This window comes from Bradyrhizobium sp. cir1, assembly GCF_014198245.1.
In the GTDB taxonomy this organism is placed as follows: Bacteria; Pseudomonadota; Alphaproteobacteria; order Rhizobiales; family Xanthobacteraceae; genus Bradyrhizobium.
The window spans coordinates 1-55,940 of sequence record NZ_JACIHE010000016.1 but is presented as its reverse complement, the minus strand read 5'-3'; the positions used below and the strand labels follow the sequence as shown (position 1 = coordinate 55,940).

Below are 55,940 nucleotides of genomic sequence, written 5' to 3'. Positions count from 1 at the left end.
ACATCAATGTCCTCCCGGAACCAATCTGCGTTGGCTGAGATGAAAGGCTAACACGGTCGATCCTACCGCCTAAAGACACCATCTTGACATGCAACCATTTGGTTGCCTATTATCACCGCCATGGATGAGGTCTTCAAAGCGCTCGCCGACGCATCACGACGCTCGCTTTTGGACAGGCTTCACGCCAGGAACGGCCAGACCCTGAATGAGCTCTGCGAGGATCTCGCGATGACGCGCCAGGCCGTCACAAAACACCTTGTCATTCTCGAAGAGGCCAATCTGGTCACGACCATCAGGCATGGCCGCGAGAAGCTGCACTACCTCAACCCGGTGCCGATCCATCAGATCGGCGAACGCTGGATCAGGAAGTTCGAACGCGACAAGCTCGTCGCGCTCGGCGAGTTGAAACGCCAGTTGGAGAAGCGCGATGAGTAAGCCGCAATTCGTCTATGTGAGCTATATCGAGACCACGCCGGAAAAACTGTGGGAGGCGCTGACGTCGAGCGCGTTCACGAAGCAATATTGGTTCGGTGCCGAGGTCAGATCGGACTGGAAGGTCGGCTCGCCCTTCGCGCTCCTGCTCGACGGCGAGGTCACCGATTCCGGCGAGATTTTGGAGGCCGATCCGCTGCGGCGGCTGTCCTACAGCTTCAAGCACCACAAGTTCGAGGAACTGCGCGGCGAGCCGATCTCGCGCGTCGTCTTCACCATCGAACCCTTTGGCTCGCTCGTGCGTTTGACCGTGCTGCATGACGGCTTCGTCGAGGGCGGCAAATATCTCGGCGCCGTCTCCAACGGCTGGCCTGCGATCCTGTCTCAGCTCAAGAGCCTGCTGGAAACCGGCAAGCTGCTCGGCATCCCACGCGCAGCCCTCAACAGGGGATTCGACGCAAAATGAACCTCGATCAGTTCAAACCGTTGACAGTCTACACCATCTACATTGCCTCCACGCCGCAGAAGGTGTGGGAGGCCCTGACCACGGCCGAATTCAGCAAGCAGTATTTCTTCGGCAACGCCGTGGAGGTCGAGCCGCGGCTCGGCGGCGCGTTCATCGTGCGCACGCCTGACGGCGCGCTGCACATCAGCGGCGAGGTGCTCGCATACGACCCGCCCCGAAAGCTCTCCGTCACCTTCAACGTCAACTGGCCGGACCTGATCGAGAAGCTCGGCCCGACGCTGGTGACTTACGAGATCGAACAGGTCGGCGATGCGGTGCGTCTCACCATGAGCGAGGGCCATGACCGCCGGCTCAGCGACGATATCCTCGAAGGTGGACGGCAGGGCTGGCCGGCGATCCTCTCCAGCCTCAAGAGCGTGCTCGAGACCGGCAAGCCGCTGGTGGTGAAAATGGGCCCGCCGCAGCGGATGCTCGATGCGCTGAAGGCGATGGGGATCAAGACGCCGTAACCGTGGCAATCTCCGCCGTCATCCCGGACAAGCGCGCCCCAAGCGCGCGCCGATCCGGGATCCATAGCCACAGGATGAAGTTTGGCGAAGACTCGTGGTTACGACTTCGCGCCCACAACTTCTCCCTGGGATTATGGGTCCCGGATCAGCGCTCCGCTTCGCTCGCTTGTCCGGGACGACGCCGAGATTAAGGCACCGGCGCCACCAGACGCCGATACAGATGCCATGTCGCGTGCCCGAGCACGGGCAGCGTCACGATCAGGCCGAGAAAGTACGGCAGCGCCGAGACGATCAGCAGCATCACGATCACGGCCGCCCAGCCGATCATCGGCAGCGGGCTGGTCACCACCGCGCGCACGCTGGTCACCATGGCCGTGACGAAATCGACCTCGCGATCGAGCAGCAGCGGAAACGCCACCACGGTGAGCGAGAACAGGATCAGTGACAGCACGGCACCGACCGCGTTGCCGATGGCGAGAAACACCAGGCCCTCGTTGGTCGTCAGCACCACCGTGATGAATTCCTGGAGGCTCGAGAACGACGCATGCAGGCCGAGCAGCAGCGCGATCAGGAGCCGCACCTGGTACATCCAGATCACGAACACGAACAGCGTGACGAACGCCATCCAGCCGATCTCGCTGCGCGAACGGATCGCCGACCAGATCGCGCCGAACGAGACAGGCTCGCCGCGCTCGCGGCGGCGGCTGACTTCGTAGAGGCCGATCGCCACGAACGGGCCGATCAACGCGAAACCGGCAGCCAGGGGATAGACCAGATAGACCATGCCGAAGGCGGTGAGGCAGAGCATGATGACAATGCCGCCGGCGGCGTAGAGCGCGCCGAAGCAAAGCCCGTAGAGCGGCAGCGCCTGGAAATCACGGAGGCCCTCGACCAGCGCCTCGGCGATATCCGTGGCCACCACGGGACGCACGACCGGATCGACCTTGCCCGAGATGGACATAGCTTCCTCCTCATTTGCCGGTGCGATCTTCGTCGCACGCGACCTCAATGTTACTGCCCTTCGGCGCCGCGCGCACGCGCGAGTTGATCACGGGTTGACGGTATTGGAGGAAGCCTGCAGCGCCTCGACGCCCAGGCCCACCCGCCACGCGTGTATGTCAAAATCTTTCCTCGCTTTTCGGCACCATGCCTATGGACGGAGCGGAGGGCGGTGCCGCAAATTGTACCTCCGCCCCCATGCGCGATGACCAGAGCGGACCGTTCGACCGATGAGCTTGCATACCCGGCTACTGATCCTCGTCATCGCGGCCATGCTGGTGCCTGCGGGCCTCGTCGGCTTGCGCTTCATGCAGAACCGCAGCAGCGACATCAACGCCGCCCTGACCAATCTGGCGGCGGCCGCCGACGAGATTGCAAGCGACCTGGACGAGAAGATCCAGGGCACCGCGCAGCTTCACTATGGTCTCGCCCGTGCCCGCGACCTCGACACACGCGACAAGGCGGCGTGCTCGGCGTTTCTATCGGAGGTGCGTGAGGAATACCCGCAGTTCACCGGAATATTGACCATCGATCCCGACGGCAGCCTGTTCTGCGACTCGCTGCGGACCAACCGCAGCCTCGATCTCCGGGACCGCGCTTATTTCAAACAGGCCCTGGTCTCGAACCGCGTCGTGCTCGAGCCGGTGTTCGGACGACTGACCGGAATGTCGGTGCTCCAGATCGCCTATCCGGTGCGGACGGACGCGGGCGCATTGAAACTGATCCTGCTGGCTTCGTTCAACCTGCGCAAATTCGCGGAGTTTCACCACAAGCGCCTGCTCGGCGAAAAGGACATCCTGCTCGTCGACGGCAAGGGCACCGTTCTGGTGGCTCCCTCGGGCGCAGGCTGGACCGTGCCCGTCGGCGGGTCGATCGCGGGATCCGAACTGTTCCGCTTCGCGGCAACGCCTGACCGGAAGTCCTTTCAGGAGGTGACCGATCGCGAGGGCCGTACCCATGTCTGGAGTGTCGCCGCCCGCTCGCCGTCGACCCGGGATGCCGGTCTCTACATCCTGGTCGGACGGTCCGAGGACGGGCTGGTCGCGGCAGCGAACCGCCGGCTCTACGAGGACATGGCGATCCTGGCGGTGGCCTCGCTGCTGCTGCTGGCGGCGGTCTGGATCCTTGCGACCGTGAGCGTCGGGCGCCAGGTCGGACAGCTCGCCGCGATGGCGAAGAAGCTCGGGCGCGGCGATCTCAGCGCGCGCATTCCGCCGCCCCATCCGGGCGGCGAGCTCGGCGGGCTGATGACCCTGCTCAACGACACCGCCGAGTCGCTGCAGCAGCAACGCGCCGCCATCGCCGATCTCAACCAGAAGCTCAGCCAGTCGCAGAAGATGGAAGCCATGGGCCAGCTCACCGGCGGCGTGGCGCACGATTTCAACAATCTCCTGACCGTCATTCTCGGCAATTCGGAGCATCTGGCCGACCGCCTGGCAGGCGACAAGGAATTGCACCGGATCGCCGGCGACATCGCGACCGCCGCCGAGCGCGGCTCCGACCTGACGCGGAGCCTGCTCGCCTTCGCGCGCAAGCAACCCTTAAGGCCGCGCGACATCGACATCGCCGGCAAGCTGCTCGACATGGAGCCATTGCTGCGCAGATCGCTGGGCGAGCATATCGAGTGCACCTTTGCGCTCGATGCGGATCTGTGGATGACCAGCGTCGATCCCGGCCAGCTGGCGACCGCGCTGCTCAACCTCGTGCTCAACGCGCGCGACGCCTTGCCCGATGGCGGCAAGCTGACGGTCGAGGCGCGCAATACCTCGCTCGGCGAATCCGACCTCGACGTCAACGGCGAGCCGCGGCCGGGTGACTACGTCATGGTGGCCGTGACCGACACCGGCACCGGCATGACCGCCGAGGTCGCGGGCCGCGCCTTCGAGCCGTTCTTCACCACCAAGGAGGTCGGCAAGGGAACCGGGCTCGGCCTCAGCATGGTCTACGGTTTCGTGCGACAGTCCGGCGGGCTGGTGCAGATGCAGTCCGAGCCGGGACACGGCAGCGTCGTCAGGCTGTTCTTTCCTCGTCTTGCAACGCCGCCGGCCGAGGATTCATTACCGGCAGAGCGGATCGCAACACCCGATGGAAGCGAGACCATTCTCGTCGTCGAGGACGACGACATGGTGCGGGCTTATGTCGAAAACGAGCTGAAGGCGCTCGGCTACCGCGTCATCACAAGGTCGAACGGTCCCGCGGCGCTGGACCTGTTGCGCCAGCGCGGGGACATCGATTTGCTGTTCACCGACGTCGTGATGCCCGGCGGCATGTTCGGGCAGGAGCTTGCAAGGCAAGCAATGGCGCTGCGGCCCGGGCTCAAGGTGCTCTTCACCTCCGGCTACACCCAGGATCCGGTCAAGACGCCCGACGGAGTCGGTGACGCCCGCATCCTGCCAAAACCGTTCCGACGCAAGGATCTCGCCGCCATGCTGCGCGCCGCCCTCTCGGCACCGCCGCGATAGATCAGGACGAGAACGCGAGCTGGAGCGCCACGCCGAGATTGGCCGCGAACAGCGCCGCGTCGATGACGAAGATCCGGAGCATCGGTCCCTTCAACACCGGCCAGTAGGCCACCCCGACGCGTCCGCCGCGCATCAGGACCGGAAGGTTATAGGCGAACTGGCTGAAGTGGCAGGCAGAGAAGAACAGGAACAGCACGAGCTGCGCCTGCACCGGCTGGAAGAAGACCGGGCGCGCGGCCAGCAGATAGAACGACAACAGCCCGATCGGCAGGTTCATCCCGCCGAGGAACGCGACGCTCGCCGCCAGCGTCGGCGCGATCGGATTGCTGCGCTCTTCCCGCGGCAGCAATATCTTCAGCGTGTTGGCTTGCGCGATGCTGAACTGGATGAACGCGCCGACGAACCAGAGCGTGTTGAGAAGCAGAACGATATCCGAAGGGCGCATGGTTATTTTCCGTAAAAGGCTTCGCTGCGGACCACGCGGCCCGCAGCGTCGAAGTCCATGAATTCGCTGGCGCGCGTGCCGCCCAATTGCCACCACACCGTCAGCCGCGCGATCACCTCATCCCAGCTCCAGCTGAGGATCTTCAGGTCGGCGCTTTCGATATGGCCATAGGCTTGCCGCCAATAAGCGCGGATGTTCTCCGCGCCCGTGACGATGGGCGAGCCTGTCAGTTCGAGCGCCAGCGGACTGCGCATCTGCGCATCGTCGGCGAAATGTGCGACGACCGCATCGATGTCGACCTTGCACCAGCTCGCGCACCATGCCGCGACGAAACCTTCGGCCGCGGCGCGATCCATCTTCCCTGCGCTCATGGCAGAGCCCTCCCTGGCCTATTGGCCGGGAAAGTGGCAAAACCGCGCCTTCATGTCAACTATGTTGACTTTAGAAGCGGGTCAATTGTTGTCTGCGATCGCCTCCATGACAGCCATCCAGGCCGCCGCACCTGACGGTCCGGCGCGCTCGAACGCCCGGCGCATGACCTTGCGCTCGTGGTCCGACGCCTTCTGCTCGATGCGCTGCCCTGCGGCCGTCAGGCGCAGCAGTTTCGAGCGATGCTGCTCGGGCGCGCGCGTCGACGTCAGGAGCTTGCGCTCCAGGAGCAAATTGAGCGGCCGGTTCAGCGCCTGCTTGGAAATGCCGAGGATCTCGATCAGCGCGCCGATCGCGATATCCGGCCGGCGCGCCACGACGTAAAGGATACGGTGATGCGGGCGCGACAGCCCCTGCCTGGCGAGATAGTCGTCGGCCTCCAGCGTCATCCCGCGCCAGCCGTAATACATGAGCTCGAGGGACGCATCGAGATCGTGCAGCTTCGCCAGCGAGGCGCGGTGAAGCCCTGCGGCTTGAGACGTCTTCGGCATGGAAAAACCTAACCCCTCGCCCGCAGCTCGCGCCGCAGCACCTTGCCCGTCGCCGTCATCGGCAGCGTTTCGGCGAACTCCACGTAGCGCGGATATTCGTGGGCGGCGAGCTGCACCTTCACGAACTCCTGGATCTCGCGCGCGAGCGCATCGCTGCCGGTAAAGCCCGGACGCAGCACGATCCACGCCTTGATCGATTCGGTACGGATCGGATCGGGGATGCCGACCACGGCGGCCATCGCCACCGACGGATGCTTCATCAGCGTGTGCTCGATCTCGGACGGGCCGACGCGGTAGCCGGCCGTGGTGATGACGTCGTCCTCGCGGCTGACGTACCAGAAATAGCCGTCCTGGTCCTGCAAGCCGAGATCGCCGGTGAGCAGGAATTCGCCGGCATATTTCTTTGCCGTCGCCTCCGGATTGCGCCAGTATTCGAGCATGGTGACCGGGCACGGCTGGCGCACGCCGATGATGCCGCGCTGACCGCGCGGCAATTCCTCGCCCTTGTCGTTGACGATGCGGACATCGAAGCCCGGCGTCGCCTTGCCCATCGAACCCGGCCGGATCGGAAACAGATTCGAGTTGCTGCCGATCACGAGATTGCACTCGGTCTGGCCGAACACCTCATGCGCGTCGATGCCAAAAGTCTCGCGCACCCATCCCAGCAATTCGCCGCCGAGGGATTCACCGCCCGTAAAGATGCTGCGCAGCCTGACGCCGGGATGCTTCACGCCGGCCTGCCGCATCAGCTTCAGCGCGGTCGGCGGCAGGAACACATTGCGGACGGAAAGATCGGCCATCATCTGCATTGCCGCCTGCGGCTCGAATTTTCGCGCGCGATGGCCGACCAGCGGGATGCCGTGATACCAGAATGCCAGCAGGCCGTTGACGAGGCCGCCGATCCAGGCCCAGTCCGCCGGCGTCCACATGAGATCGCCGGGCCGCGGCAGGAAGTTGTGACACATCTCCACATTCGGCAGATGGCCGAGCACGACGCGATGCGCATGCAGCGCGCCCTTCGGATTGCCCGTGGTGCCCGAGGTGTAGATGATCAGCGCGGGATCATCGGCCGAGGTGTCGACGTTGGCAAAATCCTCGGACGCGGTTTCGATCGCTGACCAGAACGGCTTTGCGCCGGCGTGGACGGCGCCGCTCGTGACATAGATGTCCTGCAGATAGGGCAGCCGATCGCGGATCTTCGTGAGCTTGTCCCAGCCCGCCTCATCGGTGATGATGGCTCTTGCCTGCGAATTCGACAGGCGGAATTCCAGTGCGTCCTCGCCAAACAGGGCAAACAGCGGGATCGAGATCAGCCCGGAGCGGAACGCGGCCATATGCGCGATCGGCAATTCCAGGGATTGCGACAGGAACACCGCGACGCGGTCGCCGCGGACAAGCCCATCCGCCTTCAGCACATTGGCGAAGCGGCGCGACATGTCGGCAACCTCGTCGAAGGTGGTGCGCGTGGTGGCGCCGTTCTCGTCGACATAGACCAACGCCAAGCGGCCGGTGCCGTCGGCATGGCGATCGCAGCACGCTTCCGCCATGTTGAAGCGCGCCGGGATGTCCCAGCGGAAGTTGCGATAGAGCTCGTCGTAGGTCTTGGCTTCGGTGAGCATCGGCTTGGTCGTCTTCCCGGTGTCTTGTTGTTATGGCCCAGTCTAGAGCTGTGGGTGCTCGGAACAAGAGCCCCGCGGCGTCATTCCGGGGCGACGCGCCAGCGTCGAGCCCGGAATCCATTGCGCAGCGTTTGCTGCGGCCCGATGGATTCCGGGTTCGCCCTTCGGGCGCCCCGGAATGACAGCGGGGTTCATCGCACCGTCGCAAAGAACTTCCTGACATCGCGCACGAACAGCTCCGGCTGCTCGAATGCGGCGAAATGACCGCCCTTCTCCATCTCGCTCCAATGGGTGATGTTGTAGAAGTTCGGTTCCATCCAGCGCCGCACCGGCGTGATGATCTCCTTGGGGAACACCGCGACGCCCGTCGGCACCTTCACCACCGGCGTCGTGCGCCGCCTGCCAAAGCTCTCCCAATAGAGCCGCGCCGACGAGGTCGCCGTCTCCGTTGCCCAGTACAGCATGACGTTGTCAAGCAGCTCGTCCTTGCTGAAGATGTTTTCGGGATGGCCGTTGCAATCGGTCCAGGCCCAGAATTTTTCGAGGATCCAGGCCGCCTGCCCGCTCGGCGAATCCGTCAGGCCATAGCCGAGTGTCTGCGGCCGCGTCGACTGCTGTTTTGAATAGCCGGAGTCGAGATCGACGTAATGCTTGAGGCCGGCGAGCGCGCGCTTCTCCTCCGCCGTCGGCTCGCCCTCGACCTTCGGCGCCGCGTTGAAGGCGAGCGTGATGTGGATGCCGGCGCAATGCTCCACATCCTGCGCGCCGAGCGAGGTCGTCACCGCCGAACCCCAGTCGCCGCCTTGCGCGCCGTAACGCGCATAGCCCAGCTGGTCCATCAGCTTCGCCCAGGTCGCCGCGATGCGGTCGACGCCCCAGCCGGTGGTCTTCGGCTTGGCGGAGAAGCCGAAGCCCGGTAGCGATGGACAGATCACGTGAAAGGCATCGGCAGGATTGCCGCCATGCGCGGCAGGATCGGTGAGCGGCGCGATCACCTTGTGGAATTCGACGATCGAGCCGGGCCAGCCATGGGTGATGATCAGCGGCAGCGCGTTTGCTTCGCTCGAACGCACATGGATGAAGTGGATGTCGAGCCCGTCGATCTCGGTGGTGAACTGCGCGAAGCGATTGAGTTTTGCTTCGCGGGCACGCCAGTCGTACGCGTTGGCCCAGTAGGTACAAATCTCCTGGATCCACTTTAACGGCGCGCCCTGGCTCCAGTCGTCGACCAGCTCCGCCTCCGGCCAGCGCGTGCGCGCGAGGCGCGATTTGAGATCAGTGAGGACGTCGTCGCTGATGGCGATGCGGAACGGTTTGAAGGCGCCGGTCATCGTGCCTCCCCATTTTTCTTGTCATTCCGGGGCGCGCGAAGCGCGAGCCCGGAATCCATTAAGCAACGGACACAGCAGCGCGATGGATTCCGGGCTCGCGCTTCGCGCGCCCCGGAATGACGGCTAGCCCGACAGCGCCGCCTTCACCAGGCCGCTGGCCTTGCCGAAATCCATCTGGCCGGCGTACTTCGCGCGCAGCACGGCGATCACCTTGCCCATATCCTTCATGCCGGCAGCGCCGGTTTCAGCGATCGCGTCCGCGATCGCCTTCTTCACCTCGTCCTCGGACATCTGCTTCGGCAGGTACGCCGAGATCACGGCGATCTCCTCGCGCTCCTGCTTGGCGAGCTCGGCGCGGCCGCCCTTGTCGTAGAGCTCGACCGCTTCCTGGCGCTGCTTGATCATCTTCTGCAGCACGGCGAGCAAATCGGCGTCCGACAGCGGCGGCTTGCCCTGCCCGCGGGCGTCGATGTCGGCGTTCTTGATGGTCGAGTTGACCATGCGCAGCGTGGACAGCTTGCGCTCGTCCTTGGCCTTCATGGCCTCCTTGACCGCATTGTTGATGTCGTCGCGCAGCATGATCGTGATCCCTTCGAATATATGACGCCTGATCTAGGCCGTTTGCGGCCTCCACACAACCTAGCTCGCAAGCCATTCGGTGAGCGCCCGCACTGTCGCTTCCGGCTGTTCCGGTTGCGGCAGATGCCCGCAGCGCTCGAGGATCACGAGCCTGGCGCCGGCAATGCCCTCCGCCATTTCCTTCGAGAACGCATTCGGGATCGTGTTGTCTGCGTCCCCCGTCAGCACCAATGTCGGGCACTTGATGGCTGAAAGCGTCGGGCGCGAATCCACCCGCGCGATGATCGCGGTCTGCTGCCGCAGATAGCCTTCGACGCCGACATCCTCATCCTGCGCATGGACGAGCTTCAGGATATCGGCATCATTGCGCCGCGACGGATGCACGAGCTCCGGAAAGCTCTCCTCGCGAACGGCGCGGAGCTCGCCGCGCCTGGCGCGCTCCATCAGGCCGCGCCGGCGCGCGGTCGCCTCCGGCGTGTCAGGGCGCGCCTGGGTGTTGATCAGCGCGAGCCTTGCCACCCGCTCCGGCGCCTGGCGCATGATCTCGAGGGCGATGTAGCCGCCCATGGAATGGCCGGCGAGCGCGAAGCGCGGCGGCGCCTCGCTCAGCACCCGGGCGGCGATCGCCGCCATGCTGTCGTCGCGGATATGGTTAGCAATCATCACCGGGCCGAGCCGCCACAAGGCGGGGAGAACCGGGGCGTAGATCCGGGCCGAGGAGGCCAGCCCCGGAACCAGCAGAAGCGGGGTGGTCTGGTCCATTATTGCCTCGCAAGCCCCTCAAATTGTCGGAAATTGTGCGGCCGAGCTTAGGTGGCCGGGACGGGCTGTCAAATATGCAAAAACGCATGTGAATCGGCCCCCTCCCGCTTTGACGGGCGCGTGCAGGGGGCTTATGAAGCGGGCTCATGACACAACATGACAACGATCCCGCTTGGCCGGACCACAAACCGACCGCGCTCCTCGTGCTTGCCGATGGCACGGTGCTCGAGGGCTTTGGTCTCGGCGCCGAAGGCCACGCCGTCGGCGAGGTCTGCTTCAACACCGCGATGACCGGCTATGAGGAGATCCTCACCGATCCCTCCTATGCCGGCCAGCTCATCACCTTCACCTTTCCGCATATCGGCAATGTCGGTACCAACGAGGAAGACATCGAGACGGTGAACATGGCCGCGACGCCCGGCGCGCGCGGCGTGATCCTGCGCACCGCGATCACCGATCCCTCGAACTACCGCGCCACCAAGCATCTCGACGCCTGGCTGAAGGCCCGCGGCATTATCGGCCTTTCCGGCATCGACACCCGCGCCCTGACCGCGCTGATCCGCAGCAAGGGCATGCCCAATGCCGTGATCGCTCATTCCAGGACCGGCGAGTTCGACGTGCACGGCCTGAAGGAAGAAGCGCGCGAATGGCCCGGCCTCGAGGGCATGGACCTCGTGCCGATGGTCACGAGCGGCCAGCGCTTCACCTGGGACGAGACGCCGTGGCTGTGGGACAAGGGCTTTGGCCGTCAGGACAAGCCTGAGTTCAACGTCGTCGCCATCGACTACGGCATCAAGCGCAACATCTTGCGCCTGCTCGCTGGCGTCGGCTGCAAGGTGACGGTGGTGCCGGCGACGACCTCGTCCGAAGACATCCTGGCGATGAAGCCGGACGGTGTGTTCCTGTCCAACGGTCCGGGCGATCCGGCCGCGACCGGCAAGTACGCGGTGCCTGTCATCCAGGACGTCGTCAAGTCGGGCACGCCGACCTTCGGGATTTGCCTCGGCCACCAGATGCTCGGCCTCGCCGTCGGCGCGAAAACCAAGAAGATGCATCAGGGCCATCACGGCGCCAATCACCCGGTGAAGGACGAGACCACCGGCAAGGTCGAGATCACCTCGATGAACCACGGTTTCGCCGTGGACGAGAAGACGTTGCCGAAGGGCGCGACGCAGACCCACATCTCGCTGTTCGACGGCTCCAATTGCGGCATCCAGCTCGACGGCAAGCCGGTGTTCTCGGTGCAGTATCACCCCGAGGCCTCACCGGGTCCACGCGACTCGCATTATCTGTTCCAGCGCTTCGCCGACCTGATGCGGCAGAAGAAGAGCGCGTAGCGCGACAACACCACCCGGCGGATGAGCCCGCCGGGGCCCGGCTCCGTCACGGACGCATGAACATGAAGTCCGTGTCGGGATCGCAGTTCTCGGCGATAAAGCGCAGCTCCGCCTGGATGTCGGCGACCGGTCTCGTCTCCAGATATTTCGAGATCACGAGACTGAGCAAGGCGCGACAGACGGCCTCGTGCTCGAGGCCGGCCGTCTCCGCCTCATCGACGGCCGCCGAGAAATGACGCTGCGCAATCTCGGATGCGTACATGGCACTCCCTCCCTTTCGCTTCGATTTGCGTGCCCGCCAATGGCCGCCTGCGCCTTGATCTCCGTCAAGCCGGAGGATTGACTGGCGTCAGGAACCAAGCGATCTCCGCGGTCTTGATTCCCAGTCTATCGCCACTCGGAGCACAGCCATGTCCGTCGTTCGCGACAAGGCCGAGCCGCTCGCCATCGTGTTCGAGGATGACGGGCTCGTGCCGAACAACATCCTTCCGTTCCTGGTCTACCAGGGCGCGGTGAAGCTCGATCCGAAGCAGCCGGAAGTTACCATCGAAAACCTGTTCGAACAGAACGGATGGGGCGGGATGTGGCGCAACGGCGTCTACGACTATCTGCACTATCACGCCACGGTGCATGAGGTGCTCGGCGTCGCGCGCGGCAGTGCGCGCGTCCGTTTCGGCGGCGATCATGGCCAGGAGCTGGAGATCAAGGCCGGCGATGTCGCGATCCTGCCGGCCGGCACCGGGCATCAGTGCATCAAGGCGAGCGATGATTTCTGCATCATCGGCGCCTACCCGCCCGGTGCGAAGATGGAGATCACGCGGGCAACACCGGAGAACCACGCGAAAGCGCTGAAGACGATTCCAGAAGTCGCGCTGCCGTCCGCCGATCCCGTGACGGGGAAGGACGGGGCGTTGATGCGGTTGTGGGGGTAGGCCTAAGAACGCGCCAAGTACTCCGTTGTCGTCCCGGCGCAGGCCGGACCCATACGCCTCAGACAGGGTTATGGCGCGAGATGGTCATGACCTATCTTCGCCAAACTGGCTTTCGTGGTTATGGGTCCCGGCCTGCGCCTGGCCTGCACCGGGACGACAATGTTGATGCTCCCCTGCCCTACGCCGCGTTCGCACCTTCCTGCCGGGTCGCCTCGAACAGGAACCAGGTGCGGCGCTCGGTCTCGTCGATGAAGATCTCGAGGATGCTGGCGCTGGCGACGTCGCCGGCCTCGTCGCAAACGTCGTGCGCCTTGCGCATCGCAGCTGCGACGTGCTTGTTGTCCTGCATCAGCTCGCGCAGCATCTCGCGCGGCGGGACGTAGTCCTCGTTGTTGTCCTTGATGGTCTGGAGCTTTGCGACCTGGCCGATCGACTTCAGCGTGGTGCCGCCGATCTTGCGGACGCGCTCGGCGAGCTGGTCGGTGGTGGCGAAGATCTGGTCCGACTGCTCGTCGAGCAGCAGATGGTAGTCCCGGAAGTGCCGGCCGCTGATGTGCCAGTGGAAATTCTTGGTCTTCAGATACAGTGCGAACGCGTCGGCCAGAAGCACGTTCAGTTGCTCCGAGACCTTCCTGACCCCGTCGGACGACAGATCGGTGGGGGTATCGAGATCGGGCGAGACCTTGTTGTTGGTTTTGCTCACGGGAAACCTTCCTGTTAGGACGCGGACATTGACGGCGCGCCGTCGCACCCCTAACGCAAGGCGGGCAGCGCCAGTTCCTTGGCAGGAACCCTTTTGGCCGGGACCCGCGGACACCATGGACGATTGGATCGATTATTACGACTCGACGCATACGATCTATGTCAGCAAGCTGCATCGCGACTTGCACTTCCAGATCATTGCGCGGGACATCATCGGCTACATCACCTCGCCCGAGGCGACTGTGCTCGACTACGCCTGCGGCGAGGCGCTGTCGGCGGACCAGGTGGCGGCCGCCTGCGGCAAGCTGATCCTGGCCGAACCGGCGCCGGGCGTGCGCGGCCGGCTGATCGCGCGGTTTGCCCCCAACACCAAGATCCGCGTCCGCTCGCTCGACGACGTCCGCAACATGCAGGACCAATCCATCGACCTCGTGGTGATGAACTCGGTCGCGCAATACATGACGAGCGAGGAGCTCGATGCCGCGCTGCTCAATATCCGGCGATTGCTGACTCCCTCCGGAAAGCTGGTGCTCGGCGACATCCTTCAGCCCCATGTCGGCATGTTCAGGGACGTGGTGGCGCTGCTCGGCTTCGGTCTGCGTCACGGCTTCCTGAAGGACGCGCTGATCGGGCTGATCAGCACCGCGCTGTCGGATTACCGTCAGCTGCGCTCGAAGATCGGGCTGCAGCGCTACAGCGAGGACGAGATCATTGCGAAGCTGAAGACGGCCGGCTTCGCCGTCCAGCGCGCCCACACCAATATCGGCCACAATCGCTGGCGCATGACCTTCATTGCACGGCCGCCACTGGTTCGTTAAGCATAACAATTAGCCGTTGTAGCTTGTCGCACTGCAATCGGTAATGTCCGCCCCGGCCCGGTGGCGGAAGCGTCTACGCGAGGGCGGTGCAACGCTCTTTATCCTGGTTCAAATCCAGGCCGGGTCTCCAGCCTTCGCTGGCTTCGCCAGCTTCGGCTAGGCGAGCCCTGTCGTAGCGAAGGCTGCCTCGGCGAAGCCCAAAGGGCGAAGACGGGCACGCCAGACCAGCAGGGGCGAAGCGCGTCCGGCGTAGCTGGAGCGAAGCGAAAGCGAAGACGGACTGCCACCAAACACGCTGGATATCGCGACACGCGCCGGGCAAATCAGGACCTCACGCGCAACCGTCTCATTTTCGGTCAACCTCGACCAATTCGCAGCCGGACACGAGCGGAAGCCGGTCGGCATCCTTGGCTGCGGAGCTGAGCACGACATCGAGCAGGCCCGGGAAGCGCGCCTCCAGATCCTCACGTCGCAGCCGCATGAAGCGGTTGGTGCCCGCCACGCGCGTCCGCATCAGGCCGCAGTCGCGCAGCTTGGCGAAGTGATAGGCGAGGTTCGACTTGCCGCTCAGCGCGCTGAAGTCGCTGCAGCGGAGTTCGCTGCTGACACGTTCCTGCTGGGCGAGCTGATAGACGATGGCCAGACGGATCGGATCGCTCAGGCAATCCAGGACCATCGGCAGCTCGATCTGCTCGCGGGTGGGATGGTGCGGCGTGCGGCTCATGGTCCGGGAATCATAGCGATGCAACCGCAATGTTCAATAGTTCTTGAACCAATTGACAGCCACTTCGTTTGATAGTTCAATAAACATTGAACATAGGGATTGTCTGCAATGAGCGTCTTCTGGCTGGCCCTGGGGGCCTTTGCGATCGGCACCGAAGGGTTTGTGATTGCTGGGCTTTTGCCTGCGATTGCCAACGACCTGTCGATTTCGGTCGCGGCCGCCGGGCAATTGGTCACCGCCTACGCCCTCACCTATGCCGTGGGCTCGCCGGTGCTGGCGGTGGCGCTTAACAACGTCGACCGCCGCACCGTGCTGGCCCTGGCATTGACGACCTTCATCGCCGGAAATCTCGCGGCCATGGTGGCCTCCAACTACGCCCTGCTACTGGCCTCGCGGATGCTGATGGCGCTGGGCTCCGGCCTGTGCATGCCGACCGCGCTCGCGGTGTCGGTCGCCGTCGACTCGCCTGAAAGGCGCGGCCGCGCGGTGGCGCTGGTGACCTCGGGCCTCACGGTTGCGACCGTGATCGGCGTTCCCCTCGGCAATCTCGTCGGCAGCCTGTTCGGCTGGCGCGCGACCTTTGCCATGGTCGCGCTGATCGGCGCTGTTGCGCTCGCCGGCCTGCTGCTCGGCCTGCCACGCGGCCTGCCGCGCAACACGGCTTCGCTGAGCGACCGGCTGGCGGTGGCGCGTCACAGCAACGTCCTGATCGCGCTTCTGATCACCATTCTCTGGGCGCTCGGCGGCTTCACCGTGTTCACCTATTTCGCGATTCCCTTGCGCGGCCTCGGCTTCGATGCCTCGCAGATCAGCCTGGCGCTGCTGGTGTTCGGCGGCGCGGCCGCGATCGGGAACATGCTCGGCGGTGCCCTGGCCGACCGGCTCGGCACGCTGACCACCGCAGCGCTCGGGCTCGCCGGCATGGCGAGTGCCCTGATCCTGCATTCGCTGGTGCTCAAATTGATGCCGGGACAGGCGCACTACGCCGTGCTGGGCACGATCTTCTTGTGGGGCATCTCGGGCTGGGCGTTCTATCCGGCCCAGATCGCCAGCATCATCCGGATCGAGCCGCAGGCCTCGATGATCGCGCTCTCGCTCAACGCCTCCTCGATGTATCTCGGCTTCGCCATCGGTGGGGCCTTAGGCGGGGCGGTGCTGGCCACCCTGTCGCCAGCCGACCTCGGCTGGATCGGCGGATCGAGCGTTGCGGCCTCGCTTCTGGTGCATCTCGCCCGTGGCTGGCAGGCCCGCCCAAAACCCGTCAAAATTGCCGGTTGATGGGCATTTTTCGGGGTTTCGCCGCCCCGAAAACTGGTCTAAGACCCACCCGCGCGCGAGGGAGACCCCCGCGCTCTCGCTCAAAGGGACGCGCGGCAAGCGCGCCCTTTTTTTGTGCCCAAATTCCAGCCCGCGAGCGGTGATGCCTAAACGAACCGACATCTCGACCATCCTGATCATCGGCGCCGGCCCCATCGTGATCGGCCAGGCCTGCGAGTTCGACTATTCCGGCACCCAGGCCTGCAAGACGCTGAGGGAAGAGGGCTATCGCATCGTCCTCGTCAATTCCAACCCGGCCACGATCATGACCGACCCGGAATTGGCCGATGCGACCTATATCGAGCCGATCACGCCCGAGATCGTCGCCAAGATCATCGAGAAGGAACGTCACGTCATTCCCGGCGGCTTCGCGCTGCTGCCGACCATGGGCGGCCAGACCGCGCTGAACTGCGCGCTGTCGCTGCGCCGGCAGGGCACGCTGGAAAAGTTCGACGTCGAGATGATCGGCGCGACCGCGGACGCAATCGACAAGGCGGAGGACCGCCAGCTCTTCCGCAATGCCATGACCAAGATCGGGCTGCAGACGCCGAAGTCGCGGCTTGCCAACGCGTCCGAGTTGAAGAAGTCGTTCCGCGACAAATACCAGGCCGAACGCGAGAAGGCGTCCGGCGCGGCGCTCGAAGAGCTCGAGCGGCAGTGGACACTCGGCGAAGGCGACCGCCGCAAGCGCTATCAGGAATATGCGCTCGGACAGGCGATGATGGCATTGTCCGAGATCGGCCTGCCCGCGATCATCCGCCCCTCCTTCACGATGGGCGGCACCGGCGGCGGCATTGCCTACAACAAGGAAGAGTTCCTCGACATCATCGAGCGCGGCCTCGATGCGTCCCCCACCAACGAAGTCCTGATCGAGGAATCCGTGCTCGGCTGGAAAGAGTACGAGATGGAGGTGGTGCGCGACAAGAAGGACAATTGCATCATCGTCTGCTCGATCGAGAACCTCGATCCGATGGGCGTGCACACCGGCGATTCCATCACGGTGGCGCCGGCGCTGACGCTGACGGACAAGGAATACCAGATCATGCGCGACGCCTCGCTGGCGGTGCTGCGCGAGATCGGCGTCGAGACCGGCGGCTCCAACGTGCAGTTCGGCGTCAACCCCGAAGACGGCCGCATGGTCGTCATCGAGATGAATCCGCGCGTGTCGCGCTCTTCCGCGCTGGCTTCCAAGGCCACCGGCTTTCCGATCGCGAAGGTCGCCGCCAAGCTCGCCGTCGGCTACACGCTCGACGAGATCGCCAACGACATCACCGGCGGCGCCACGCCGGCCTCGTTCGAGCCGACCATCGACTATGTCGTCACGAAGGTGCCGCGCTTCGCCTTCGAGAAATTCCCCGGCGCCTCCACCACGCTGACCACGTCGATGAAGTCGGTCGGCGAAGTCATGGCGATCGGCCGTACCTTCCAGGAGAGCCTGCAGAAGGCGCTGCGCGGCCTCGAGACCGGCTTGACCGGCCTCGACGAGATCGAGATCGAGGGGCTTGGCCAGCACGACGACAAGAACGCGATCCGAGCGGCGCTGGGCACGCCGACGCCGAACCGCATCCTTCAGGTCGCGCAGGCGATGCGGCTCGGCTGGTCGAACGAGGACATCTTCAACTCCTGCAAGATCGATCCGTGGTTCCTCAGCGAGATGCGCGGCATCGTCGACATGGAAGAGAAGGTCAGGAAGAACGGCCTGCCGACCAATGCCTTCGGCATGCGCACGCTCAAGGCCATGGGCTTCTCCGACGCACGGCTCGCGGTGCTCGCCGAGACGACGGAGGCCGAGGTCACCGCCAAGCGCCACGCGCTCGATGTTCGCCCGGTCTACAAGCGCATCGACACCTGCGCGGCCGAGTTCGCTTCGCCGACCGCCTACATGTATTCGACCTATGAGGCGCTGTTCGCGGGCGTACCGGCGGACGAAAGCATGCCGTCGGACAAGAAGAAGGTCATCATCCTCGGCGGCGGCCCCAACCGCATCGGCCAGGGCATCGAGTTCGACTATTGCTGCTGTCACGCCTGCTTCGCGCTGCATGACGCCGGCTACGAATCCATCATGGTCAACTGCAACCCGGAGACCGTGTCGACCGACTACGACACCGCCGACCGGCTCTATTTCGAGCCGCTCACCGCCGAGGACGTGCTGGAGATCATCGCGAAGGAACGCAGCAACGGCACGCTGCATGGCGTGATCGTGCAGTTCGGCGGCCAGACCCCGCTGAAGCTCGCGCGTGCGCTCGAAGCCGCCGAAGTGCCGATCCTCGGCACCTCGCCAGACGCCATCGACCTCGCCGAGGACCGCGATCGTTTCAAGCGCGTGCTCGACAAGCTGCGGCTGAAGCAGCCGAAGAACGGCATCGCCTATTCGGTCGAGCAGGCAAGGCTCGTCTCCGCTGATCTCGGCCTGCCGCTGGTGGTGCGCCCGTCCTACGTGCTCGGCGGCCGCGCCATGCAGATCATCCGCGAGGAGAACCAGCTCAACGACTACCTGCTCGGCACGCTGCCGGAGCTGGTGCCCGCCGACGTCAAGGCGCGCTATCCGAACGACAAGACCGGCCAGATCAACACCGTGCTCGGCAAGAACCCGCTGCTGTTCGACCGCTATCTGTCGGACGCGACCGAGATCGACGTCGACTGCCTTTGCGACGGCAAGGACACCTTCATCGTCGGCATCATGGAGCACATCGAGGAAGCCGGCATCCATTCCGGCGATTCCGCCTGCTCGCTGCCGCCGCACTCGCTCGATGCGAAGATGATCGCGGAGCTGGAGCGGCAGACGCGCGAGCTCGCGCTCGGCCTCGATGTCGTCGGCCTCATGAATGTGCAATACGCCATCAAGGACGGCGAGATCTACGTGCTCGAAGTCAACCCGCGCGCCTCGCGCACGGTGCCCTTCGTCGCCAAGGTGGTCGGCACGCCGGTGGCGAAGATTGCCGCGCGCATCATGGCCGGCGAGAAGCTCGCCGACTTCAAATTGAAGAAGGCGGAGCTCAAGCACGTCGGCGTCAAGGAATCGGTCTTCCCGTTCGCGCGCTTCCCCGGCGTCGATACGGTGCTCGGCCCTGAGATGCGCTCGACCGGCGAGGTCATGGGCATCGACCGCAATTTCGAGGTCGCTTTCGCCAAGAGCCAGCTCGGCGGCGGCACCAGGGTGCCGCGCAAGGGCACGGTGTTCGTGTCGGTGCGCGAGAGCGACAAGGTCCGCATTGCGGATGCCGTGCGCCAGCTGCATTCGCTTGGCTTCAAGGTGCTGGCGACCTCGGGCACGGCGCGCTTCCTGACCGACCAGGGCATCCCGGCCGAGAAGGTGAACAAGGTGCTGGAGGGACGGCCGCACATCGTCGACGCCATCACCAATGGCGACGTCCAGCTCGTCCTCAACACCACCGAAGGCCCGCAGGCGCTCGCCGACAGCCGTTCGCTGCGGCGCGCGGCCCTCTTGCATAAAGTGCCGTATTACACCACTCTTTCCGGGGCCGTGGCGGCCGCGCAGGGCATCCGCGCCTATCTGGGCGGGGACCTTGAGGTTCGTACCCTGCAGAGCTACTTTTCGGAAACCTGATCGCGAGCGGCGGTGTCTCCGCCGCTAAGTGATTGGCAATGAAGCTACAATGGCCGGAGGAACTGTCCGGCCATGTGGTTGTTCTGTTCCGGCGCCAGACCCACATAGCGTTCCGGCGCTGGCGTGTTCAGCCCCGGAGATACCGACGAATCAAGGTTGCCGCGCCCTCTGGTTTTGGGGGCGCGCTGGCCGAAGGACGAGAGAAGAGATGGAAAAGGTTCCGATGACCCAGGCCGGCTTTGTCGCGCTCGGGGAAGAATTGAAGAAGCGCCAGTCGGAGGACCGCCCGCGGATCATCGAGCACATCGCCGAGGCGCGCTCGCACGGAGACCTGTCGGAAAACGCGGAATACCATGCCGCGAAGGAAGAGCAGTCCCACAATGAGGGCCGCATCGCCGAGCTCGAGGACAAGCTCGCGCGCGCCGACATCATCGACATCTCGAAACTGTCCGGCGACACCATCAAGTTCGGCGCCACCGTGACGCTGGTCGACGAGGACACCGAGAAGAAGACGGTGTGGCAGATCGTCGGCGAGGTCGAGGCCGATGCCAAGAAGGGCCGCATCTCCATCACCTCGCCGCTCGCGCGCGCGCTGATCGGCAAGAAGAAGGGCTCGACCGTCGAGGTCAATGCACCCGGCGGCGCCAAGGCGTATGAGATCACCAAGGTGGAGTGGCGGTAAGCGTTTGCCGCTGCGCTGAGATGACGTTTGAAAAGGCCGCGCGATGCGCGGCCTTTTTTGTTTCCGCGTTTTGCCTGAACATGGCGAAGCACACTCTCACCACGCGTCATTGCGAGCGCGGCGAAGCAATCCAGAATCTTTCCGCGGAGACAGTCTGGATTGCTTCGCTCCGCTCGCAATGACGGTGTGGCAGCAGCGCGTCCAGCTCTTTCGCCGTCACCCTGAGGTGGCCGCTTCTTCAGCGGCCCTCGAAGGGCGACGGCCCCGCTGGTGCCGCGCGCTGAGGGATGCGGGCCGTGCATTCCTTCGAGGCTCCCCATCGGGCGCTTTGCGCCCGATGCCTTGCACCTCAGGATGACGGGACTGAGAGGGAGAAGACCTACCTCCGCCCCTTCACATCCAGCGGCACCGCCGCCTCGTATTTCGAATTATGCAGCACCAGTGACGTTCGCACGTTGCGGACGTGCGGCGCGGCGGTGAGATGCGTCACGAAATCCTGGAAGGTCGCCATGTCGGGCGCGACGCATTTCAGGATGAAGTCGACCTCGCCCGACAGCATCCAGCATTCCCGCACCAGGGGCTCGGCGCGGACGAATTCCTCGAAGGCACGCAAATCCGCCTCGGCCTGGCTGGACAGATGCACGGCGGCAAACACTGTGACGTCGAAACCGAGCTTTCGCGCGTCCAGCAGCCCGCGATAGCCGTGGATATAGCCCTCCTCCTCCAGCGCCCGGACCCGGCGCAGGCAGGGCGGCGGCGAAATGCCGACGCGCTTGGCGAGCTCGACATTGGTGATTCGACCATCGGCCTGAATCTCGGTGAGAATTTTCAGGTCGATCTCGTCTAGGCTCCGCGACACGTGATTGGAACTCCTGGCCTTTGCGGCGGTATTGGGTGGGTTTGTCGCAATCCTCATAGCCTAGTCCGCACGGCTAGCGCAATTTTATTGCGCGTGCAGCGCAATCGACTTTTGTTCCCTGTTGGAAAAATCCGCCGAGAGGGAATGCAATTCTTGCATAGCTCACCAGAAGGCTTAGATTAGCTCTGATATTTCAGCGCCTCCGCGAGGCCTCCCGGCACATTCCGCGCCCGCGCTGCAGATCCCCCGTGAAAGGCGTCCATCGAAATGTCCGCTCCTGTTCATGCAAAGGTCGTCATTATTGGCTCCGGCCCCGCCGGCTACACCGCCGCGATCTACGCCGCGCGCGCGATGCTCGAGCCGATCCTGATCCAGGGCATCCAGCCGGGCGGCCAGCTCACCATCACCACCGACGTCGAGAACTATCCGGGCTTTGCCGACGTGATCCAGGGCCCTTGGCTGATGGAGCAGATGGAGAAGCAGGCGGTCCATGTCGGCACCAGGATCGTCACTGACCTGGTCATCAAGCTTGACACGACGCAGCGGCCGTTCCGCCTCACCTGCGACAGCGGCGACGTCTATCTCGCCGACTCCGTCATCCTCGCCACCGGCGCACAGGCGCGCTGGCTCGGGCTGCCGTCGGAAGCGAAATTCCAGGGCGGTGGCGTCTCGGCCTGCGCCACTTGCGACGGCTTCTTCTACCGCAACAAGGAGGTCGTGGTGGTCGGCGGCGGCAATTCCGCGGTCGAGGAGGCCCTGTACCTCACCAACCATGCCTCGCAGGTCACCATCGTGCATCGTCGCGATCACTTCCGCGCCGAGCGCATCCTGCAGGAACGCCTGTTCAAGCACCCGAAGATCAAGGTGATCTGGGACTCCGCCGTCGACGAGATCTGCGGCACCGAGAACCCGAACAAGGTCACCCATGTCCGCCTGAAGAACGTCAGGACCGGCGCGCTCACGGACGTGAAGACCGACGGCATCTTCGTCGCCATCGGCCATGCCCCGGCAACCGAGCTGGTCAAGGGTCAGGTCAAGCTGAAACCGTCGGGCTATGTCGAGGTCGCCCCGAACTCGACCGCCACGTCGGTGCCCGGCCTGTTCGCCGCCGGCGACGTCGCCGATGAGACCTATCGCCAGGCCGTGACGGCCGCCGGCCTCGGCTGCATGGCCGCTCTCGAAGCCGAACGTTTCTTGGCCCTGCGCGCCAGCGAGCGCGCGGCAGCGGAATGAAGATCATGCCTCGAACACGCGACGGATTTACGGATATGGACTGGGACAAGCTGAAGGTGTTTCACGCGGCAGCGGAAGCGGGCAGCTTCACGCACGCGGGCGAGCAGCTCGGCCTGTCGCAATCGGCGGTCTCCCGCCAGGTCTCGGCGCTGGAGCAGGAGCTCTCGGTCTCGCTGTTCCACCGCCATGCCCGCGGCCTGATCCTCACCGAGCAGGGCGACCTGTTGTTCCGCACCGCGCATGACGTGTTCATGCAGCTGCAGGCGGCGCGCGCCAAGCTCACCGACAGCCGCGAGCGGCCGAGCGGCGATCTCAAGATCACCACCACGCCCGGCGTCGGCATCAACTGGCTGATCCCGCGGCTCGGCGAATTCACCGCGCTCTATCCGGAGATCCGGATCTCGCTGATCGTCACCGACGAGGAACTCGACCTGTCGATGCGCGAGGCTGACGTCGCGATCCGCACCCGCAAGCCGACGCAGCCGGACCTGATCCAGCGCAAGCTGTTCGCGATGGGCTTCCACGCCTATTGCTCGCCGGAATACATCAAGCGCTTCGGCACGCCGCGCACGCTGGAGGAACTCGACTCCCACCGCATCATCACGCTCGCCGACGGCAACTTCGCGCCGCATCTGCAGAACCGTAACTGGCTGGTCGAAGCCGGGCGCAACGGCTCGGGTCCGCGCGAGGCCTATTTCAAGGTCAACAACATCCTCGGTCTCGTGCGCGCCTGTCAGCAGGGCCTCGGCATCGCGGCGCTGCCCGACTATCTGGTCGAGGAGCAGAGCAAGCTCGTGCAACTGTTCGGCGAATCGGATTCGATCCAGCTCGACACCTATTTCGTCTATCCCGAGGAGCTGAAGACGGTCGCACGCGTGCAGGTGTTCCGCGACTTCGTGGTGAGCAAGGCGCAGCGCTGGCCGTCCTGATTTCCGCATGTCTGACATGCGGCCTCGGCTGTTGCTGCAGGGCGCTCGTCAAGCCCATACTGTTTGCACGCTGAGCCTTCGCGTTGCGCATTTGTCCCCCTCCTCCAGTGGCGCGGGAGTTCAGTAATCCCTCTTGGAAGGTGATTGTGTCGGCCTCACGTGGCCAATACCTAAGCCGGGCCCTCGGGTCCGGCTTTTTTTCTGCCGAATCCGGTGTTCACCCTCCGCGTGTATTGACAGTTCCACCTATCCCCCGCATCATTTTCAAATGATCACGAAGTCGTGCGCACTCGTCTCGAAAAAAGGCCCCCATCCCGGGGCCTCGGATTTTTGCGCGCACTAGCTAGACTTCGTCATCGCAGCAAACACCGAAAACCCCGCCACCTGGACGGGGTTTTTTCATGTGCCCTCCGTCTCAGGTTTTTCCCGAGAAGGAGATGGAACATGACCGGACTACGCGAACATTTGCACGGACTCTGGCTGCCGCTGGTGACGCCGTTCCGTGACGGCAAGCTCGATGAGACCTCGCTGCGACGGCTGACGCGGCATTATAGCGGACAGGCCGTCGACGGCTTCATCCTGGGGGCGACCTCCGGGGAAGGCATGACGCTGCGACAGGGCGAGTTCGACCGCCTCGTCGCCGTCGTGCGCGACGAGATGGCGGCGGGCCGCCGCACCTTGCCGATCTGCCTCGGGCTATCGGGCGCCGACACCGCGCGGCTGAAGGATCGCCTCGATGAAACTGCGGACTGGCCGATCGAGGGCTATCTGATCGCATGCCCCTATTACGTGCGGCCGTCGCAGCGCGGGTTGCTGGCGCATTTCGAGGCGCTCGCCGACCACGCGGCGTGGCCGATCGCGCTCTACAACATTCCCTATCGCTGCGCGGTCAACATCACCAACCAGACCATGCTGCGGCTCGCCGAGCATCCCAACATCGTCGGCCTCAAGGATTGCGGCGCCAGCCGCGAGCAGTCGATCGCGCTGCTGCGCGACCGGCCGAAGAATTTTCGCGTGCTCACCGGCGAGGATGCGAACTATCTCGAGGCGCTCACCGACGGCGCCGACGGCGGCATCGTGCTGTCGGCCCACGTCGAGACCGCGACGTTCGCGGCTGTGTACGCTGAAGCGAAGTGCGGCAACCACGATGCGGCGCAAGCGCGCTGGAATGAGGTGGCCGAGCTGACGCGGCTGTTGTTCACCGAGCCAAGCCCCGCGCCGGCAAAGTATTGGCTGTGGCGCAGCGGCCTGATCGACAGCCCCGAAGTGCGCCTGCCGATGGTGGAAGTGAGCAGCGAGCTCGCGGCGACAATCGATCGCGAGATCGAGCGACGGATGAAGGTCGCGGCGTAGCGCGCACTTCGCCTCTCCCCGCTTGCGGGGAGAGGCCGGAATTTGCGCACGCAAATTCCGGGTGAGGGGAGCCTCCGCGGGTCCAGCTGCCAAAACATTTGCGGAGACAGCCCCTCACCCCACCCTCTCCCCGAAAGAACGGGGAGAGGGAGTGACAGAGCGCCCGCGTGGTTAACCGCTTCCCAACACCCTTCGCAGCTGCCGCATGGTGCATCCACGTCTCGTTTACGTGACCGCGCCTATCGTTCGCTCAAACATCTACCAAGAGGGGGAATGACCATGGGGTATCGCACCCGGCCTACGGCCGCGCAGCAATTCGCGCCCGTCGATCTCTTGCGGGGAATTCTCGTCGTATCGTCGTTCGGATTCTGGGCGGTGGTGCTCGGCCTGATGCCGGCGCTGCTGTTTCGGGCCTGGCTCGCCTGAGGCGACGCCGGCGCGGATGGTTAATCCGTGGTAGCAGCCGTGTTCAAATGCGCGCGCGGCCGCGATCCGGAATCTTAAAACATCTGGCGTAATGTTGACGCCCATAAGCGAAGAAATCGCAGGGGCGTTTTGTGAATAGTCATAATGAAATGGCGTCGCATTTCGGCGCCGGACAGCAGAGCCTGTCCACCGAAGAAAGCTTCACCACCGAGGACATTCTCTGGGCCGTCGGCATCTGGTCGGTGATCCTGACGCTGTCGCCGGTCATCGTGTTCTACATGCTGATGGTGGCGTAAGCCTCATCTCGAGATTCCGGGTCTGGCGCTTGCGCGCCATCCCGGAATGACGCGTGAACCCAGAAACGCAAAACGCGCGGACCTTCCCGCGCGTTTTCCGTCCGGGGAATGATTTATGAAAATTACGCCGCCTGCTTGTGCATTGCGCCGGACGCCGACGCCGTGCCGCGAATGGCCTTGACCGAACGCTCGATCGCCGCCCACAGCCTTGCGATTTCCTGAGCCGCACGGCTCTCGGCCTGATACTCGCGCGCGCCTTCGCCGTGGCTGAGCGCCATCAACAAATCCGAACGATTGGTGATCTGACCGCCCCACACCGGAGCACGGAATTTCGCCAGCGCCTCGCGGGCGATGGTGACGATCGGGCTCTCGGCTTCGTCGCGCTTGGCTGGCGCACCGTTGAGCACGACCGCGTAGGGCTTGCGCGCCGCGCGGCACATCTGAATGGTTTCCTGCACCGCGTTGACGTCGAACACGCCGGGACGTGCGGGGATGACCACCATGGTGGCATTCTTGATCGCATCGTCGACGACGGCCGAGAGGTTCGGCGGCGTGTCGATCAAGACCCATTCATAACCGTCGCGCTTGGCAGCGGAGACGATGCCGCTGACCGAGTTCACGGCGGCCTTGATCGGCGGCTCGTTGGTGCCGCGCAGCTTGTGCCACAGCGTCAGCGAGCCCTGTGGATCCGCGTCCACGAGCATCACCTGCTTGCTCGCCTTGATCTGCGCGGCGAGATGTGCAGCCAGGGTACTCTTGCCCGAGCCGCCTTTACGCGATGCAAAAACAATAACGTTCATACCCTTGGCCTCCAGATTGACCCCAGGCCGCGAAAATGAATCACCGCGCTGATTCGTGAAAGAAAAATTTACCGGGAGTTGCGTCGCCGCCACGAAATAACAAGTCGTGTTGGCTTTTGAGTCACACTGCTGGGCGCGACGGGACACAAACTGCATGAATCGCGCTTGAAGCGAGCATATGTGCGGTTTTTGAGCAGTACGGCGGCAAAACCGAATGCAACCTTGCCGCGCAAACCGTATCGCGGCTCTTTTCAATCGGGTGTAGCGGTAATCGCCGCAGGCCGGCGCGCGACAACCTCGAACAAAACGAGTCCGGACCTGTCGCAAGGCTGACGCCGCAATCATCTGGTTCGAGGATCGAAGAAACCGCTTCACGCTTGCCGCCAACGGAGGACATAGCCCCGGACATGCAAATGCCCGGGCATTGACGCGCTTTGCGCTTTGGCCCGGGCATCAGGAAGTTTCAAGCAAGGAACGCGCGCGGGGCGCTCAGCCCTCTTCGGTTTTCTTCTTGCTCGCCTTCGCCGCCGGCTTGGAGCTCTTCTTCGTCGAGCTCTTTGACGCGGCCTTGGGCGCGATGTTGGTCGGCCGGCCGGCGCGGGCCTCGCCGGGCTCGGGGCCCTGGCGGAAGAACACCTTGCATTGCGGCGACAGCTGCGCCTTCTTCTGGATCATGCAGGCGGTGATGGCATCGACGTTCGGAACGAACTCGCCGCACAGCCGCATCGCATCCGGCGTGCAGGCCTGCTGCTGCTCCGGCGTGTAGGCAAAGCCTGCACCCGGCTGGACCAGCACGGCCAGGGCGACCCCGGCGATGGCAGCAAGAACGGATTTCCCAGAGCGAAACGCCGGCATCGATCCCCCCCAATGTGTGACCGGGGCGGAGTGTGGGTGAACCGCGGTTGGTTGGCAACGAGGGGGGATGCGAAAGGCGGGAGCTGTGCGGTCTCGGCAACAGGGCGGAGGGGCGCCGCGGCTGGCGAGAGATTGGGGCGGTCCTGCGCATTCGCACGCTGTCATTCCCCGCGCAGGCGGGGAATCCAGTACGCCGCGGCCTCTCGGGGAACGTCGGGCGGCAGTGGAATACTGGATCCCCCGCCTGCGCGGGGGATGACAGTGGTGGGTGTGGGAAGACTGTGCCTAACCCCTTGCTCGGACTAACGAGATCGGTTCCCGCCGCCGACCCCAGCGCCCTCAAAACAAAAACTGCGAAAACAACCCCATGCACAGTAGCCGAGGCTCGATAGATTTGCGGATTTTACGAAGTCGCTTTGACACGTCGGGCAAAACAGGGGCATAATGCCATCATCGAAAAATGTGACGCTGCCGGTGGTGGTGGTGAGATAACTCGGAGACCCCCCCGTAGCGGATGTCCGTTTGGCCTTGGGTTGTAGACGCAGCAGAACACGCGCCGCCATGCGGCTGCCATTTTGGTCTGGCTCAACTCGGCCTGGATACCCCTCGATGTGGTGGGCTTTGGTGATCACCCCGGGCAAATACTCCGTCTGGTTCAAGACGCCGATCGGCGAAGGCGCCGGTATGGTCGAGTTCAGTGCCGACGGGAAGCTCATCGGCGGCGATTCCACCTTTGCCTATGCAGGAAGCTGGACGCAGGAGGGCGAGCACTTCAAGGCCAGTCTGTCTGCCCGACGCACGGAGCCGGGGCCGCCCGGCGTCTTTGGAATGGATGCGATCGACATCGTCGTGTCAGGCCGCTCGGCCGATGGCTCATCCACATCCTGCACGGGCTTCGCGAAACAATCGCCCGGCATCAAGCTCGAAGTGGAGCTTGTCCGGATCCCTGGCGATCGGTGACAATCAGCGCTGGCTCAAATGATCGCTGGATCGAGCATCGACGCACGCTGGCTGCCGAGCGGATTTCGGCTGTTACTCACCTTGAGCGGAACAGGCGATGGCACAGAACGTCTACGACAACCCGGATTTCTTCTCAGGTTACAGCCGACTCCCTCGGCAGGTGCACGGGCTTGCCGGCGCGCCCGAATGGCCGGCGCTGCGCGCCATGTTTCCCGACATGGCCGGCAAGCGAGCCATCGATCTCGGCTGCGGCTTCGGCTGGGTTTCACGCTGGCTGCGTGAAAACGGTGCCAGGACGGTGCTGGGCGTCGACCTCTCCGAGAGCATGATCGCGCGGGCACGGCAGACCACGGCCGATCCCGCAATCGACTATCGCATTGCGGACCTCGAGACGATCGAGCTTCCCGAAGCTGCCTTCGATTTCGCCTTCAGCTCGCTGACGTTCCATTACATCAGCGACTTCGACCGGCTCGCACGCACGATCCATCGCTCTCTCGCGGCGGGGAGCCATTTCGTCTTCTCGATCGAGCATCCGATTTTCATGGCCGCCACTCATCCCCGCTGGATCGAGGACGAGGACGGGCGAAAGACATGGCCGGTCAAGACATGGCCGGTCAACCGCTATGCGATCGAGGGAGAGCGCCGCACCGATTGGTTCGCGAAAGGCGTCGTGAAGTATCACCGCAAGATCGCAACGACACTGAGCGTGCTGATCCGGGCCGGCTTCATCATCGAAGCCGTCGATGAGTTCGCGCCCTCGGTCCAACAAATCAGGGAGAACCCGGCGCTGGAGGAGGAGCTGGAACGGCCGATGATGCTGCTGGTGTCATCGCGGCGATAGGGGCCACGTTGCGGCTTTGCCTCACGGCGTGGCCGGGTGCGCGCGATCGGCAGGCGCCGTCTGCAGAGGCTGCGTCGCGGAAGCTCGCCGCTCGAAAGATGCTGATGTCCATGCCGACCGGCGCGAACGCGCACATCTTTGCGGTTCAGTATCAGCGTCTGGTGAACCCGGTGTCCGGCGCGGTTGCGCCGGGCACGCTGCTGGCGGCGGCGACGTTGCCGGTGGTGGTGATGGTGGTGGTGTAGCGCCGCGCCGACAGAAACTCAGCTGCTGGGTTTACGGTGCTCGGCATGACCAATCGAAGGCGAGCATTTTGACTCAGCCTAGGCAGCCCAGTCCATGATCGCGTCGATGAAGGTCTGAGCCTGGCGGATCGCGTCGAGCTTCGTCGCACAGACACCGACCGACACTGTTCGGCCCTTTCCGACAGTCCACTTCCAACCAGCCGGGTAGCTCATTTCAACGATCGAGAAGCTTACGCCGCGATGTTCCACGGAGAACCTCCGCTAACATGTTGCTGTGTCCGAAAAGGCTACTCCAAATGGCGAATTTGTCCAGCCGAACGCAGGCCCACAATTCGCTCGCGCGGCTTGGATATAAGCGTTCAGGAGAGCGCATGAAGACTTTCCGGAAAACTCAAGCGGCTCGCATAGTACTGCGCGGGGTGACGGTGACAGGGGTTGCGGTGACAAAATCGACCTCGCCCGATGGTGTGGAGTTTCGTGCACTGTCACCGTAATATCGGCTGGTGAACCCGGTGTCAGGCGCGGTGGCGCTGGGGACGCTGCTGGCGGCGCTGACCTTGCCGGTGGTGGTGATGGTAGGGGGTGGCAAGGTACTTTGTGCACTAATTGGATGCTGCCGGATTCCAACGGAAGCTTGGCACAGATCGAGGTGCACTCTCGTCGTAACGCATGACCTTCGGGTTACGAGCCTGACGACTGCGAAGGCCGCTATTCAACACGCTGGCCCGCGCGCCAGCCCATCTCCCAGAAGTCCGCCTCGAGCCGGGTGGCTTCCTTGAAGATCGCAATCAGCTCGGCCTCGCGGGCCGACGTGGCATAGAGATCGGCGAGATGCTCCAAATGCGCCCGCGCTTTGGCAGCCACCTCCTGGTATGGCGCGCCGGAGTACTCGGCGATCCAAACGCGATAGGCGTTCGTCGCAGCGTCAGCATCGGGGCGCGAGGCAAGCCGCGTTGCGATCTCCGCGTACCCGATCACGCAGGGGGCAAGCGCCACCTTGAGTGCCAGCAGATCGCCGCGCATCCCTGCATCGAGCACGTAACGTGTATAAGCCAGCATCTCGACTGCCGGAGGGGCTTGTTCAAGATCGGTCGGGGACAGACCCCAACCGGCGCAGAGCTTCACATGCAGGTTCATCTCGACATCGAGGATGGCAGACAGGCCGGCCGCTGCTTCACGCATGTCGGCAAGCGTGGGCGACTTGTAAACCGAGAGCGCGTAGGCGCGAGCAAACTCGATGAGGAACAAATAGTCCTGAACGAGGTAGTGGCGAAACGCCGCTTCGGGGAGCGAGCCGTCCGCCAATCCGTTCGTGAAGGGATGCTCGGTGTAGGCCCGCCACTCAACGGATGCTTCTGTCTTGAGACGCTCGAAGAAACTCACGATGTTTTTCGCCCGGCTTGTTTTTCCCATGAACGTCCTTGGCTCGCTACCGATAGCGCATTGCGAACCGAGGAGCTACGGTGACAGTGCACAAAACTGGCTTTGAGCAGCGTTACCGATGGAGCACTCCCCCAGGTCGAGAGTTTTATGCACTGTCACCGTAATCCCGGCCGCAGCGGCTAGCCGACGGCGAGCAGGTTCCATGAGAATTTGGTGCGCGAATTGAAACCGCGTACCCCGCTCGTTGGTTGGAGAACAATAGAAACTGTTCTCGGAGATCCCCCATGAGCGACCAGGATATGCTCATCCTGTCCGGATTGGCCGGCCTCGCGTGGTGGACGTACGTGTTTCTGCCGCTGGTCTTTTTCTATGGCTGAGGACGGGTTGTCGCGATTCGCGTTATGCACTGCGGTGAGGTAGCTGCTTCGGTACTGCGCCTCGTGGGTGCTGGTAAGTCGCGAAACCGAGATGATCAGTTTTCGATGTGCTTCACCGTCGAGATCGGCCATCGACCTTCATGTCCCGCGACCGAGATGCGAAGCCCGTGCTCATCATCGAGATAGACGCCGTCAATTGTGCCGGCCTTGCCGTCGGTCAAGACGACGGCCCTGCCGACTAGTTCCTTCTCTGCAGCGTGCAATTCCCGCAGGATGTTCATGGCACGCCGATCGCCAGTGCTCGATGCGCTCATGCACGAAAAAACCTACAGGTGCCGAGAAGTTTCCTGCGCATAGGAATGAGTTACGGTGCAGTGCACGAAATTGTCGGTGACAAGCGTCGCGGATACCGCGCCCTGCACGAAAGGGGAATCTAGTGTGCACAAAATTAGCATTCGCTAGTATTCTGATGGCACGCCCTCCGCGAAATCTGGAGTTTAGTGCACTGTCACCGTAACTAACGTCGGTCATGGCTTTGACCGCGCCCGCGTCGCCACGGCGTTCAACATGAGGCCCATGATGATCATCCCCAATATCGCCTCGCCGGCAACCAATCGGCGCGACCAAGGCGTCATCGGAACGATATCGCCAAACCCGAGTGTCGTTAGCACCACGACACTGAAATACAACATGCGGTCGAACTTGCCGCTCACCTTGAGAGGATCGTTGTTGAGACCACCCACAAAGGCCTCGACCCGCGCCCGATCGGTCTCCGAGCCAACAAGTTTTGTCTCGCACTCAGGCACCGCCGATGAGACAAAACCTTGCAAGGTCGGCTCCAGCTCCTTTCGATTATACTTTATCTGCATCCAATCTGCTGGATACCTTCCGATTGGCCCAAACTGCATCGGGACTCTAGAAACTACGACCGGACGATTGATTGGTATCGTCAGCGGCTCGTTCGGCCTTTCTGGCTTCAGAAGCATGATCTCCGCTTCGAACTCAACGAAGCTTCCTTCAATCTTAAGCTTAGGAAGTATGTAGAGCTCTTTCGTATGAAAGCGCCACAACCCGCCAGCTTTGTTCACCTGCTCATCAATGCACCATAGATGATGCCATAGCTTCGTGCTCAACATCTCTATGACTGCGCGCCTATCCTCACTTCCAGCGCCCTCATACTGAGCATAAGGGGCGTAAAAGCTGCCATCTAACCGCGTGTAGATTACGGCGAACAGCGGCACCAAGGCGAGATAGAAAAAAAGATAGGCGATAGGGTGCACGCGACCCAGGAAGTCAAAGAACCGACCGCCGCCCTTCGCGATCTGCTGAAAAAGAATAATTGGTCGCTTCACCTAAATGCCCCAACGCGAGAGATGCAAAACTGCGGTGACAGTGAATTACGTTCCGCGCAATTCCGCTTATGGGATACCCATTCAGAATTGTACAACGAAAAGTAGAATGGCACTCGGATAGCGCGAGTTGAGCAGCAGGAGTTGGTGCACGGTCACCGTAATCCCATCATCTCGATAACCGCCAGGTCCACCGATCCAGGCTCCGCCAAGCGGCGGCACATTGGGGGTCGATCGCCCGGCTAACCGCCCTCACCACTAAGCCGACAAGAAACGGATTTGACATTGTCAGATTTTTCTATATAGTTTCTGACAAGAGGATGCGCCATGAGCGACGGACCCCACAGAAGCTTGCGAATGCGTAAGGCTCGGAAGGAACTGGCCAAGCGCGGTGATCAGCTTACCTACGACGCCGAGCAGGTCGGGGAAGCCGCATCACATGCGCTCGCGAGCGACTTCAGGAATGAGGTCTCCGCACCGCTGCTCAGCGCCTTGAAGGACGTTTTCAGCGGCCGCGATAATTCATTGGGGCTTCGCGAAATCGCGCTTCAGCAGTTAGAGGACGCCAAAGCACTCGCGGCCGGCTCCGTTTTTGGAATGAACGCGATCACCTGGAGTATCGAGCTTGTTCACGAGGGCCGCCAGGGCAAGGAAGCGCTTTATGAGGCCGTGGGACTCGCCGCCAAGGAGCGCGGGTTCGCCAACACGCGATCGGTGGAGGAGCATTACCTGCGCAAGTCGAGCCAGCGACGTGCGGACGGCGTGGCTGCGCGATTGCAGAGCGCCATCTCCGGGTTGTCGGAGAGCAAGCTTGGTTTGATGCTGGTGAACCCGCAACCGGCTACGCAACGCGTACCGCGCAGGAAGAGGGATGTGAATGACGGGGTGCCGCTGTGAAGAACACGGTAGTACGCTTTCTCGAACTGAACGAACTGACCGTCGACGTCGTTGAGCGTGGCGCCCGCCCGCGCAAGGGCGCGGTGGCCTGCGAGCTAGACTATAACGTCAGCTTCGATACCGAGATATTGGAGTCCTTTTCATCCACCAATTGGCAGGCGGTGGTCTACGACGCGCTTGTCGTGGCAGCAACGGTCGAGTTCTGCGACCGCAGCCTACCTCGCAGTGCGATGAACTGGGGTAGGCGCTTCGCCGCCCGTATTCCTGTCCATGATCCCGCTAGATGGTCGGATCGCTCGGTGATGCGGGCGTTGGTCGATGCACTCAACCTTCTTACCGGCGACAACTGGAATTTCGAGTTTCGCGCTCGCAGGACGAGCGTCGCGACGCCGGCGCAGAACCGGATGGAGTTTCCGAACGATGCCGAGGCCGTAATTGCCTACAGCGAGGGCATGGATTCGCGGGCGGTCGATGGTCTCGTTCGTAACCGTCTCGGGCACCGGCTTGTACGTGTAAGAGTGGGCACCAAACGACAGGACATACCGAGGAAGGCTTCGTCTCATGCTCCGTTTGCGGCGCTGCCCTACAAGGTTAAGTTGGACTGCAACAACGCCGAGACGAGCGCGCGCAGCCGTGGGTTCAAATTCAGCCTTGTGTCCGCTCTTGCCGCCTATCTGATCGATGCGCCATCGGTAATCGTCCCCGAAAGCGGACAAGGCGCTCTCGCCCCAGCGATCCTTCCGGTTGGACAGGGATATTCAGACTACCGAAACCATCCGGTGTTTGCCGTGCTGATGGAGAAGTTTGTCCGCGTTCTGCTCGGACATCAGCTGCGCTATCGCTTTCCGCAGCTCTGGAAGACCAAGGGCGAGACGCTGCGCGAATACGTCGACAACTGCGGCGAGGGAGCGGCGAAGTGGGCCAAGACGCGCTCGTGTTGGCAGCAGTCGCGGCATGCGTCGGTATCGGGCACGTGGCGGCAGTGCGGGATCTGCGCGGCGTGCATGTTGCGGCGGATGAGCGTCCATGCCGCTGGCTTGAACGAGCCGAAGGAGACCTATGTATGGGAGACGCTGAAATCTCCCACCTTCGCGGAAGGCGCGGCCCGCGAATTCAACAATATGACGCCAGCATTACGCGAGTATGCGCTGGCTGGAGTGCTTCATCTCGAGCACTTCGCCGGGATTCGAACGTCCGCCCAATATGCCCTTCTCAAACGTCGCACGTTGAGCGAATTGACGCGCTCATTGGCAGAATCGCCAGAATTGGTCGCGAGCGGGCTAGAACGGCTTCTGCAGCGGCATGAAGCAGAATGGTCCGCATTCACGAGATACCTCGGAGAAGGATCGTTCGTGAGGAAATGGATAGATACGGTACAATGACGGACGCAAGCCGAGAGCTGAGCCCGATAGAACTGGGCGAGAGATTGAAGGTCGCGCGCGAAACCGCGAACGTCACCCAGGATGCGGGTGCGAAGGCCGCTAACATCGCACGCACCACGCTCGTCGCGATCGAGAAGGGACAGCGCAGTGCTCGTATCGACGAGTTGCAAGCGCTCAGTCGCTTTTATGGCGTCTCGGTCAATTCGCTGCTCCGACGCGAGGCAGTCCATGTGGACCTTGTGCCCCGGTTTCGCTCGCTTCCAGAAACCGGCGACGACGGTATCGACCAGGCCGCGCGAACGTTGAACGATCTCGTCCGGGCGGAGGTCGAACTTGAAAGTATTCTGGGCGTGCGGCGAACCCAGAATTACCCGGCGGAGAAGCCAATCCTGCCGGGTGACGTTCGTACCCAAGCGGCACACGATGCGCAAAACTTGAGGAACTGGCTCGGGCTTGGCGAGGGTCCGGTCCAGAATCTGTTTGCGCTGATGGAGCTGCAGCTGGGGGTGCGCGTATATAGCCGCAAGCTTGATCCAAAAGTCTCGGGACTGTTTGCATATGATGAGGCGGTCGGCGCCTGCATTCTGATCAACTCAAGTCACCGGAAGGATCGCCGAAACCAGACCGGCGGTCACGAGCTTGGGCATTTCACCGCCACCCGCCGGCAGCCTGAGGTCTATCAGGACGGAAAGTACGAGAACTCACGGGAGGAGCGTTACGCAAATGCTTTCGGGCGAGCCTTTTTGACGCCGGCTCGTGCCGTCATGGAAAAGTTCAAGGAACTGACGACCGGGGCAAGCCATCTCACGCGGCGACACATCATTTTGCTGTCGGACTTCTTCGGCGTGTCTCGTCAGGCCATGGTCATGCGCCTCGAAGAGCTCGGCCTAACCAAAAAGGGCACCTGGGATTGGTTCAAGGACAATGGAGGCATTACTGACGAGCAGGTTCGTCAAATCCTGGGGCCGGCCGCATACGAAGCTTCCCTCATTGATGGCGCGCAATCATCGCGGCTGTTTTTGCTGGCGATTAATGCGTGGAAGAAAGGCCTGATCAGTGAAGGTCAGATGTCAGACATGCTGAAGCTCGAACGAACGCAAGTCCGCGAGCTGCTCGACGAAGCGGCTGCCGAAGAGGATGAGGCGGATGATCTTTTCAAGCTGCCTCACTGAAGAGGATTGCGAGCTCGTTCTCGACTCGAGCGTCGCGATCAACCTTCTGGCGACGGGTCATGCCGCATCAATCTTGAAAGCGCTGGCGATGCCGGTTTTTTTGACCGCCAACGTTGTGCGCGAGGTAGAGTTTGGTTCTTCTAACGGTCGCCAGGAAATCGGCCTCTTACAGGAAATGATTGCTGACCAAGTCCTGCTGGTCCGCGAGCTTGAAGGAGGGGCATTGGAGAGCTTCTTTGCCCTCGTATCGGGCCCGGCATCCGAGTCACTTGGCGATGGAGAGGCCGCGACGCTTGCTCTCGCTCATGCCAGGGGCTGTTCGGCGGCAATCGATGAAAAAAAGGCGACCCGGCTGGCGGCAGAACGCTTCGCTTCGACAAGGCTTGTCACGACCGTCGATATTCTTGCGCATGATAGCGTTCGGGTCGGGTTGGGTGGCGAGCGGCTGGCCGACGCGGCTTTTCAGGCGCTTCGCCTGGCAAGAATGCAAGTACGTGAGCAACAGTTCGACTGGATCGCCCGACTGATCGGGCCGCAGAATGTGGAAGCTTGCTCAAGCCTCAGGCGTCTGGCAAGGCGAAGATCGACTACTTCAGTTGGAGTTAATAACCCGGTCGATGGCAAGTCGCGTATGAGGGAGACAAACGAGGGCGCCAGCTCTCGACGTTTTCCCTAAACGTCTGACTAGATTGGTACAGTTGGGTGGGCTCGAACCACCGACCTCCTGTTCCACAGACAGGCGCTCTAACCAACTGAGCTACAACTGCATCCTTGCGAGCCGCGCCTTGGGGCGCCCTTGAGGGCCGATCACCGAGGGGGCTGGACGGGGCGGAAACTAGGTGCAACGGGGGTTTTTGGCAAGGCCGCAAACGGACGAAAAACCAGCAGAAATCACCCTCGGCGCAATGAAATCGGGCTTGATAGCGGCGACAAGCGTGCTGCGCTGTCTCTCCCGCCTCCAACGAGACTCCCCGCGGGGAGAGAACCCTCACCCGGCGCGCGGGACGATGCTTCGCATCGCCCGGAACGCGCCGACGTCTCCCGCATCCGCCTTCGCCAAGGCTTCGGCGGACAAGAAGGGAGAGGTGAAAAAACCCGGGCCTCGCGGCCCGGGTTTCTTAATCAAAACAAGCCGGTCCTATCAGGCGGCGGGCTTGTAGAACTTCGAGGCGGAGGCCTTGATCGGCTCGGCGGTCTCGGCGGCGACGCGCTGGCCGATCTCGACCAGCTCCTTGGCCTGGGACTGCAGGGTCTCGAGCTGCTTGCGGGTATGGCCGGTCCACAGCTCCATCGCTTCGGACGGCGATTTGGCGCCAAACAGCTCCTGGGCGAAGTCCAGATGGGCGCTGGTGTTGGCCTTCATGAACTCGACCAGCTTGGCGGTGTACTCGCTCGCGCCCTTGCTGGCGCAGGTGAATACGGCCTCGACGGTGCCGTTGTGGGTCTCGGCCGCGTCCTTGAACTTGGCGTAGCTCTCGCGGGCCTGCGATACGCCCTTCTCGGCGAACGCACGCATCTGCTCGGGAACCTCGAACGGAATGATCGAGGCAGAGAACGGATCAGTCGCACCTGTCATGGTTGTCCCTCACAATTTGGAAAAGTGTAGTGAGTCCGGCGCGCCCGCCGGCCCCCGATTTCCGGACCTGAATTAGCGGGTACGAAGACTGGAAACGCGAAACAAACGAGATGGTTTGCCGGCGCCCGAGTAATATTGCTTCCTATCATGTCAACATTGTGCAACGCAACGCGATCCGGGAGTGCATCGCGAAATTTAATCCCGGACAGGATGAGGTTCCTAGGGGTGGGAACCCGAGGTTGAGGTAGCGGGGTGCGGAGAGTCCGGCGACGGCTGGGGGACTCTTGCTTACCCTCCCCTGGAGGGGGAGGGTCGGCACGCGATCGAGCGAAGCGAGATTGCGTGACGGGGTGGGGTGATCTCTCCACTTGGGCACTGTCCGTCGCGGAGAGACCGTCACCCCACCCCGCTCGCGCTGCGCGCGATCGACCCTCCCCCTCCAGGGGAGGGTGGCACCGAGAGTGCCGCGTGGGCCTCGGCAACGGCCTGACGATTGCCTCCCCCGCGAATCCTGCGGATGCGGCCGGGGTGCGGCTTGCTTGGGTGGCACCATTAAGGTTATCGCGGCTTTCGGCCGCGCTCCGCCTTCCGGGGCCGTGGACCTGCCCGCGCCCGCGGGCAATACTAACCCTTTCTTAAGGCTGCCATTCCGGCAGCCGCCCCCAGAAGACGCCGACAGCGAGACGTGAAGCCGGTTGGATGAGTAGTTCGGATTTCCAGTTGCGAGGCGTGGGCGATCCGCGGCTGGCCGTGCATGCGACCTCGCAGCTCGCCACCTGGCTCTTTGCGGTCGACGGCAGCCGCGTACTGTGGGCCAATCCGGTCGGCGCAAGATTGTTCGGCGCGGCCCATGCCGCCGCTCTAGCAGAGAAGATCTTCGGCCCCGCCGACAGCCATCGCCGCCAGGTGGCGCGGCTGGCTCGCCAGCTGCCGGCGAGCGGCGCCGTGCGGCTGGAGCGGCTGCGCGGCTTCGGCGCCCGGCTCGGCACGCTCATGACCTGCGCCTGCGCGCGGCTCGACTTTGCCGACGGCAAGAACGGCGTGCTCGTCACCGCGCTGGACCCGACCGGGCAAGCCATGCCGCTGGTCGAGCGGCTGCATCGCCTGGTCGAGGCCGCGAAGGTGCCGATGGCGGCGTTCGCGCCCGACGGACTGTTCGTCGGCGCCAGCGAGGCCGCCCGTCCCCTGCTCGGCTTCCGCGATCTGACCGAGGCCGGTCTCGAGCAGGCGTGCAGCGATGCGCTCGCTACAGGCCGCGTCGAGACGCCGATCGGCATCGGGCAGATGGTGCTGCAACGGGTCGGCACGGGCGCCGATGTCGGCCTGGTCGCGCTGATCGAGCCGGCGGCTGCGGATGCTGCGCCTGAAGCTGTGCAGGAGATTGCGCGCGAAGCGGCCGCGTCCGAGGCGCCTGTCCCTGCGGCCGCGGTGCCGGACGATGTGCAGCCCGCGCCGTCGAACGAGACTGCATCCGCAATCCCGCTGTTCGATGCCTTTGCCGAGCCGGCCGAGAGGGAGCCGGCGGCGGAGATCGTGTCGATCCAGGACGCCGTCGCTACCGAAGAGCCTGTCGCGGCAACGACCTTTGAAGCGATCGCCATCGCACCAAAGACTCCGGTTGAAAACCCGCACGCAGCCATTGTGCCGCCGCAGCCCGCGCCCATCACTGGCGGCATGGTCGAGCCGCCGCCCGCTCCCGCAGGGCCACCGCGCCAGCATCCGTTGCGCTTCCTCTGGCAGATGGATGCGGAGGGCCGCTTCGTGCTCGGCTCGGACGAATTCATCCGCCTGATGGGTGCACACACCGCGGCCGGCTTCGGCCGCCCCTGGCGCGAGATCGCCGACCAGTTTGCACTCGATCCGGAGGGACGCGTCGCACAGGCGCTCGAAAGCCACGACACCTGGGCCGGGATCACCGTGAACTGGCCGGCCGACGGCGGCGAGCATCTGCCGGTCGAGCTCGCCGGCCTGCCGGTCTACGACTGCGATCGCAATTTTGCGGGCTTCAGAGGTTTTGGCGTCTGCCGCGATCTCGACGGCCTCAACCGGCTCGATGCGCTGCGCCGCTATGAGCTGTTCGTCGCGCCGCAAGGCCCGCCCGCCGACAGCGTCGAGCCTGAGGCTGAGGCAGCGGCGGCGCCGCCGCCGATCGAGCCGCCAGAGCCTGAGCCAACACCTGAGCCTGTCGCCGAACTGCCCGAACCTCTCACCGAAGCGAATTCACACCCAGCCGATTTGGAAACATCCGTGGAAACGCCTCCCAACGTCGTGCCGTTCCGCAGCCCCGGCGATACCAGATCGCCGACGCTGACGCCGGTCGAGAACAGCGCGTTCAACGAGCTCGCGCGGCAATTGTCCGAGCGGCTCGAACGCGAGCGCGAGAGCATCGCAGCCGCCAGCGTCGAGCCGCCGGCCGTGGAGATCACAGCCGAGCCGCCGCTGTCCGAGCCCGAGCTTGAGCCCGAACCTCTGCCGCCGCCCGCGCCGGCCGAATGGCTGACCGAGCCGGCGCCGCCGGCGCGCGGCACCAGCCTGCGCGACCGCACGCTGCTCGATCTGTTGCCGACGGGCATTTTGATTTATCGCCTCGACCGCCTGCTCTACGCCAACCCGGCGTTCCTCGCGCGCATGGGCTATGCCAGCCTGAGCGCGCTGGAGCATGCCGGCGGGCTGGATGCGCTCTATGTCGAGCCGGGCGTGTCGTCGGCCAGCAGCACCTCGCAAGGCGGCACGCCGGTGACGATCAGCGCGACGCTTCCCAATGGTGAAGCGCCGCTGCCGACGACTGAAGCGCATCTGCACAGCATCGACTGGGACGGCGACAGCGCGCATGCGCTGATCTGCGCGCTGCCCAGTCCTGCACTTGTGGTGGCGGCCCCTGCCGCCGTCGCTGCGCCGCCGGTTGTGGCCGAGCCCATCGTTCCCGAGTCCTTCCCCTACGCGCCCGATCTCGAGCCTGCGGCCGGCGATGCCGACGCCGAAGATCTCGCCGCGATCCTCGACACCACGGCCGAGGGCATCGTCATGTTCGATGCCGAAGGCAACATCCACGCCTGCAACCGCAGCGCCGAGGCGCTGTTCGGCTATGACGGCGATGCGCTGCTCGAGCAGAACCTGGTGGCGCTGTTCGCGCCCGAGAGCCAGCAGGTCGTCGCCGACTATCTCGACAGCGTGAAGAGCCAGGACATCGCGAGCCTGCTCGACCATGGCCGCGAGGTGCTGGGGCGCGAGAAGAAGGGCGGCGCCATTCCGCTCGCGATGATCATGGGCCGCACCCGGCCCGACGGCCCGAACTTCTTCGCCGTGTTCCGCGATCTGTCGCAGAGCAAGAAGGGCGAGAGCGAGCTGACGCAGGCCCGCCGCCTCGTCGACGGCGCGGCGAATGCCAAGGCCGACATGCTGGCGCGCATCAGCCACGAGATCCGTACCCCGCTCAACGCCATCATCGGCTTTGCCGAGGTGATGATCTCGGAGCGCTTCGGCACCCTCGGCAACGAGCGCTACGGCGAATACATGAAGGACATCCGCGCCTCCGGCGAGCGCGTCATCGCCATCATCGACGATTTGCTGGAGCTGTCGCGGATCGAGACCGGCAAGCTCGACCTCACCTTCGCCAACCTCAACCTCAACGACCTCGTCGAGGCCTGCGTCGTGGTGATGCAGCCGCAGGCCAACCGCGAGCGCATCATCATCCGCACCTCGCTGGCGCATGCGCTGCCGCTGGTGAGCGTGGACGCGCGCGCGATGCGGCAGATCACCATGAATTTGATCTCGAACTCGATCCGGCTGGCCAGCGCCGGCGGCCAGGTCATCGTCTCGACGGCGATGACCGACCGCGGCGAGATCGCGCTTCGCATCCGCGACACCGGCCATGGCCTCTCAGAACGCGAGGTCGCTGCCGCCATGGAGCCCTTCCGCACCCCGCCGCCCGGGGACGCCGCAGACAGTTCCGCGCTCAATTTGTCGCTGACGAAAGCGCTGGTCGAAGCCAACCGCGCCCAGTTCAACATCAAGAGCGCCGGCCACGGCACGCTGATCGAAGTGGCGTTCGCTCCGGTGACGGCGGGGGCGTGAGGCGACGGCTATCGCATTCGTCCTCCGTCATTGCGAGCGAAGCGAAGCAATCCAGACTGCCTCCGCGGTGAGACTCTGGATTGCTTCGCTTCGCTCGCAATGACGATGTGGATACAGCCCGAACAAAAAGGGCACGGCTTGCGCCGTGCCCTTTCGCTCTCATCGTGCCTGGTCTCAGCTGTAGATCTCGAACAGGCCGGCGCCGCCCTGGCCGCCGCCGATGCACATCGTCACCACGCCCCACTTGGCCTTGCGCCGCGCGCCTTCCTGCAGCAGATGGCCGGTGAGACGGGCGCCGGTCATGCCGAACGGATGGCCGATCGCGATCGAGCCGCCGTTGACGTTGTACTTGGCGGGATCGATGCCGAGCTGGTCGCGGCAATACAGGCACTGGCTGGCGAAGGCCTCGTTGAGCTCCCACAGATCGATGTCGTCGATCTTGAGGCCGGTGCGCTTGAGCAGCTTCGGGATCGCGAACACAGGGCCGATGCCCATCTCGTCGGGCTCGCAGCCCGCGGTCGCCCAGGCGACGAAGCGGCCGAGCGGCTTGAGGCCGCGCTTCTCGGCGTCCTTGGCCTCCATCAGCACGACGGCGGCGGCGCCGTCGGAGAGCTGGCTGGCATTGCCGGCGGTGACGAACTTGCCGGGGCCCTTCACCGGCTCGAGTTTTGCCAATCCATCCATCGTGGTCTCGGGCCGGTTGCACTCGTCGCGATCGACGACGTAGTCGACGATGCTCTCGGCCTTGGTCTGCTTGTCCACCACCTTCATCTTGGTCTTCATCGGGACGATCTCGTCCTTGAACTTGTTCGCCTGCTGCGCCGCGGCCATGCGGCGCTGCGATTCCAGCGAGAACTCGTCCTGGTATTCGCGGCTGAGCTTGTAGCGCTCGGCGACGATGTCGGCGGTGTCGATCATCGCCATGAAGATGTCGGGGGCGACCTTGAGCAGATCAGGATCGACCCATTCCTTCGGCGAGCCGCCGCCGGGGATCGAGATGCTCTCGACGCCGCCGGCGACGATGCAGTCGGCGCCGTCGGAGCGGATCGAGTTGGCGGCCATCGCGATGGTCTGCAGCCCCGATGAGCAGAAGCGGTTCACCGAGACGCCGGCCGTGGTCTTCGGCAAACCGGCGAGCAGCGCGGCCTGGCGGCCGATGTTCGGCGCGCCGTGGGCGCAATTGCCGAGATAGCAGTCCTCGACATAGTCCTTCTCGACGCCGGCGCGGCTCACAGCGTGCTGGATGGCGTGGGCTGCGAGCGACATCGGCGGCGTGATGTTGAACCCGCCGCGGCCGGATTTTGCGAGGCCCGTGCGCGCATAGGAAACGATGACGGCTTCACGCATTGTTTTCTCCCTTGTCGAACGATTGGTACGAAGCGTCCTGCAGCCATTGGTACACAAAGTTGGGGGAGTGCGGGAAAATAAAACGCCGCCTCCGGTGAGGGAGGCGGCGTTGTTCCGCAGGTCGGAATATATGATGCCCGTCATTCCGTGGCGCGCGCCACGGAATGACCGCGCCTCAGAAAGTCAGCGCCTTGGCCTGCTTGACCTGCGGCAGGGCCTGCACCTTGGCGAGCACGTCCGCCGGCACCGCGCCGTCGACCTCGACCAGCGCGATAGCGTCGCCGCCCTGCTCGACGCGGCCGAGATGGAAGGTCGCGATATTGATCTTGGCGTCGCCCAGGAGGCCGGCGAAACTGCCGATGAAGCCCGGCTTGTCCTCGTTGGTGACGTAGATCATCGACTTGCCGAACTCGGCGTCGACGCGGATGCCCTTGATGTCGACCAGGCGCGGCTTGCCGTCGTGATAGACGGTGCCGGAGACCGAGCGCTCCTGGCGTTCGGTCGCGACCGTCACGGTGATCAGGCTTTCATAGTCGCTCTGGGCGGCGCGCACGATCTCGTCCACCACCATGCCGCGCTCCTTGGCGACGACCGGGGCGGACACCACGTTGACCTCGCCCAGCATCGGTCGCAGCAGGCCCGACAGCACGGCGGAGGTGATCGCCTTGATCTTCATCTCGGCGACGTGGCCCTCATAAGTGATCTCGACCTTGAGGATTCCGGTCTCGGTGAGCTGGCCGGCGAACGAGCCGAGCTTCTCGGCGAGCGCGATGAACGGCTTCAGCTTCGGCGCTTCTTCCGCCGTGATCGAGGGGAAGTTGACCGCGTTCGAGATCGCGCCGGTCAAGAGGTAATCCGACATCTGCTCGGCGACCTGGAGCGCGACGTTCTCCTGCGCTTCCGTGGTGGAGGCGCCGAGATGCGGGGTGCAGATCACGTTGGGATGGCCGAACAGCACGTTGGAGGTCGCGGGCTCCTCGACGAAGACGTCGAAGGCGGCACCCGCGATGTGCTTGGAATTGAGCGCATCGACCACCGCCTGTTCGTCGACGAGGCCGCCGCGGGCGCAGTTGATCAGGCGCACGCCCTTCTTCATCTTGGCGATCGCGGCCGCGTCGATGATGTTCCTGGTCTTCTCGGTCAGCGGCGTATGCAGCGTGATGAAATCGGCGCGCTTGAGGAGGTCGTCGAGATCGACCTTCTCGACGCCGATGTCCTTGGCGCGCTCCGGCGACAGGAACGGATCGAACGCGATCACCTTCATGCGCAGACCGAGCGCGCGGTCGGCGACGATCGAGCCGATATTGCCGCAACCGACCACGCCCAGCACCTTGCCGGTGATCTCGACGCCCATGAAGCGGTTCTTCTCCCACTTGCCGGCCTGGGTCGATATGTCGGCCTGCGGGATCTCCCGGGCGAGCGCCAGCATCAGGGTGATGGCGTGCTCGGCGGTCGTGATCGAATTGCCGAACGGCGTGTTCATCACGATGATGCCCTTGGCCGTCGCGGCCGGGATCTCGACATTGTCGACGCCGATGCCGGCGCGGCCGATCACCTTCAGCTTCGCCGCCTTCTCGAGGATCTTGGCGGTCGCCTTCGTCGCGGAGCGGATCGCAAGGCCGTCGTAATTGCCGATGATCTCGGCCAGCTTGTCCTTGTCCTTGCCGAGGTTGGGCTGGAAGTCGACCTCGACGCCGCGGTCTTTGAAGATCTGCACGGCGGCGGGAGAGAGTGCGTCGGAAATGAGAACTTTGGGTTTGGTCATGGGGATGATCCGTGGTGCGTGCTGCATTTACGGAATGTCATCTGCGGGCTTAAGCGCGAAGCGCGTCTTCACGCCAGAGCCCCGCGGATCCATCTCTCTTGATCGATGGATGGCCGGGTCAAGCCCGGCCATGACGAGAATAAGTTGGAGCGAACTACGCCGCCTTGGCCAGCGTGGCCTTGGTCTCGGCGAAGGCCCAGTCGATCCACTGCGTCAGCAGTTCGACGTCCTTTGCTTCCACCGTGGCGCCGCACCAGATGCGCAGGCCGGCCGGCGCATCGCGGTAATAGGCGAAGTCGTAGCCGGCGCCTTCCTTCTCGACCAGCGCGACCAGCTTCTTGCTGAACTCCGCCTGTGCGTCGTCCGAGAGCGAGGTGATCGCGGGATCGGTGAACTTCAGGCACACCGAGGTGTTGGAGCGGATCGAGGCGTCCTTGGCCAGGAAGTCAATCCAGGGCGTCTTCGCCTTCCAGTCGGCCAGCACCTTGGTGTTGGCGTCGGCGCGCGCGATCAGCGCCTTGAGGCCGCCGATCGACTTGGCCCAGTTCAGCGCATCGAGATAGTCCTCGACGCAGAGCATCGAGGGCGTGTTGATGGTTTCGCCGACGAAGATGCCTTCGTTGAGCTTGCCGCCCTTGGTCATGCGGAAGATCTTCGGCAGCGGCCAGGCCGGCTTGTAGGTCTCGAGCCGCTCCACCGCGCGCGGCGACAGGATCAGCATGCCGTGCGCGGCTTCGCCGCCGAGCGCCTTCTGCCAGGAGAAGGTGACGACGTCGAGCTTGGCCCAGTCGAGCGCTTGCGCAAACGCGGCGGACGTCGCGTCGCAGATGGTCAGGCCTTCGCGGGTCGCGCTGATCCAGTCGGCGTTCGGCACGCGCACGCCCGAGGTGGTGCCGTTCCAGGTGAAGACGACGTCGCTCTTGGGATCGACCTTGGAGAGGTCGGGAATCTCACCGTAAGCAGCGTTGAGCTTGGTGACGTCCTTGAGCTTCAATTCCTTGACGATGTCGCTGACCCAGCCCTCGCCGAAGGATTCCCAGGCGAGCGTGGTGACGGGCCGTGCGCCGAGCAGCGACCACAGCGCCATCTCGACCGCGCCGGTATCGGAGGCCGGCACGATGCCGATGCGATAATCGGCGGGCACTTCAAGCACTTCGCGCGTCAGATCGATCGCGAGCTTGAGCTTGGTCTTGCCGACCTTCGCACGATGCGAGCGGCCGAGCGCTGCGTCCTTGAGATTTTGGGCGTTCCAGCCGGGGCGCTTGGCGCAGGGGCCGGAGGAGAAATGCGGCACGGTCGGCCGCGAAGCGGGCTTCGCTACAGTCATAATCTACCCTTCCAGATAGTAAGCCTCCCGTTGGGGGGAGGTGTCCCGCCGCGGCTGATACGGGAATCGGGAAGAGACGTCAAGGAAGTTTGGGCGTCTCACGCTGGAGTGAAGGCGCCTCGGGGGCGATTTCCGGGGATTCGACAGCAGTGAGCGCATTCAGCAAGTCCGTGGCCTCGCTGATCAATTGCGCGGCACGGCGGCGGCTGCCGACTTTCAGAATGCACTTGTCGTTGGCCTGCACAACGTAGTCGTTGCCGACCTTGATGATTGAATAGCTTGTCATCGAAATCCCCGAACCGACCGAGCCCGGTGTCTGACGCTGCGTAGCACCGTTCGTTGCCGCGTCCACGTGAACGACGGACGGGTAGTTTACCGGCTCTTAAGATGAACGAATGCGCGATCCGATTTCGCTGATCCAGCAACCGCACGCGGCCAGAGCCCCATTCCGATACAACCGGAACGAGACTCTGGATTTTTGTATTGACGCGTTTTCGTTACGCGAACCGGTATCCACTTCGCTCGAAAACGCTCTTGCTGCCTCAAAAGCGGACAGTCATGCCGACATGACTCGCTGTGAAGCCGAGCCGCTTGTAGAAGCGCTGCGCATCCACGCGCGTCTGGTGCGTCAGCAGTTCGACCAGATTGCAGCCGCGCGCCTTTGCTTCCGTCACGGCCCATTGTACCAACTGCTCGCCGATGCCGCGGCTGCGACAATCGGAAGCAACGCGCACATCCTCGAGCAGACCGCGGATGCCGCCTTGCGAGCTGATGCCAGAGAGAACAGCGAGTTGCAGGCAGCCGACCACTTTGCCCTCGCTTTCGGCAACCACGAGCGACAGATTTGGATCGCGCTCGACCCGCTCGAATGCCGCGTAGTAGGGCGCAGGCAGCGGATCCTCCACGCGCTCGCGCGCGCGCCCGAGATGATCATCGGCCAGCATCGCCACGATCGCCGGGACGTCCTCGCGGCGCGCGGGACGGATCGACACGGACTTATCGTTCATACGGGAAACTCCAGGAATCAGCGCGAGAATCGGCCCAAGAATCAGCGCGCCGGCGGCAGGCCGAGAAAGGCCTCGGCCGCACCGATCCAGCGGCGGATGGCCGCATGGCGACCGAGATCGAAACCGCCTTCATGCGCGAGGCGCGTATAGGCGAGCAGCGAGACGTCGGCGAGCGAGACGGCATCGCCGGCGAAGAAGCGGCTGGTGGCAAGATGCTGCTCCATGCGGTCGAGCGCCGCATAGCCGCGCTTGACCTTTTCAGGATCGAGCTCGGATACGTCCTTGCCGAGATAGACGATGAGGAAGCGGCACACCGCGATATAGGGCTCGTGGCTGTACTGCTCCCAGAACAGCCATTCGTCCATCTTCGCCGCAGCGAAAGCATCGCGCGGAATGAGGCCGCTGTCGCGGGCGAGATAGCGGATGATGGCGTTGGACTGCGCCAGCGTGCGGCCGTCGTCGAATTCGACGGTCGGCACCTGGCCGGCGCCGTTCATCTTGAGGAATTGCGGCGTGCGCGTCTCGCCCTTGCTTGTGTCGATCTCGATCCAGCGATAGGGCAGCGCGAGCTTGTCGCAGACCCACTTCACCTTGAGGCAATTGCCCGAATTGCTGTCGCCGAAGATCTTCATCGCTGCCGCCCCGCTGTCGGAGCGACAGAGCATCAGGACGAAGCGAAGCTGTCAACAGGAAGCGGACCGCTCAGAACTTGTAGCCGGCGCCGACACGGAAGTTGTTCAGGCCAACGGTGATGTCCTTCACGTTCGAGAAGCCGACATGCTCCCATTCGCCGCGAACCAGGAAATTACCGCAGATCGCGTATTCGATGCCGATACCGGCCGTCCACCCGTACATGAAGCTGTTGGTTCGTTCCTCGACCTTGGACAGCGTGTCTGAACCGGCTGGCAGATGGCGATGAACCGTCGTGGTCACACCGCCGCTGACCACGCTGTCGTCGAAGTCGTCGTATTTCTGCCAATGCACGGTCGCGAAGCGCGAGACTTCAGCGCGCCCGATCGCCAATCCGGCGAAGCCATACGGCATGAAATCGCCGCCGTCCCAGCCGATCCGGCCACGGAAGGTGGCGTAATCCTTCAGCTTCAGCGCAGCACCACCGCCGAGCGTGGTGACATAGGTATAGGTATGGCCGGCCGGCGCCGTCTCGCCATCGAGAATCCGAGTCATGGAATCGCTGGCCGAACTCGAGATGTTGTTCATGTAGCTGTAATTGGCTTCGACGCCCATCACGGCATCGTAGATTTGCCAATTCTTGCCGATATAGGCGCCGAAGCCGGTCGACTGTACGTGGTTCTTCGGCAGCAGCGACCAACCGCCGACCGGAGCCTGGAGAATGCTGTTGCGAAGCATGAAATCGGTCATCGACTTCGGGGCGTGACTGAAGTCGATGTCGGTGGTGGCAAAGCCGAACTGGCCGCCGACATAGAAGCCGTCCCAATTGTGGCTCGCCTTCGACAAGCCATCGGTGAAGCTGCCGCGCAGGATGGGCAGGTCCGGCATGTCCGCCGCGTGCGCAGCCGACACCATCCCCAACATCGCCGCCACCAGCCAAAGCCTACGCATTGCAACGCTCCAAATCGGACCCGAAACTTCGCCGATGATCATGGCTCGTTAACCTTAACCAATGGTTGCGTCCGGCGATTTCGCCGCCATCGAGCCATGAAAAATCCGCAAAGCAAAACGGCGCGGGATGATCCCGCGCCGTTAAGACGTCTTAAGCGATGAGGCTGCCGATCAGCCCTTGGTGACGAGCGGCGGCGGCACGTAGGCCGGCGGGCTGTCGAGATTCCAGCGCACGCCGAACTTCAGGTCATGCGAAGTGATGTCCTTGAACTTGAAGACGTTGTTGGTCGTCGCGCCAGTGTAATCCGACAGAATTCCGGTCTGCCCCGGGCCTAGATCGACATAGCTGTAGGCGAGTTCGAGGACGAGGTTCGGATTGACCTTATAGGCAAGGCCCGCATGAGCGGCCCAGGCGAAATTCCACTTCGAGCTCGTCGGGGCGGTGGCAAAGCTCGTGGTGGAGAACGGCAGGCTGTTGGTGCCGGTATCGGAGAAGTTCGCGATCGAGACCTGCGCGCCGCCGACGCCGGCGCCAATGAACGGCGTGATGCACCACCACGTACCGAGATCGACATACGCGTTGGCCAGGACCAGCCATTCGGACTTGCTAGCGCTGTAATTGTCGATGCCGTTGTAGGCCACGCCACCGGCGGTGCCCGTGAAGCGATCCGTGCCCTTGAAGTTCGAGTTGCCACGGTACTGTCCGGTCACGTCGGCGCGGAACCAGTTGTTGAACCGGTAGCCGACGCCGAGGCCGTAGATGCCGGCGGTGTCGAACGAAGTCTTCTGGTCGAACGAAGTGAGCTGCGAATACGCCGACTCGCGGCCGTAGTGGAGATCACTGGTCTTCTGATTGCTGAAGCCGATGTCGCCGCGGAGATACCAGCCGCCGAAGTCGGCGGGCGGAGCCGGCGGCGCGTACATCGGAGGGGGCGCGGCGATCGGCATGTCGGCGGCAAACGCCATCGACGAGATCAGGGTTGCCGCACCCGCGGCAAGAAGAGACTTAACGCTACGCATTGGCTTCGTCCTTATGGCCGGTGAGGCAAAATGCAGACGCCTCACGTTCTGGAAACTCACGACCCGGACGATGGCACTAAATGTTTAAGCGCCACTTAACCCTAATTTTTAAGGTTGATTTTTTCTCACTGTACACGCGGATGCGGCAGGAGCGGTGCAAAAATGCAAGCGTTGGGCGGAGCACAATTGCTAACGATGTATGAAGCCGCAACGCAGCAAAACAGAAACTGTTAACGCGCGTGGCGCGGCAGCTTGGGCAGGAATATTGCGAGCAGCCCGATCGCCGGCAGATAGGCGCAGACCTGATAGACGAACTCGATCGAGGTGTGGTCGGCGAGCTTGCCGAGCACGGCAGCCCCGAGGCCGCCGATGCCGAAGGCGACGCCGAAGAACACGCCGGAGATCATGCCGAAGCGATGCGGCACCAGTTCCTGCGCGAACACGATGATCGACGACGTCGTCGAGGAGATGATCAGCCCGATGATCACTGACAGCACCGCGCTGGCGTAGAGCCCGGCATAGGGCAGCGCCAGCGTGAACGGCAGCGCGCCCAGGATCGAGATCCAGATCACGATCTTGCGGCCGAAGCGATCACCCAGAGGACCGCCGAAGAACGCGCCGACCGCATTCGCCGCGAGGAAGATGAAGAGATAGATTTGCGCTGCCTGCGTCGACACGCCGAAACGGTCGATCAGGTAGAAGATGTAATAGCTCGACAGGCTCGAGACGTAGAGCTGTTTTGAGAACAGCAGCGCCACCAGCACAAGAAGTGCAACGGCAACACGGCGCGCGCTCGGCCCGCCGGGCCGGGTGTGGACGGGCGCGGCCTTCTTCGTCGTGATCTGCGGCGCGTACCAGCGCCCGATGCGCCAGAGGATGAGAATCGCGAGGAACGCGATCGAGGAGAACCAGGCGATGCTGCCCTGCCCGAACGGCACCACGATCAGCGCAGCGAGCACCGGCCCCATCGAGGTGCCGAAGCTGCCGCCGAGCTGAAACACCGATTGCGCAAAGCCGTAGCGGCCACCGGAGGCGAGCCGCGCGATTCGCGCGGATTCGGGATGGAACACCGCCGAGCCGAGGCCGACCAGCGCGGCGGCGACGAGGATGACGAGATATTGCTGCGCGACGCTGAGCAGCAGCAGGCCGAAGAAGGTCGAGGCCATGCCGATCGACAGCGAATAGGGCTGCGCCTTCTTGTCGGTGTAGTGGCCGACCACCGGCTGCAGCAGCGAGGCCGTGAACTGGAAGGCCAGCGTGATCATGCCGATCTGCGCGAAGTCGAGCGCGTAGGTGTCCTTCAGGATCGGATACACCGAGGCGATCAGCGACTGCATGGTGTCGTTGAGGAAGTGCGAGAAGCTGATGCCGGCAAGCACGACATAGGCCGGCCCGGCAGCGGCCTTGGCACCGGGCGCTGCTACGTCGGCGACGACGACGGGCTTGGTCAGCGTTTCCTCTGAGACGACGACAGACTTGCTCAATGCAGCATCCCGGCACGGCAGATTGCCTCGACCTGCTGATTACGATGCAAGCGGTGATGGAACCAGCGCCAATCGCAAATGGCTGGAATGCGGGTGTCTTAGCCCTCTCCGCGAGTCCGATATCGTAGCAACCATTAAAGCGACGCCCCGATTGCCTGGAGCATGACGCCGCGCTTGCGGCCGTCAAGGCGTGGCCTGGCGGCATCTTGTGTGAGGCGGGAACTGAGCGACGGCCAGCCTTGACGGCCGCGGCACGCGGCGTCGTTGTGATGGCAGGTCGGGACGAAGAAACGGTCGCCTGATCGAACAAAGAAACGCGGGTCAGGCGACGGACAGTTTGGCATTTTGTGGCGCCTGGGCGCCCCACGGCGTTCCGCGGGCGACGACGGCGTTGATAATGACGAGCAACTTCCTGGCGCAGGCGACGAGCGCGGATTTGTGGCACTTGCCGGCGGCGATCAGCCGGCTGTACAGGCCCATGAGTTGCGGATTCCAGCGGAAGGATGCCGGAAAAGCCGCGGTGTAGAGCGCCCGGCGCAGGCGTTCGCGTCCGCCTGTGATGTGACGGGCGCCGACGCGATTGCCGCTGTCGTCGTCGTAGGGCGCAAGCCCGCTGAGCGCTGCGGCCTGCTCGCGCGTGACGTTGCCGATCTCGGGCATCCTGACCAGCACGGCCACCGCGGTCGGGCGGCCGCAGCCGGCGACGCTGTGGATCAGATCGAGCCGTGCGGCGAAATCAGGATGCTTGCGGATCGCCGCCACCAGGGCCTTGAACTCGGCTCGTTTTGACTTCGCCAAGAGAGCAATCTGCTCCTTCCAGAGCCCTTGAATACGCTTGTCGCGGCAGCTCTCGAGCCGGTTCTTCAGTCTTGCAATGTCCTCGGTGAGCTGTTCGACCATCGTCAAATGCTCGGCAAGAGGCTGCAGCCGCGGGTCCGGGGCGGGATGGATCGTCTTGACTGCGGCAGTACACATTGCGATCAGCGCTGCGTCGATCCTGTCGTTCTTGGCGAGCAACCGATGGAACGTGCCATAGGCGCGAACCTGCTTCGGCTGAAACAGGATGACGACGAACCGCCTGCGCCGCAGCTCGGCGACGACGGCCTGCTCATAGCCTCCGCTTGCCTCGATCCCTATCCGCTTGACTTTGTGGCCCTTCAACCACTCCACCAACGCCTGGTGGCCTTCCGCCGTGTTGTCGACGCGCAGCTGCTCCGAGCTGCCATCGATCGCCACGTCGAGCTTATCTTTGCCGGTATCGATCCCGGCACAGATCGTGATACGCTTGGCCATCTTCCTCGACCCTCCCTTGTTATGCGAACCTAGAGTTCGTTCAACCATGCGGGTCCCGATGAAGTGCCGACCGCGATCCTGCTACGAAACGCAGCCCTCAAGGCTTCGGTGGGCATCGATCCGATCGATCGGCGGCCCAGCTCAGGCGGCCACCCGAGCTGGGCCATTCCTCACGGAACGTGGCCATCCTAACCCAGTGCGCTAATACAAGGGTGGGCAAAGGCGCGCTTGCGCCGTGCCCACCATCTTTCCGATACGGCGCCAGAAGGGTGGGCACGCTGTCGCTTTGCCCACCCTACGATATCTGCGTTCGCGGAGAGATACCCCTCATCCGGCGCGCTTACGCCGCGGCCTGGCCGAGCGCGGAGACGATGGTGTCGACGATGTCCTCGACCAGGATGCGGTCCTCGCCTTCGCCCATGACGCGGATCACCGGCTCGGTGCCGGAGGAGCGGATCAGGAGACGGCCGTGGCCGTTGAGGCGCTTCTCGCCGTCGGAGATCGCCGACTTGACGTCGGAATCATCGAGCGGCTTGCCGCCCTTGTGGCGGACGTTCTTGAGGATCTGCGGCAGCGGATCGAAGCGGTGGCAGACTTCCGACACCGGGCGGCGCAGCTTCTGCACCACGGCCAGCACCTGCAAGGCGGCCACGAAGCCGTCGCCGGTGGTGGCGTAGTCGGACAGGATGATGTGGCCTGACTGCTCGCCGCCGAGATTGTAACCGCCGTTCAGCATCTGCTCGAGCACGTAGCGGTCGCCGACCGGCGTGCGCACGAGATCGATCCCCTGCCCTTTGAGGAAGCGCTCGAGGCCGAGATTGGACATCACGGTGGCGACGATGCCGGGACGCGAGAGGCGTCCGTCTTCCTTCCAGCTCTGCGCGATCACCGCGAGCAGCTGGTCGCCGTCGACGACATGACCACGCTCGTCGACCAGGATGACGCGATCGGCGTCACCGTCCAGCGCAATGCCGATGTCGGCGCGCATCTCGCGCACCTTCTTCGACAGCGCCTCCGGCGAGGTCGAGCCGCAATCCTTGTTGATGTTGAAACCGTCGGGCTCGACGCCGATCGGCACGACGTCGGCGCCCAGCTCCCACAGCGCTTCTGGCACCACCTTGTAGGCGGCGCCGTTGGCGCAATCGATCACGACGCGCAGCCCGTCGAGCGAGAGGTCGCGCGGCAGCGTGCGCTTGGCGAATTCGATGTAGCGGTCATGCACGCCGTCGATACGGCGGGCGCGGCCCAGGCTCGCGCTCTGCGCGAGCCTCTTGTCGAGGCATTCGTCGAGCAGCTGCTCGATCTGCCGCTCGACGTCGTCGGAGAGCTTGAAGCCCTGCGGCCCGAACAGCTTGATGCCGTTGTCCTCGAACAGATTGTGCGAGGCCGAGATCATCACGCCGAGATCGGCGCGCATCGACTTGGTCAGCATCGCGACCGCCGGCGTCGGCATCGGGCCGACCAGCAGCACGTCCATGCCGACCGAGGTGAAGCCTGCGACCATCGCGTATTCGATCATGTAGCCGGACAGGCGGGTGTCCTTGCCGATCACGACCCGGTGGCGGTGGTCACCGCGCTGAAATGCGAGGCCTGCGGCCTGGCCGACCTTGAGCGCGAGCTCCGGCGTGATCAGTCCGTTGGCGCGGCCCCGGATCCCGTCCGTCCCGAAATATTTGCGACTCATATCGTCCCCCAAGCAACAACCAGGGACTCCCCTCTACAACCACGGGCTGCCCGAACAGGCCCCGCATCCCTGATTTGCTGAGGCCTTATAAAGCCATCGCGGCTAACTTGGCTTCAAAAAATATGATGAATCATTACGGAACCAGGCTCGCCGCCGTCCCAGTAACACATTGTTAACATTATAGTTCCGGCGTGACCAGCGGAAAGCGGGCGGAACCTGCCCTAGCCCGAGCGCTTCACATGGCCGTCGTCGCGGCTCGGCGCCGGCTGGGTGACGTTGACGGGATCGGAGCCCGGAAAGGTCTCTTCCAGCCCCTCTTCCAGCGCGTCCTCGAGATCCTTCTTCTCCTTGATCTCTTCCGGCGAAGGTCTCGCGTGTGGCCTCGTCATGGCACCCTCCTCTCAAACGATTTGGCTGTGCATCCAACCATGCTAGATGACCCCTCGATCTTCCGATGCAAGACTCTTGGGTAAAGACGGGCCGGGGAAACGTTCATGAAGCACATCACCTGTATCGACGATCTTCGCGCGCTGCATAAGCGCCGCGTGCCGAAGGCGTTTTTCGACTATTGCGACCGCGGCTCCTATGCCGAGGAAACGCTGCGCGCCAACCGCGAGGATATGCAGGCGATCAAGTTCCGCCAGCGCATCCTGGTCGACGTCTCCAAGCGCGACACCGCGACCACGATCCTCGGCGAGCCCTCGACCATGCCGCTGATCCTGGCGCCCGTCGGCCTGCTCGGCATGCAGCATGGCGACGGCGAAATCTACGCCTGCCGCGCGGCGCAGGCCGCCGGTATCCCGTTCACGCAATCGACGATGTCGATCTGCTCGATCGAGGACATCGCCGCCAATGTCGAGAAGCCGTTCTGGTTCCAGCTCTACGTGATGAAGGACCGCGGCTTCATCAAGGACCTGATCCAGCGCGCCATGGCGGCCAAGTGCAGCGCGCTGGTGCTGACCGTCGACCTGCAGGTGATCGGACAGCGCCACGCCGACATCAAGAACGGTATGACGGTGCCCCCCGAGTGGTCGCTGTCGAAGCTCCTGGATTTCGCCAGCAAGCCGGCCTGGGTCGCCGGCGTGCTGCAGGGCAAGCGCCGCACCTTCGGCAACATCGCCGGCCACGTGAAGAACACCGAGGATCTCAACCGCCTCGCCGAGTGGACCGCATCGCAGTTCGACACGTCCCTGAACTGGAAGGACGTCGAGTGGGTCCGCAGCATCTGGCCGGGCAAGCTCGTCATCAAGGGCATTCTGGACGTCGAGGACGCCGAGGAAGCCGCCAAGACCGGCGCGCAGGCGCTCGTCGTCTCCAACCATGGCGGCCGGCAGCTCGACGGCGCGCCGTCCTCGATCGAGGTGTTGCCGGAGATCGCGGACACGGTCGGCGACAGGATGGAGATCATGTTCGACGGCGGCATCCGCTCCGGCCAGGACGTGATGCGCGCGCTCGCGCTCGGCGCAAAGTCCTGCATGATCGGCCGCGCCTATGCCTACGGCCTCGGTGCCGGCGGCCAGGCCGGCGTCGCCAAGGCGATCGACATCATCCAGAAGGAGCTGCTCACGACGATGGGCCTGTGCGGCGTCAACCGGATCGACGAGATCGACGATCACGTCATTGCGGTGTGAGCTTTGAGGCGCGAGAAGCGGGCCTCAAATCACCGCTGTCGTCCCCGACAAGCGTAGCTTCTGGCAACGCGTAGCGTTGTCAGGAGCGGAGCGCTGATCCGGGACCCATATGTGGACGGCCCCCGTGGCACAAGAGCATTTTGAGGTTTGATCGGATCGCTTGCATCCATATGTCCGGCCTGTCGATGCG

56 protein-coding genes and 2 tRNA genes (1 of these 58 running past the window's edge) are annotated in these 55,940 nt (G+C 63.7%); 25 read left to right on the top strand and 33 right to left on the bottom strand.

Annotated features, from left to right (window positions below; genetic code table 11):
- Positions 1 to 4, bottom strand: the 5' end (the start) of a protein-coding gene (locus GGD63_RS27390; RefSeq protein WP_183246415.1) for an LVIVD repeat-containing protein. 1,442 nt of this gene lie to the left of the window's left edge; the window shows 4 of its 1,446 coding nt (coding positions 1–4); it begins with the start codon at positions 2 to 4; its stop codon lies off the left edge, out of view.
- Between the two features lie 116 nt (positions 5 to 120).
- On the opposite strand from GGD63_RS27390, the gene GGD63_RS27385 reads away from it, so the two are divergent.
- Genes GGD63_RS27385 through GGD63_RS27375 form a run of 3 tightly spaced genes read left to right on the top strand, consistent with a single transcriptional unit; the run spans position 121 to position 1,407 of the window.
- A complete protein-coding gene (locus GGD63_RS27385) occupies positions 121 to 435 on the top strand; it encodes a helix-turn-helix transcriptional regulator (protein ID WP_183246412.1) in 315 nt (104 codons plus the stop codon).
- A complete protein-coding gene (locus tag GGD63_RS27380) occupies positions 428 to 898 on the top strand; it encodes an SRPBCC family protein (protein WP_183246410.1) in 471 nt (156 codons plus the stop codon). Before GGD63_RS27385 ends, GGD63_RS27380 begins: the two co-directional genes overlap by 8 nt.
- Entirely contained in the window at positions 895 to 1,407 is a 513-nt protein-coding gene (locus GGD63_RS27375; RefSeq protein ID WP_183246408.1) for an SRPBCC family protein, read from the top strand. Before GGD63_RS27380 ends, GGD63_RS27375 begins: the two co-directional genes overlap by 4 nt.
- A 187-nt stretch (positions 1,408 to 1,594) precedes the next feature.
- Here the strand turns inward: GGD63_RS27375 and GGD63_RS27370 are convergent, their stop codons facing one another.
- Positions 1,595 to 2,368 (bottom strand): DUF2189 domain-containing protein, encoded by a 774-nt coding sequence (locus tag GGD63_RS27370; RefSeq protein WP_183246406.1) that lies wholly within the window; start codon positions 2,366 to 2,368, stop codon positions 1,595 to 1,597.
- A 268-nt stretch (positions 2,369 to 2,636) separates the two neighbouring features.
- Here GGD63_RS27370 and GGD63_RS27365 point away from each other — a divergent pair, with 268 nt between their 5' ends.
- The gene (locus GGD63_RS27365) at positions 2,637 to 4,868 is read left to right on the top strand and encodes an ATP-binding protein (protein ID WP_183246404.1); all 2,232 of its coding nucleotides are present in this window, start codon (positions 2,637 to 2,639) and stop codon (positions 4,866 to 4,868) included.
- A 1-nt stretch (position 4,869) separates the two neighbouring features.
- On the opposite strand, the gene GGD63_RS27360 is transcribed toward GGD63_RS27365, so the two are convergent.
- From GGD63_RS27360 to GGD63_RS27330, 7 genes are all read right to left on the bottom strand, one after another.
- Positions 4,870 to 5,313, bottom strand: coding sequence for a hypothetical protein (locus GGD63_RS27360; RefSeq protein ID WP_183246402.1), 444 nt, complete (start codon positions 5,311 to 5,313; stop codon positions 4,870 to 4,872).
- Between the two features lie 2 nt (positions 5,314 to 5,315).
- Complete coding sequence (locus tag GGD63_RS27355; protein ID WP_183246400.1) at positions 5,316 to 5,684, bottom strand: nuclear transport factor 2 family protein; 369 nt, start codon at positions 5,682 to 5,684, stop codon at positions 5,316 to 5,318.
- 81 nt (positions 5,685 to 5,765) lie between these two features.
- On the bottom strand, positions 5,766 to 6,233 hold the full coding sequence (locus GGD63_RS27350) for a MarR family winged helix-turn-helix transcriptional regulator (RefSeq protein ID WP_183246398.1): 468 nt from the start codon (positions 6,231 to 6,233) through the stop codon (positions 5,766 to 5,768).
- Between the two features lie 8 nt (positions 6,234 to 6,241).
- Positions 6,242 to 7,852 (bottom strand): acyl-CoA synthetase, encoded by a 1,611-nt coding sequence (locus GGD63_RS27345; protein WP_183246396.1) that lies wholly within the window; start codon positions 7,850 to 7,852, stop codon positions 6,242 to 6,244.
- Positions 7,853 to 8,043: 191 nt separating this feature from the next.
- Positions 8,044 to 9,183 carry an epoxide hydrolase family protein gene (locus tag GGD63_RS27340; RefSeq protein ID WP_183246394.1) on the bottom strand — a complete coding sequence of 380 codons (1,140 nt, stop codon included), beginning with the start codon at positions 9,181 to 9,183 and terminating at the stop codon, positions 8,044 to 8,046.
- Between the two features lie 123 nt (positions 9,184 to 9,306).
- Entirely contained in the window at positions 9,307 to 9,762 is a 456-nt protein-coding gene (locus GGD63_RS27335) for a GatB/YqeY domain-containing protein (protein WP_183246392.1), read from the bottom strand.
- Positions 9,763 to 9,822: 60 nt separating this feature from the next.
- Positions 9,823 to 10,524: an alpha/beta fold hydrolase gene (locus GGD63_RS27330; protein WP_183246391.1), complete on the bottom strand. Its 702-nt coding sequence runs from the start codon at positions 10,522 to 10,524 to the stop codon at positions 9,823 to 9,825.
- A gap of 146 nt (positions 10,525 to 10,670) precedes the next feature.
- Here GGD63_RS27330 and carA point away from each other — a divergent pair, with 146 nt between their 5' ends.
- On the top strand, positions 10,671 to 11,861 hold the full coding sequence (gene carA, locus GGD63_RS27325; RefSeq protein ID WP_183246389.1) for a glutamine-hydrolyzing carbamoyl-phosphate synthase small subunit: 1,191 nt from the start codon (positions 10,671 to 10,673) through the stop codon (positions 11,859 to 11,861).
- 46 nt (positions 11,862 to 11,907) lie between these two features.
- On the opposite strand, the gene GGD63_RS27320 is transcribed toward carA, so the two are convergent.
- Positions 11,908 to 12,123 carry a hypothetical protein gene (locus GGD63_RS27320; RefSeq protein WP_183246388.1) on the bottom strand — a complete coding sequence of 72 codons (216 nt, stop codon included), beginning with the start codon at positions 12,121 to 12,123 and terminating at the stop codon, positions 11,908 to 11,910.
- 148 nt (positions 12,124 to 12,271) lie between these two features.
- On the opposite strand from GGD63_RS27320, the gene GGD63_RS27315 reads away from it, so the two are divergent.
- Entirely contained in the window at positions 12,272 to 12,793 is a 522-nt protein-coding gene (locus tag GGD63_RS27315) for a cupin domain-containing protein (RefSeq protein WP_183246386.1), read from the top strand.
- A gap of 178 nt (positions 12,794 to 12,971) precedes the next feature.
- Here GGD63_RS27315 and GGD63_RS27310 read toward each other — a convergent pair whose 3' ends face one another.
- Entirely contained in the window at positions 12,972 to 13,496 is a 525-nt protein-coding gene (locus tag GGD63_RS27310; RefSeq protein WP_183246384.1) for a Dps family protein, read from the bottom strand.
- A 115-nt stretch (positions 13,497 to 13,611) separates the two neighbouring features.
- On the opposite strand from GGD63_RS27310, the gene GGD63_RS27305 reads away from it, so the two are divergent.
- Positions 13,612 to 14,313: a class I SAM-dependent methyltransferase gene (locus tag GGD63_RS27305; RefSeq protein WP_183246382.1), complete on the top strand. Its 702-nt coding sequence runs from the start codon at positions 13,612 to 13,614 to the stop codon at positions 14,311 to 14,313.
- 54 nt (positions 14,314 to 14,367) lie between these two features.
- A tRNA-OTHER gene (locus tag GGD63_RS27300) sits at positions 14,368 to 14,443 on the top strand.
- Between the two features lie 216 nt (positions 14,444 to 14,659).
- Here the strand turns inward: GGD63_RS27300 and GGD63_RS27295 are convergent.
- Positions 14,660 to 15,037, bottom strand: coding sequence for a helix-turn-helix transcriptional regulator (locus GGD63_RS27295; RefSeq protein ID WP_183246380.1), 378 nt, complete (start codon positions 15,035 to 15,037; stop codon positions 14,660 to 14,662).
- A 108-nt stretch (positions 15,038 to 15,145) separates the two neighbouring features.
- Between GGD63_RS27295 and GGD63_RS27290 the strand changes: the two genes are divergently transcribed.
- The 3 genes from GGD63_RS27290 to greA all read left to right on the top strand — a co-directional run bounded on the left by GGD63_RS27290 (position 15,146) and on the right by greA (position 20,604).
- Positions 15,146 to 16,315 carry an MFS transporter gene (locus GGD63_RS27290; protein ID WP_183246378.1) on the top strand — a complete coding sequence of 390 codons (1,170 nt, stop codon included), beginning with the start codon at positions 15,146 to 15,148 and terminating at the stop codon, positions 16,313 to 16,315.
- Between the two features lie 142 nt (positions 16,316 to 16,457).
- Positions 16,458 to 19,922, top strand: coding sequence for a carbamoyl-phosphate synthase large subunit (gene carB / locus GGD63_RS27285; RefSeq protein WP_183246376.1), 3,465 nt, complete (start codon positions 16,458 to 16,460; stop codon positions 19,920 to 19,922).
- A gap of 208 nt (positions 19,923 to 20,130) precedes the next feature.
- Positions 20,131 to 20,604, top strand: coding sequence for a transcription elongation factor GreA (greA, locus tag GGD63_RS27280; RefSeq protein ID WP_018643807.1), 474 nt, complete (start codon positions 20,131 to 20,133; stop codon positions 20,602 to 20,604).
- Positions 20,605 to 20,983: 379 nt separating this feature from the next.
- Here greA and GGD63_RS27275 read toward each other — a convergent pair whose 3' ends face one another.
- Positions 20,984 to 21,463: an Lrp/AsnC family transcriptional regulator gene (locus GGD63_RS27275; protein WP_183246374.1), complete on the bottom strand. Its 480-nt coding sequence runs from the start codon at positions 21,461 to 21,463 to the stop codon at positions 20,984 to 20,986.
- Between the two features lie 267 nt (positions 21,464 to 21,730).
- On the opposite strand from GGD63_RS27275, the gene trxB reads away from it, so the two are divergent.
- The 5 genes from trxB to GGD63_RS27250 all read left to right on the top strand — a co-directional run bounded on the left by trxB (position 21,731) and on the right by GGD63_RS27250 (position 25,700).
- The gene (gene trxB / locus GGD63_RS27270; RefSeq protein ID WP_183246372.1) at positions 21,731 to 22,696 is read left to right on the top strand and encodes a thioredoxin-disulfide reductase; all 966 of its coding nucleotides are present in this window, start codon (positions 21,731 to 21,733) and stop codon (positions 22,694 to 22,696) included.
- 5 nt (positions 22,697 to 22,701) lie between these two features.
- Positions 22,702 to 23,625 carry a LysR family transcriptional regulator gene (locus tag GGD63_RS27265; RefSeq protein WP_027575284.1) on the top strand — a complete coding sequence of 308 codons (924 nt, stop codon included), beginning with the start codon at positions 22,702 to 22,704 and terminating at the stop codon, positions 23,623 to 23,625.
- Between the two features lie 444 nt (positions 23,626 to 24,069).
- Complete coding sequence (locus tag GGD63_RS27260; protein ID WP_183246371.1) at positions 24,070 to 24,978, top strand: 4-hydroxy-tetrahydrodipicolinate synthase; 909 nt, start codon at positions 24,070 to 24,072, stop codon at positions 24,976 to 24,978.
- A 279-nt stretch (positions 24,979 to 25,257) separates the two neighbouring features.
- The gene (locus GGD63_RS27255; RefSeq protein ID WP_183246646.1) at positions 25,258 to 25,404 is read left to right on the top strand and encodes a hypothetical protein; all 147 of its coding nucleotides are present in this window, start codon (positions 25,258 to 25,260) and stop codon (positions 25,402 to 25,404) included.
- A 131-nt stretch (positions 25,405 to 25,535) separates the two neighbouring features.
- Positions 25,536 to 25,700, top strand: a complete 165-nt coding sequence (locus tag GGD63_RS27250; protein ID WP_183246644.1) for a hypothetical protein — start codon at positions 25,536 to 25,538, stop codon at positions 25,698 to 25,700.
- A 122-nt stretch (positions 25,701 to 25,822) separates the two neighbouring features.
- Here GGD63_RS27250 and GGD63_RS27245 read toward each other — a convergent pair whose 3' ends face one another.
- Positions 25,823 to 26,500 (bottom strand): ParA family protein, encoded by a 678-nt coding sequence (locus tag GGD63_RS27245; protein ID WP_025032179.1) that lies wholly within the window; start codon positions 26,498 to 26,500, stop codon positions 25,823 to 25,825.
- A 489-nt stretch (positions 26,501 to 26,989) separates the two neighbouring features.
- Positions 26,990 to 27,355 (bottom strand): hypothetical protein, encoded by a 366-nt coding sequence (locus GGD63_RS27240; RefSeq protein ID WP_183246370.1) that lies wholly within the window; start codon positions 27,353 to 27,355, stop codon positions 26,990 to 26,992.
- A gap of 609 nt (positions 27,356 to 27,964) precedes the next feature.
- Between GGD63_RS27240 and GGD63_RS27235 the strand changes: the two genes are divergently transcribed.
- From GGD63_RS27235 to GGD63_RS27225, 3 genes are all read left to right on the top strand, one after another.
- Entirely contained in the window at positions 27,965 to 28,315 is a 351-nt protein-coding gene (locus GGD63_RS27235) for a hypothetical protein (RefSeq protein WP_183246368.1), read from the top strand.
- Between the two features lie 97 nt (positions 28,316 to 28,412).
- Complete coding sequence (locus GGD63_RS27230) at positions 28,413 to 29,156, top strand: bifunctional 2-polyprenyl-6-hydroxyphenol methylase/3-demethylubiquinol 3-O-methyltransferase UbiG (RefSeq protein WP_183246366.1); 744 nt, start codon at positions 28,413 to 28,415, stop codon at positions 29,154 to 29,156.
- 104 nt (positions 29,157 to 29,260) lie between these two features.
- Positions 29,261 to 29,401 carry a hypothetical protein gene (locus tag GGD63_RS27225; RefSeq protein WP_246785660.1) on the top strand — a complete coding sequence of 47 codons (141 nt, stop codon included), beginning with the start codon at positions 29,261 to 29,263 and terminating at the stop codon, positions 29,399 to 29,401.
- Positions 29,402 to 29,479: 78 nt separating this feature from the next.
- Here the strand turns inward: GGD63_RS27225 and GGD63_RS27220 are convergent, their stop codons facing one another.
- The 4 genes from GGD63_RS27220 to GGD63_RS40840 all read right to left on the bottom strand — a co-directional run bounded on the left by GGD63_RS27220 (position 29,480) and on the right by GGD63_RS40840 (position 32,513).
- Entirely contained in the window at positions 29,480 to 29,650 is a 171-nt protein-coding gene (locus GGD63_RS27220) for a hypothetical protein (protein ID WP_183246364.1), read from the bottom strand.
- Between the two features lie 459 nt (positions 29,651 to 30,109).
- On the bottom strand, positions 30,110 to 30,784 hold the full coding sequence (gene tenA, locus GGD63_RS27215; RefSeq protein ID WP_183246637.1) for a thiaminase II: 675 nt from the start codon (positions 30,782 to 30,784) through the stop codon (positions 30,110 to 30,112).
- 472 nt (positions 30,785 to 31,256) lie between these two features.
- Positions 31,257 to 31,475, bottom strand: a complete 219-nt coding sequence (locus GGD63_RS27210; RefSeq protein WP_183246362.1) for a PRC-barrel domain containing protein — start codon at positions 31,473 to 31,475, stop codon at positions 31,257 to 31,259.
- A 213-nt stretch (positions 31,476 to 31,688) separates the two neighbouring features.
- On the bottom strand, positions 31,689 to 32,513 hold the full coding sequence (locus GGD63_RS40840) for a potassium channel family protein (protein ID WP_210315987.1): 825 nt from the start codon (positions 32,511 to 32,513) through the stop codon (positions 31,689 to 31,691).
- A gap of 324 nt (positions 32,514 to 32,837) precedes the next feature.
- Here GGD63_RS40840 and GGD63_RS27200 point away from each other — a divergent pair, with 324 nt between their 5' ends.
- From GGD63_RS27200 to GGD63_RS27185, 4 genes are read left to right on the top strand one after another with little or no spacing between them, the layout of a single operon-like run.
- On the top strand, positions 32,838 to 33,407 hold the full coding sequence (locus tag GGD63_RS27200) for a hypothetical protein (RefSeq protein ID WP_183246360.1): 570 nt from the start codon (positions 32,838 to 32,840) through the stop codon (positions 33,405 to 33,407).
- Positions 33,404 to 34,789 (top strand): 7-cyano-7-deazaguanine synthase, encoded by a 1,386-nt coding sequence (locus GGD63_RS27195; protein ID WP_183246358.1) that lies wholly within the window; start codon positions 33,404 to 33,406, stop codon positions 34,787 to 34,789. Before GGD63_RS27200 ends, GGD63_RS27195 begins: the two co-directional genes overlap by 4 nt.
- Positions 34,786 to 35,961, top strand: coding sequence for an XRE family transcriptional regulator (locus GGD63_RS27190; protein WP_183246356.1), 1,176 nt, complete (start codon positions 34,786 to 34,788; stop codon positions 35,959 to 35,961). Before GGD63_RS27195 ends, GGD63_RS27190 begins: the two co-directional genes overlap by 4 nt.
- Entirely contained in the window at positions 35,936 to 36,637 is a 702-nt protein-coding gene (locus GGD63_RS27185) for a hypothetical protein (RefSeq protein WP_183246354.1), read from the top strand. Before GGD63_RS27190 ends, GGD63_RS27185 begins: the two co-directional genes overlap by 26 nt.
- A 14-nt stretch (positions 36,638 to 36,651) precedes the next feature.
- Here GGD63_RS27185 and GGD63_RS27180 read toward each other — a convergent pair.
- Positions 36,652 to 36,728 (bottom strand) — tRNA-His (locus tag GGD63_RS27180).
- Between the two features lie 374 nt (positions 36,729 to 37,102).
- Positions 37,103 to 37,537, bottom strand: coding sequence for a phasin (locus tag GGD63_RS27175; RefSeq protein WP_183246352.1), 435 nt, complete (start codon positions 37,535 to 37,537; stop codon positions 37,103 to 37,105).
- A 699-nt stretch (positions 37,538 to 38,236) separates the two neighbouring features.
- Between GGD63_RS27175 and GGD63_RS27170 the strand changes: the two genes are divergently transcribed.
- Positions 38,237 to 41,611, top strand: coding sequence for a PAS domain-containing protein (locus tag GGD63_RS27170; protein ID WP_183246350.1), 3,375 nt, complete (start codon positions 38,237 to 38,239; stop codon positions 41,609 to 41,611).
- A 174-nt stretch (positions 41,612 to 41,785) separates the two neighbouring features.
- Here GGD63_RS27170 and GGD63_RS27165 read toward each other — a convergent pair whose 3' ends face one another.
- The 12 genes from GGD63_RS27165 to GGD63_RS27110 all read right to left on the bottom strand — a co-directional run bounded on the left by GGD63_RS27165 (position 41,786) and on the right by GGD63_RS27110 (position 54,508).
- Positions 41,786 to 42,958: a thiolase family protein gene (locus GGD63_RS27165; protein ID WP_183246348.1), complete on the bottom strand. Its 1,173-nt coding sequence runs from the start codon at positions 42,956 to 42,958 to the stop codon at positions 41,786 to 41,788.
- A 175-nt stretch (positions 42,959 to 43,133) separates the two neighbouring features.
- A complete protein-coding gene (gene serA / locus GGD63_RS27160) occupies positions 43,134 to 44,723 on the bottom strand; it encodes a phosphoglycerate dehydrogenase (protein WP_183246346.1) in 1,590 nt (529 codons plus the stop codon).
- 154 nt (positions 44,724 to 44,877) lie between these two features.
- On the bottom strand, positions 44,878 to 46,050 hold the full coding sequence (locus GGD63_RS27155; RefSeq protein WP_183246344.1) for a phosphoserine transaminase: 1,173 nt from the start codon (positions 46,048 to 46,050) through the stop codon (positions 44,878 to 44,880).
- 79 nt (positions 46,051 to 46,129) lie between these two features.
- Positions 46,130 to 46,336, bottom strand: a complete 207-nt coding sequence (locus GGD63_RS27150; RefSeq protein ID WP_183246342.1) for a hypothetical protein — start codon at positions 46,334 to 46,336, stop codon at positions 46,130 to 46,132.
- Between the two features lie 256 nt (positions 46,337 to 46,592).
- On the bottom strand, positions 46,593 to 47,057 hold the full coding sequence (locus GGD63_RS27145) for a GNAT family N-acetyltransferase (protein ID WP_183246340.1): 465 nt from the start codon (positions 47,055 to 47,057) through the stop codon (positions 46,593 to 46,595).
- A gap of 41 nt (positions 47,058 to 47,098) precedes the next feature.
- A complete protein-coding gene (locus GGD63_RS27140; RefSeq protein ID WP_183246338.1) occupies positions 47,099 to 47,689 on the bottom strand; it encodes a glutathione S-transferase family protein in 591 nt (196 codons plus the stop codon).
- 70 nt (positions 47,690 to 47,759) lie between these two features.
- Entirely contained in the window at positions 47,760 to 48,638 is an 879-nt protein-coding gene (locus GGD63_RS27135; RefSeq protein ID WP_183246336.1) for an outer membrane protein, read from the bottom strand.
- Positions 48,639 to 48,809: 171 nt separating this feature from the next.
- Positions 48,810 to 49,658, bottom strand: coding sequence for an outer membrane protein (locus GGD63_RS27130; RefSeq protein ID WP_246785659.1), 849 nt, complete (start codon positions 49,656 to 49,658; stop codon positions 48,810 to 48,812).
- Between the two features lie 230 nt (positions 49,659 to 49,888).
- Positions 49,889 to 51,142, bottom strand: coding sequence for an MFS transporter (locus GGD63_RS27125; RefSeq protein WP_183246334.1), 1,254 nt, complete (start codon positions 51,140 to 51,142; stop codon positions 49,889 to 49,891).
- A 321-nt stretch (positions 51,143 to 51,463) separates the two neighbouring features.
- Entirely contained in the window at positions 51,464 to 52,435 is a 972-nt protein-coding gene (locus GGD63_RS27120; RefSeq protein WP_183246332.1) for an IS110 family transposase, read from the bottom strand.
- Positions 52,436 to 52,775: 340 nt separating this feature from the next.
- Positions 52,776 to 54,119, bottom strand: a complete 1,344-nt coding sequence (gene glmM, locus GGD63_RS27115) for a phosphoglucosamine mutase (RefSeq protein ID WP_183246330.1) — start codon at positions 54,117 to 54,119, stop codon at positions 52,776 to 52,778.
- 221 nt (positions 54,120 to 54,340) lie between these two features.
- Complete coding sequence (locus GGD63_RS27110; RefSeq protein ID WP_183246328.1) at positions 54,341 to 54,508, bottom strand: hypothetical protein; 168 nt, start codon at positions 54,506 to 54,508, stop codon at positions 54,341 to 54,343.
- A 105-nt stretch (positions 54,509 to 54,613) separates the two neighbouring features.
- On the opposite strand from GGD63_RS27110, the gene GGD63_RS27105 reads away from it, so the two are divergent.
- Complete coding sequence (locus GGD63_RS27105; protein ID WP_183246325.1) at positions 54,614 to 55,750, top strand: alpha-hydroxy acid oxidase; 1,137 nt, start codon at positions 54,614 to 54,616, stop codon at positions 55,748 to 55,750.
- The last annotated feature ends 190 nt before the right edge of the window (positions 55,751 to 55,940 follow it).

Coding starts and splice junctions, on each gene's coding strand:
- GGD63_RS27385 (WP_183246412.1), top strand. CDS start 121: ATGGATGAGGTCTTCAAAGCGCTCGCCGACGCATCACGACGCTCGCTT.
- GGD63_RS27380 (WP_183246410.1), top strand. CDS start 428: ATGAGTAAGCCGCAATTCGTCTATGTGAGCTATATCGAGACCACGCCG.
- GGD63_RS27375 (WP_183246408.1), top strand. CDS start 895: ATGAACCTCGATCAGTTCAAACCGTTGACAGTCTACACCATCTACATT.
- GGD63_RS27370 (WP_183246406.1), bottom strand. CDS start 2,368: ATGTCCATCTCGGGCAAGGTCGATCCGGTCGTGCGTCCCGTGGTGGCC.
- GGD63_RS27365 (WP_183246404.1), top strand. CDS start 2,637: ATGAGCTTGCATACCCGGCTACTGATCCTCGTCATCGCGGCCATGCTG.
- GGD63_RS27360 (WP_183246402.1), bottom strand. CDS start 5,313: ATGCGCCCTTCGGATATCGTTCTGCTTCTCAACACGCTCTGGTTCGTC.
- GGD63_RS27355 (WP_183246400.1), bottom strand. CDS start 5,684: ATGAGCGCAGGGAAGATGGATCGCGCCGCGGCCGAAGGTTTCGTCGCG.
- GGD63_RS27350 (WP_183246398.1), bottom strand. CDS start 6,233: ATGCCGAAGACGTCTCAAGCCGCAGGGCTTCACCGCGCCTCGCTGGCG.
- GGD63_RS27345 (WP_183246396.1), bottom strand. CDS start 7,852: ATGCTCACCGAAGCCAAGACCTACGACGAGCTCTATCGCAACTTCCGC.
- GGD63_RS27340 (WP_183246394.1), bottom strand. CDS start 9,183: ATGACCGGCGCCTTCAAACCGTTCCGCATCGCCATCAGCGACGACGTC.
- GGD63_RS27335 (WP_183246392.1), bottom strand. CDS start 9,762: ATGCTGCGCGACGACATCAACAATGCGGTCAAGGAGGCCATGAAGGCC.
- GGD63_RS27330 (WP_183246391.1), bottom strand. CDS start 10,524: ATGGACCAGACCACCCCGCTTCTGCTGGTTCCGGGGCTGGCCTCCTCG.
- carA (WP_183246389.1), top strand. CDS start 10,671: ATGACACAACATGACAACGATCCCGCTTGGCCGGACCACAAACCGACC.
- GGD63_RS27320 (WP_183246388.1), bottom strand. CDS start 12,123: ATGTACGCATCCGAGATTGCGCAGCGTCATTTCTCGGCGGCCGTCGAT.
- GGD63_RS27315 (WP_183246386.1), top strand. CDS start 12,272: ATGTCCGTCGTTCGCGACAAGGCCGAGCCGCTCGCCATCGTGTTCGAG.
- GGD63_RS27305 (WP_183246382.1), top strand. CDS start 13,612: ATGGACGATTGGATCGATTATTACGACTCGACGCATACGATCTATGTC.
- GGD63_RS27295 (WP_183246380.1), bottom strand. CDS start 15,037: ATGAGCCGCACGCCGCACCATCCCACCCGCGAGCAGATCGAGCTGCCG.
- GGD63_RS27290 (WP_183246378.1), top strand. CDS start 15,146: ATGAGCGTCTTCTGGCTGGCCCTGGGGGCCTTTGCGATCGGCACCGAA.
- carB (WP_183246376.1), top strand. CDS start 16,458: ATGCCTAAACGAACCGACATCTCGACCATCCTGATCATCGGCGCCGGC.
- greA (WP_018643807.1), top strand. CDS start 20,131: ATGGAAAAGGTTCCGATGACCCAGGCCGGCTTTGTCGCGCTCGGGGAA.
- trxB (WP_183246372.1), top strand. CDS start 21,731: ATGTCCGCTCCTGTTCATGCAAAGGTCGTCATTATTGGCTCCGGCCCC.
- GGD63_RS27265 (WP_027575284.1), top strand. CDS start 22,702: ATGCCTCGAACACGCGACGGATTTACGGATATGGACTGGGACAAGCTG.
- GGD63_RS27260 (WP_183246371.1), top strand. CDS start 24,070: ATGACCGGACTACGCGAACATTTGCACGGACTCTGGCTGCCGCTGGTG.
- GGD63_RS27255 (WP_183246646.1), top strand. CDS start 25,258: ATGGGGTATCGCACCCGGCCTACGGCCGCGCAGCAATTCGCGCCCGTC.
- GGD63_RS27245 (WP_025032179.1), bottom strand. CDS start 26,500: ATGAACGTTATTGTTTTTGCATCGCGTAAAGGCGGCTCGGGCAAGAGT.
- GGD63_RS27240 (WP_183246370.1), bottom strand. CDS start 27,355: ATGCCGGCGTTTCGCTCTGGGAAATCCGTTCTTGCTGCCATCGCCGGG.
- GGD63_RS27235 (WP_183246368.1), top strand. CDS start 27,965: ATGTGGTGGGCTTTGGTGATCACCCCGGGCAAATACTCCGTCTGGTTC.
- GGD63_RS27230 (WP_183246366.1), top strand. CDS start 28,413: ATGGCACAGAACGTCTACGACAACCCGGATTTCTTCTCAGGTTACAGC.
- GGD63_RS27225 (WP_246785660.1), top strand. CDS start 29,261: ATGTCCATGCCGACCGGCGCGAACGCGCACATCTTTGCGGTTCAGTAT.
- GGD63_RS27210 (WP_183246362.1), bottom strand. CDS start 31,475: ATGAGCGCATCGAGCACTGGCGATCGGCGTGCCATGAACATCCTGCGG.
- GGD63_RS27200 (WP_183246360.1), top strand. CDS start 32,838: ATGAGCGACGGACCCCACAGAAGCTTGCGAATGCGTAAGGCTCGGAAG.
- GGD63_RS27190 (WP_183246356.1), top strand. CDS start 34,786: ATGACGGACGCAAGCCGAGAGCTGAGCCCGATAGAACTGGGCGAGAGA.
- GGD63_RS27185 (WP_183246354.1), top strand. CDS start 35,936: ATGATCTTTTCAAGCTGCCTCACTGAAGAGGATTGCGAGCTCGTTCTC.
- GGD63_RS27175 (WP_183246352.1), bottom strand. CDS start 37,537: ATGACAGGTGCGACTGATCCGTTCTCTGCCTCGATCATTCCGTTCGAG.
- GGD63_RS27170 (WP_183246350.1), top strand. CDS start 38,237: ATGAGTAGTTCGGATTTCCAGTTGCGAGGCGTGGGCGATCCGCGGCTG.
- GGD63_RS27165 (WP_183246348.1), bottom strand. CDS start 42,958: ATGCGTGAAGCCGTCATCGTTTCCTATGCGCGCACGGGCCTCGCAAAA.
- serA (WP_183246346.1), bottom strand. CDS start 44,723: ATGACCAAACCCAAAGTTCTCATTTCCGACGCACTCTCTCCCGCCGCC.
- GGD63_RS27155 (WP_183246344.1), bottom strand. CDS start 46,050: ATGACTGTAGCGAAGCCCGCTTCGCGGCCGACCGTGCCGCATTTCTCC.
- GGD63_RS27150 (WP_183246342.1), bottom strand. CDS start 46,336: ATGACAAGCTATTCAATCATCAAGGTCGGCAACGACTACGTTGTGCAG.
- GGD63_RS27145 (WP_183246340.1), bottom strand. CDS start 47,057: ATGAACGATAAGTCCGTGTCGATCCGTCCCGCGCGCCGCGAGGACGTC.
- GGD63_RS27140 (WP_183246338.1), bottom strand. CDS start 47,689: ATGAAGATCTTCGGCGACAGCAATTCGGGCAATTGCCTCAAGGTGAAG.
- GGD63_RS27135 (WP_183246336.1), bottom strand. CDS start 48,638: ATGCGTAGGCTTTGGCTGGTGGCGGCGATGTTGGGGATGGTGTCGGCT.
- GGD63_RS27130 (WP_246785659.1), bottom strand. CDS start 49,658: ATGCGTAGCGTTAAGTCTCTTCTTGCCGCGGGTGCGGCAACCCTGATC.
- GGD63_RS27120 (WP_183246332.1), bottom strand. CDS start 52,435: ATGGCCAAGCGTATCACGATCTGTGCCGGGATCGATACCGGCAAAGAT.
- glmM (WP_183246330.1), bottom strand. CDS start 54,119: ATGAGTCGCAAATATTTCGGGACGGACGGGATCCGGGGCCGCGCCAAC.
- GGD63_RS27110 (WP_183246328.1), bottom strand. CDS start 54,508: ATGACGAGGCCACACGCGAGACCTTCGCCGGAAGAGATCAAGGAGAAG.
- GGD63_RS27105 (WP_183246325.1), top strand. CDS start 54,614: ATGAAGCACATCACCTGTATCGACGATCTTCGCGCGCTGCATAAGCGC.